Raw genomic sequence first — 43,403 nt, 5'->3', positions numbered from 1 at the left:
GTGGGAAACGGTCGATGTGTTTGGCAATCATGGCTTGGGCGGTTTGCTGAAAGAAGGTGCTCATGGAAAATCCCCTAAATGTCTTGATGGGAATTTAGGGGATTTTGGGGAATTTTGCAAAGGTCTCAAATGGTTTAAGGCATCAACATGCCGCCGTTGACATGAAGTGTCTGACCGGTAATGTATTTTGCCTGATCAGAAGCCAAGAACAAGACTGCATCGGCAATATCTTGCGCTTCACCGAATTTGCCCAAAGAAGTTTGCGCTTCAAAGGTTTTGCGGGTTTCTTCCGGCAGGGCTCGGGTCATATCGGTGTCGATAAAGCCGGGGGCGACGCAGTTGACGGTAATGCCGCGGCTGCCGACTTCACGTGCCATAGATTTGGAGAAGCCGATTAAGCCTGCTTTTGCCGCCGCATAGTTGGTTTGACCGGCATTGCCCATCACGCCGACAACGGATGTGATGTTGATAATGCGGCCGGTACGCTGTTTCATCATGCCGCGCAATACGGCTTTGGAGGCACGGAACACAGATTTGAGGTTGACCTGCATGATGTCGTCCCATTCTTCCTCTTTCATGCGCATCAGGAGGTTGTCACGGGTAATGCCGGCGTTGTTGACCAAAATATCCAGTTTGCCGAATTCTTTTTCGATGTCGGCAATCAGGTTTTCGATGGTTTCAGGTTCAGCAGAATTCAATGCACGGCCTTCGCCGCCCCACTGTGCCAAGCGTTCGCTGATTGCAGCCGCACCGCTCTCACTGGTGGCTGTACCGATAACTTTTGCACCGGCCGCAGCCAAAGTATCGGCAATCGCCGCACCAATACCGCGCGATGCGCCGGTTACTAAAGCGATTTTGCCGCTCAAATCTTGTGTACTCATGTTTTGTTTCCTTGTTTCGAAGAATGGAGTCTGTTTATTTCAGACGACCTTATAGCATAAATAGTGTGATGAATCTAATTTTTAAGGTCGTCTGAAATAAAATAAGAAGCCTCCGTATTGTCATTCCCGCGCAGGTGGGAATCCCGATCTTAATCTTTCAGAGATGTTTAGGGATTACCGTAATCTCAAATCTCTAGATTCCCGCCTGCGCGAGAATGACGATGCGGGCATTCCTATTTTAATCTTCTATATCGGCAAATTTCAGACGATCTCTCCGTTTATTCGGGCAGGGTGATTTTTTGATGGGGCGGGATGTCCAGAATATAGCGCAACCAGTTGCCGAAACTGTATTTTTGGTAGATTTCGGGCGGCAGTTCACAGTAGGGTTTGGCGACAAATTCTGCCAAATCGTCCAAACTCTTACCGTCCCAAACGAAGATATTGTTGGGGTGATAAAAATCGTATTTTTTGATTTCGGTGTTGGTGGTAATTAATTTTTTGCGGTAGCCGAGGGCTTCGAAGGGGCGGAGAGAGAGGCCGTTGTGAACGGGCGTTTTGAAATCTATCAGGATTTTTGCCTGTTTAGCGGCTTCGAGGTTGTCTGCGAAACTTCTGACACCGATGAAGATTTTTATGTTTTCCGTAGGATAAAAACGGCGGAGGGTATCGACGTCGGTATTTATACTGCCGATATTGAAGTCAAGTTTCCAGCCCAACGTTTCAGCTGCTTTGCCAAAAGCAGAAATAATCGGGGCGCGGTCAGGTATATGCCAACCGATAAAATAGAAATCGTTGGGTGGGTTTTCGGGCAGGTTGACGTCGTGGTCGAAATAGAAATTGGTGGCTGGCAGGAAAGGATGTTTCGGATTTCGCATATCGGCGGGATCAAAAACGTAAATGCGGTCGAACCGGTCGGCGCAATCCCAAATAGCAGGGAAACGGTCGATGCCGTCCCATTGGTAGTTGATCATATTACCATGACGAGTATGGCGTTTAATCATATCTAAAAATTCAAGTGAAAAAACATCACCTCGAATAAACAAAGCGTAATCTGCTTTACTATGCATTATCAGTTTGTTTTTGACATCTCGCATTAACTGAGTGGATATAAGCTTCTTTTTTGCGTTTTTATCTCTCAGCACTAGTTGCCTGAATTTGACTTTCAAACGATCAGAAAGGGAAGGATAGCGGAAATTCAGATTATCCATGATGACGCTGATGACGTTGAAGCCGTGATGATTCAGAGCAGCTTCAATAACACGGTAAATTTGGTTGTCAGCGGGCATGCCCAGGATAATTGTTTTTTGTTCTGTCGGCATAGTATCTGTTTATACTTCGTCTGATATGTCGAGGATTCGGCGGACCCAGTTGCCGAAGGCGTATTTGGCTTTTATTTCTTCGGGAAGCGGATGGTAAGGCCGTCTGAAAAAGTCTTTCAATCCGTCAAGGCTTTCCCCGTCCCAAATGAAGATATTGTTGGGATGGTAGAAGTCGCATTCCGCTACTGCCTTATTGGTGGTAATCAGTTTTTTGTCGAAACACAGGGCATCGAATACACGGAAAGACAAGCCGTAATTTTCAAATTGGACAAAATCGACGACTGCCAGGCAGTTTTTGACTTTTTGCAGGTTTTGCTCGAAGCTCAGGATACTTTGTCGATTCAAATAGGTAATGCCGTCGTTGCCAAAAATTTTGCTTGCACGGTCGTCTTTGCAGTAGATGTAGAAATCCAACGGCAGTTCCAGTTGGCGTGCTTCATCAAGAAAAATGGAGGTTTGGTGTTCTCTGCCCGCCTCGTAGCCGCCTAAAAAATAAAGGCCCTCCGTTTTTCCATTTCCCTCAATCGGAAAATCGAAATAGAAATTGGTAGTCGCTTTGAAACGGTGTTGGGGGTATTTTCCCACATCGTTTTTATTGAACACCCAGCAGCGGTCAAAATAGAGCAAATATTCGATGATGTCAGGGAAACGGTCGATACCGTCCCATTGGTAGTTGACGCATACTTTGCTGTGTTCGCGGATGGCAGAAATGATTTCTTTGGGATAAATATTGGCGCGGATGCAAAGGGCGTAGTCTGCTTTGCCACTTCCCAAGGAAGCCAGTTTTTCTGTTATCTGCTTGCGGTAGCGGGAATATTTCAGTTTTTTCTTATAATCGCCATCTTTTTTAATGTATTTATGATATAAACTGAGAATACGGCAGCCTATGTGCGGATAGTATGAGTCCCTGTCGTCGTAACAGAGATTGATAACATTGAAGCCGTGGTAGCACAGGTTTTTTTCTATGCACTTGTCCAACCCGTACATATAGGGGACAGCAAGGATGATGGTTTTATTCATAATCAGGATGTAATGCTGTGAATCGTTAGTCTGTTTCAGACGACTTCATTTTATAGGACAGGTCGTCTGAAAACCGGTTTCAGACGACCTTGACGCTTTATTTATGGTAAAAACTTGCTAAAGGTTTAGCCGCATTCAAATCTTCAAGCATACGGCGGCTTAATTTCAAGGCTTCTTTAATGGTAACGTCCATATCCATATAGCGGTAGGTACCCAGGCGACCGGCGAAGGTTACGCCGTTTTCCTTTTCAGCAAGGGCGAAGTAGCCTTCCAGCAGGCCGGAAGAGCTGCTCAGGTTTACTGGATAGTAGGGGATGTCGTTCTCTCCGCACTCACGACTGAACTCTTTGAAATAGATGGTTTTTTCGTGTTCTTCCCAGGGGGTGAAGTGTTTGTGTTCGGCGATGCGGGTGTAGGGAATGTCGGCATTGCCGTAATTCATGACCGCACAGCCCTGGAAGTCGCCTTCAGCAGAGTGTTTTTCAAAGTCCAGCGTACGGTATGCCAAACGACCTTTCGCATATTGGAAGTATTCGTCCAACTTGCCCGTCCAAATAATGTGTTTACCTTCTGCCGCTTCTACGGAAAATGCTGTATTGAGAGATACTGAAATATTCGGATGGTTCAGGATGGATTGTACGACGACGGTATAGCCATCCTTGGGGATGGCCTGGAAGCGGTGTGCGAAATAATTGTCGTTGTAGTTGAAACGTACAGGCAGTCGTTTAAGAATGCTGGCGGGCAGCTCAATCGGGCTGCGTCCCCATTGTTTTTGGGTATAACCTTTGAAGAAGGCTTCGTATAAGTCTTTACCGATGAATTTCAGGGCTTGTTCTTCAAAGTTTTTCGGCTCGACAATCGAGTTATCAGCTATTTCAGTAATATGCTGGTACGCTTCTGCGGGCGAAAAGGCTTTTTGGTAAAACTGATTGATGGTATGCAGGTTGACGGGCAGAGAATAGACCTGATTGTTGTAGGTGGTTTTGACGCGGTTGGTATAGGGCATGAATTTGCCGTGTTTATTGACGTAGTTCCACACTTCTTCGTCATCGGTGTGGAAAATATGGGGGCCGTAAACGTGTTCCATTACGCCTGTTTCCTGATCGCGCTCGGTATGGCAGTTGCCCGCGATATGGCCGCGCTGGTCGATGACGGTGATTTTATGGCTGGCCTCTGCGAGTTCACGTGCGATGACAGCTCCGGTAAAACCTGCACCTACGATTAAGAATTCTGTTTTTTGAGTCATTATGGTTTACTCCAAAAAAGTAATATCTAAATATTGAATGTCCAAATCAGTAGCATGATGTCGGACATAAACGTTCAAAAGGCGTTCCGCCATAAACCCGAAAATGCGTCGCTGATAATTGTCGTAACCGCTAGTATCCAGCCGGTTGTACAAGTCAAACAAAATCTCAAACAGCCATGTGCAATAAGCATCGACAAAGGATTTATAAGCGATAAACATATTACAACAGCTCATTTGCGTATCGTTTTTAACTTTTCCCAAGGTTTCGGCATACGCTGGAAAAAGCCTGTTGATGGTTTTTTCCAACTCCAGCCAATCTTTTTTAAAATGGCAATCTTTGTATTGCTGATACACAGTCCGCTGTTTTTTAAACAGCTTGAGAATTCGCCGTTTACCAAAGCCTTGCGGTTTAGGCAAGAAAACCCGATTTTCAGACGACATCAATTCAGAAAGTCGGCTTACATCCAAAATCGGCTTATCCTTATGGATAATATTCATTTCAGGATGATTTAAATCGGCAAAATAGCGGCGATAATGCACTAAGCCGACTATGTCGGTACGGCAGTTTTTCCAAATCCAATACAGTACAGTCAACTCACAAAATTGGTTGTTCAGCATGGAAATATTTTCCCCTACATCGTCGCCATGTATCGTTAAGGCGTCGCCATGCAAAGCCCTTCCCGCAAAAATCGGGATGTAGCCCGATTTTTGCGGGAAACAGTAATCCGTATGGGTGGCGATGTATATCTTGCTACTCATCTGGTTTAGTCTTCCTTATAAATCTCGCGCCAGAACTGCTCGCTCGTCATATCAGGGACGGCTTTGGCGTACTGCTGATGTAGGGTATCGAATTTATCAGACAAATCCTTCAGCATCTTCTTCATCAAACTATATTCTCTAAAGAATAATTCTTTATTCATTTCTGCAACATAGCCGGTATGGGTCGGCTCGTATTCGTAAATGACTTTGCGGTAGCCGAAAATCTCCCGTGCATTGCCTTGAAAAGATTTGTGCTGGAAGATAGTACGGTTTTTTCGGTTGATTAGGTTTAATGCAAACTCAGGCAACCTGAAACCGTTGAGGGTGATTTTCCGCAGCCAGCGGTGCCACCGCTCCTCTTTTTTTGTTTTAAAACGATATTTGATATTCAATGATGCACGATCAATTGCAGTCAGTTTTTCAGACGGCAACAGACTGCCGATTTGTTGACGGACTTCCGCCATATCCATATTTTTCAAAAAGAAATCAGGTCCCTGCATAACGTGTTCTACGGCAATGCGGCAGGCTTGTGCGGAAGCATAGTTATATGAGAATAATTGCGACAGGATATAGTTTCTGGCCTGTTTCAATGCCAATTTTTTATTGTTTACTTGCACCGCATACAATAAGTGGTTCCGTGTATCCAAATATATTGGCATAGGTCCGCTCTTTAGTGCGAAATCCTCTCCCCAACAAGCAATACCATTGATGGTAACGATTGAAAATTCATTTCCTAACCCAAAACGGATGTCATCGCCACGGACAAAAATGGGGAAGGCATATTCTTTAACTTCGTTGATTTTAAATGCGAAGAACCACCAAGCTCCGTAATTTGGTGCAATATCGTTCAATTCGGCAAACAGCAAATCATGGACATGACGCATATCCATACCAGATTTTAACGGGTGGCATGATCCATCGAATACAGCACCTTTTTCAAACAGGCGAAAAGGTTCGATTTCACGCAATAGCGCGCCAGAAACTGCCAACCGCTCAACTTTGCCGTAGCTCAGTATATTGTAAGCGCGTTTGATAGAATCAATTTCGCAAGATGCATCATCATCCATAAACAGGCAGTGTGTAAAATCCTGACAATCTTTCAAATGCAACAAGCCGCGGGTAAAGCCGCCAGAACCGCCAAGGTTTTTATTCGGAATAACGGTAATGCCGTCCGTTTTGCCCGTCAGTTCTTCTGCTGTAATATTTTGTGAATTATCGACAATAATCAGCTCTACTTTTCCCTTGAAGACGGGGTCGGTCAGTAACTCATCATGAATACGTGAAACGGCAGGCAATACCCATTGTTTGCGGTTGAAGTGGGTAACGACAATACCCAGCTTAATATCCTGTTGAGGACGGGTTTCGGTCGCCCAAAAACCTTTTTCCAACCTACCTTCACCCAATGCCTGTACAGTAAAGAACAACATACCAGAATCCAGTTTTTGCCAATCGCTGACTTCAATATGCTCCATCTGACCATTTTTTAATGCGATGACTTTTTCATCCAACCAGTAGGAGGCGTATCCAATACGGTGTATGCCGATACGTATCAGGAACTCACCTTCACCTTGCAGATATAGTTTCAAATCATCGATTTTACAGTTCTTTTGCCAAGGTTGTACGGACAGGCTATTGAAGTAAGTGTCAAAGCTGACCTTCCCGCCGTTTTGAAAGATTAACGTTTTACTGTTTAAAGAGGCATAAACTTTTTCATTGCTCAATCGGACATACATCTCTTCCGGGGCATGAAAAGTCATATGAGGGAAGATGATATTTTGTAGGACGTTCATAGTATTTCCTGTTTTTTAAGTTATAAGATGCGCTGTTTTTATTGCTTCGCCGCTCTTTGACGGCTGTTTGTGAAATTATTTGTCTAATTTCGGCATATTACGCAGCATGGCATAGTAACCGTTTTGCGCCATCAATTCATCGTGTGAACCTTGCTCAACTATATGCCCGTCGTCCATAACAATAATGCGGTCGGCTTGTTCGACAGTAGTCAGTCGGTGGGCGACGATGATGCTGGTGCGGTTTTCCATCAGGCGTTCGAGGGCTTGCTGTACAAGGCGTTCGGATTCGTTATCCAGCGCGCTGGTGGCTTCGTCCAAAAGTAAGATAGGGGCATCTTTCAGAATGGCGCGGGCAATGGCGACACGTTGACGCTGACCACCGGAGAGTTGGTTGCCGTTTGCACCTATCTGTTGGTTCAAACCATGCGGCGAGCTTTCAACCAAATCTTGCAAATTCGCGGCTTTGAGGGCTGCCAATACTTCTTCTTCAGTGGCATCGGGACGGCTGTAACGGACGTTTTCCAAAAGCATGCCTTCAAACAAAAAGACATCTTGGGAAACAAGGGCAAATTGGGAGCGCAGGTTGTCGAGTTTGATGTCTTCGATATTCACATCATCCAAATAAACCGCGCCCGAGCTTGGTTCGACAAAACGCGGAAGCAGGTTGACGACGGTGGATTTACCGCTGCCTGAGCGACCGACCAAAGCAACGCGTTCACCTTGGCGGATGTCGAGGTTGAAGCCGTCCAAGGCTTTTTTACCGTCTGCGTGGTAGCGGACATCGACGTTATCAAATTTCAGACGACCTTCGACATTGGTCAGGATTTTTGTACCGTTATCTTTTTCAGGCTTGGTATCGAGGAATTGGCAAACGGCATCAGAAGCAATAAACATGGTCTGCATAGGGATGCTGATGTTCGCCAAGTTTTTAATCGGGCTGAGCATTTGCAACATAGCAACGATAAATGCCATAAATTCGCCGATGGTGGTATGCCCCTGCTGACTCTGCCAAAGGGCAATAAAGATAACGACGGCCAAAGCAAACGAAGCAATCAGTTCGCTGAACGGGGAACGTGCCGCAGTCGCTTGAGTGATTTTTTTACCGAGACGGACGATGGTGTCGTTGACAGCGGTGAAGCGTTCGGCAGCCTGACGTTGGCCGCCGAAGAGTTTGACCACGCGGTGTCCTTGATGGACTTCGTTGACGACATTGTTCATGGTGCCGATACTGAGTTGCGCTCCCGCAATAATGTCTTTCAGACGATTACGGTAATAGCGGGACAACAAAGACAGCAACGGGAACATCAGGGCGACGACCAAGCTGAGCTGCCAGTTCAAATACAGCAGGACGCAGACCAAACCGATGACAATCATGGTATCGCGGGTCAGTACGATAAAAACATTGCTGGCGTTGCTGATGGATGATTCCGCCATTTGCACCATGTTCATCAAAACTGTGCCGGAAGGGGTTTCCTGATGGAATTTGGAAGAGAGTTGCAGCATTTTGGCAAACATATCGTGACGCAGATGGCTGATTGCCATGACGGAAACCCAAGTCAGCAAATATGTGCTGACATAGCGGCTGATGCCTCGAATGATGACCAAAAAGATAAAAAATACAGGCACAACCCAGACTTTGTTGGGAGTACCCCAAATCAGGTAGGTAAATTGGTCTTTACAGTTTTGCAGTGTGGCGACGATGCCGCCTGTGGTATTGAGTTCGGGTGGTGCAGAAGGCGGGGCGAAGCCTTGGTTGACCAGTGGGGCAATGAAGGCGGCAAGATAGCTTTCGGTAGCGGCAACGCCGAAGATAGCAATTAAAGCAAAAATAATGCGGGTCTTATAAGGGCGAATATAAGCCATCAAGCGCATGAAGCTGCGAGAATCTTCTTGGGTAAATAGGCCGAAGGTCAGTTTTTCTATCATTGGCTTGGTATTCCGGTGCTATGTAGATTAAATTTTGTTAATCTATCGGATTAGTAAGGCTTAGTGATTATATCGCAATGAAGATGCTGGTGTGACGAAATTACTGTTTTGGGATAAAAAAGATTTTTCTTTCTATAAAATTTTTTCAGACAACCTTAAATATTTAAAAAACTAATGCTAAGTTGAAATAGAAAAAGTGTCCTTCTGTTACCATTCACTCCCCTATTTCAACACAACTGAAAGGCATTAAAAACGACCTTTCATTAAGAAAGGTCGTTTGGAACATGAAAGGCTGCAAGCTTACTGGGCTTCGATAAATGCCGCCACTTGGTCGGCATTGGTCAATGCGCTGCACGCGGCTTCTTTATTGATGCGTTTGGCGAGGCCTGCGAGGACTTTGCCAGGGCCACATTCGGCTGATTCGGTGATGCCTTCGGAAACAAGCGCGTTAACGGTTTCTGTCCAGCGCACCGGGCTGTACAGTTGGCGTACCAGGGCATCTTTGATTTTGTCGGCATCATCGTAAGAGGCAACATCGGCGTTATGGATGACACGGATTTGCGGTTGTTTGATGGTGATGTCTTTCAGTGCTTCGGCAAGTTTTTCCGCTGCAGGCTTCATGAGGCTGCAATGTGAAGGAACAGAAACGGGCAGCGGCAGGGCGCGTTTGGCTCCGGCTTCTTTGGCGGCGGCCATGGCGCGTTCGACTGCGGCGGTATTGCCGGCAATCACGACTTGGCCGGGGGAGTTGAAGTTGACGGCTTCAACGACTTCGCCTTGTGCAGCTTCGGCACAAATGGCTTTTACTTGTTCATCTTCCAAACCCAAAATAGCGGCCATTGCGCCTACGCCTTGCGGTACGGCAGATTGCATAAGTTCGGCGCGCAGACGGACCAGTTTGACCGCGTCTGCGAAATTCAATGCGCCGGCAGCGACGAGGGCAGTGTATTCGCCGAGACTGTGACCTGCAACGACTGAAGGGATTTTACCACCGGCTTCCAAGTAGGCGCGGTAGGTGGCAATACCGGCAGCCAGCATGATGGGCTGGGTGTTGACGGTTTGTCCGATTAATTCGGCATCTTCGCCGTTAATCATTGCCCACAGGTCTTGACCCAATACGGCGGAAGCTTCGTCAAATGTGGCTTTAACGATGGCTTGCTCGGCAAAGCCGTTCATCATGCCTAGGCTTTGTGAGCCTTGTCCGGGGAAGAAGAATGCGAAAGACATGGTAATTCCTTATTGGTTTGAATGTTTGAGGGTGTCTGCCAGCAGAAGGAGGGTGGCGACAGTATTGGTTGCGGCGGTCAGTCGGAAGGTGCGGACAAAACTGAGTTTGCTGGTTTTGTGCCTGAATGCGAGGCTGCCGCAATAACCGCCCGGCCAGCCGCCAAGCAGATTGAGCAGATGCAATTTTGCTTCGGGTATGCGTCTGCCGTGGTTGCATGCGCGCTGTTTGTCTAGGTAGTAAAGCAGGAAAACGTATGCGCTCAGTGCAAGATAGGCGATTGCCAGTTTAGGCAATATTACAGCCGTTATGCTTAAAAACAGGCTACTGATACAGAGTGCAAACGTTAGAGATTCCATGGGTTTGAGCAGAATAGGCCGTCTGAAAAGGATGTTCAGACGGCCTAACCGTTAGTATTTCACCAAAACCGCACCCCAGGCAAAACCGCCGCCGATACCTTCGAGCAAGAGATTTTGTCCGCGTTTGATTTGGCCGTTTTTAATACCGACATCCAGTGCCAGTGGAATGGAGGCGGCGGAAGTGTTGCCGTGGTCTTGGACGGTCAAGATCACTTTGTCCATGCTCAAGCCCAAGTGTTTGGCGGTAGAGTCGATAATGCGCTTATTGGCTTGGTGCGGCACAATCCAATCGATTTGATCGGCGGTGTAACCGGCTTCTTCGATAACGTCATCGGCGATTTTGGACAGCATTTTGACGGCAAACTTGAATACGCCGGGGCCGTCCATGCTGATGTAGGGCGAACCGCAAATCTGGCCGTTGGCGATTTGTCCGGGGACGTTCAAAAGGTCGAGGTAGTTGCCGTCGGCTTTGAGTTTGCTGTGGATGATGCCCGGTTCGTCAGATGCGCTTAAGACAACCGCGCCAGCACCGTCACCAAAGAGGACGCAGGTGGTACGGTCGTTCCAATCGACGATGCGGCTGAAGGTTTCCGCGCCGATAACCAAAGCGTTTTTTGCCATGCCGCTTTTAATGTAGGCATTGGCAGTGGTCAGGGCATACATAAAACCGGCGCACACGGCTTGTACGTCAAAGGCAGGGCAGCCGTTGGCAATACCCAATTTTTGCTGCACGATGGTTGCCGTAGAAGGGAATTGCATATCGGGAGTGGCTGTGGCGACGATAATCAGATCGATATCGTCAGCCTGCAAATCGGCATCTGCCAAGGCGCGGCGCGCTGACTCGGCGGCCAAGTCGCTGGTTTTTTCGCTGTCGTCTGCAATATGGCGAAATTTGATACCTGTACGCGTGGTAATCCACTCGTCGGAAGTGTCCACTTTTTTGGCAAGGTCGTCATTGCTGACGCGGTTGGCAGGAAGGTAGCTGCCTGTACCGGAAATTTTGGCATATTGCATGAGAACGGCCTTTTTAGAGAGTTGATTCAGATAGTCGGGTATTGTAAGCGAAAATGGGAAAATTCCCAATATTAAGAATGAAGTCGGTGATTAAAGATAAAAACAGGCCGTCTGAACATTGTGAAGTTTCAGACGGCCTGTATATATCAGCCTTAAGCTTCCGTTGTTGGAGTAGCGGTTTCTTCCAGTTCGGCTGCTGCTTTGGCGGCTTCCAAAGCAGCCAACTGGGTGGCTACGCCTTGTTCGATTTGAGCGAGGCCGGCAGATTTGGCTTCGTGGTAGGCTTCTTCCAAAGCATAACGGAAGCCGATTTCGTCGGTTCCGCCGTGGCTCTTAATCACAATACCGCGTAAACCAAGCAGAATAGCGCCGTTAAATTTGCGCGGATCCAATTTGCCTTTCAGACCTTTGAGTGCGGGCAGGGCGGCAATAGCGGCAAGTTTGTTGAACAGGGTGCTTTGGAATTCGCGTCGGATGGCGCCGCTCATGAATTTAACCGCGCCTTCGATGGTTTTGAGCATAACGTTGCCGACAAACCCGTCAGCGACAATGACATCGGCTTCGCCATACAAAACGCTGTTGCTTTCGATATTGCCGATAAAGTTGAGTTTGCTGCTGCTCAACAGTTTAAAGGTTTGTTTGACGGCATCCGTACCTTTGATGTCTTCTGTGCCGACGTTCAAAAGGGCGACGCGCGGGCTGCCTTTTTCAGGGTGTAACGCGTGTACCAGCTCGCTGCCGATGATGGCAAATTGAACCAGTTGTTCGGGAGTGCAGTCAACGTTGGCACCCAAATCCAAAGCCAAAGTAACGTGTTCGCTGTCGGATGGCAGGAATTTGGCGATGGCAGGACGCTCAATGCCGGGAATGGTTTTGAGGACGAATCGGGCGGTCGCCATCAGTGCGCCGGTATTGCCTGCCGATACGGCGGCTTGCGCGTTGCCTTCTTTAACTTGGTTGATGGCGATGCGCATGGATGATTCTTTTTTATTTTTCAGCGCAGATTGCGGCGCTTCATCCATTTCGACGACTTGCGCTGCATGGCAGACGGTAATGCGGTCCATAGGTGCGCCTGCCGAGCTTAATGCTTGGCGGACTGCTGCTTCATCTCCGACCATAATCAGATGTACGTCGGATTGTTGTTTCAGGAAATCCACTGCACCGGGGACGGTAATCGCAAGGCCTGCATCTCCGCCCATGGCATCTACGGCCAGTGTAATCATGTTGTTCTCCGGTTTGTGTGTTTCAGACGGCCTCAGACAATAGGACAAGCACACTCATCTGATTTTCAGGAGATTGAATTGAAAATCAGATGAAAAGGCTTGTTGCGACGGTCGTGCCAGATTTATTGGTTTTGCGCGGCCAATTTGTTGTGTTCGTCGATGTCCAGCGCGTCCCAAGGATAGTTGATCCACCAGTCTTCCACGGTAATTCCGCTGAAATAAGGGATGCCTTCGGGAATCTTGCCGACTTTGGCTTTGATTTTTTCATGCAATACTGCCACGCCGACAGTACCGAAATCTTCTTTCAGCAATTCGTTCAGGCAGAATTCCATGGTAACGCGGCTGTCGTCCACTTCGTCAACGACCAGTACGTTTTTGCCTTTCAGTGTATCTGGAACGGGATCAAGCCATTGGACTTTTTTCACTTCCTCTGTAACTTGACCTTCGTTATCGCTGTCGTAGTAGGCTGTGGTGACGGCGTAAATCGGAATTTCCAAGAAGCAGCGCAACATGCGGGCAGGGATAAAACCGCCGCCGCCAATAGCAATCATGGCATCGTATTTGGTGCCGGAGTTTTGGATTTTTTCCGCCAATCCTTTGATTACGCGGTGGATGTCGTCGTAGGTGTACCAGATTTTACGTTTCATGGTGTGCTTCCGAAGAGGAAAATACAGGGTGCAATGCAAAAAAGCCAGTCATTGCATGGCAATATTCTGGCTTTTTCAGTCAGACGAACGGATTATTCGCCTTTAGCTTTTACCACTTTACGGCCACGGTACATACCGTTTGGAGAAATGTGGTGTGGACGATGTACTTCGCCGGTTGCGCTGTCAACAGACAGAGAAGGCGCAGTCAGAGCGTCGTGTGAACGGTGCATACCGCGTTTAGAAGGGGATTTTTTGTTTTGTTGAACGGCCATTTCAAGCTCCTAGATAAATAAACTGTGTCCTAATTAACTGCTTTTCAAACCTGCTAAAACAGCGAAGGGGTTTGGTTTGTCCCGATTGACTTCGTCCAGTGTTCCATTGTTGCCGCAGTCTTCATGTCGAGGGGAGAAAGGGAGCGACATCAGGATTTGGTCTTCAACCAGAGTCCGCACGTCAAGCTCTTTTTCGAGCAGCATGCCTTCCAATTCTTCATCGGCAAGCATGGCTTCGTCCAAACTCTCTTCATCGGCAAACAGGACGATACGGCTGGTTTCATCGAGTAGAAACGGCATGGGCGTAATGCAACGCTGGCAAATCAGGGGCATGTCAGCTTTGACGTTTAAATCGAGAAACAGACGTTGCAGCCGGTCGCGACCGCCTTGCAGCGTAAACGACACGCGTGTCTGTTTGTCGGCCGGGTAATCGTGCGAACTGACTCGTTCATCCAATTCTTCGAGCAGGAAGCTGCCTTGCAGATTCTGCCCTTCGGCGGCGAAAACTTCTGGGTCAATCAAATTAGGGTATGACATAAACGGAGTATGATATAATTTCGGCAGTCTAACGTCAATGTTTTTAAGTAAAAATATGGAAGTAAAACTGCCTTTGGTTTTAGGGTCGAGTTCGGTTTTCCGCTGCGGACAGCTTCGCCGTTTGGGTGTCGATTTTCAGACGGCATCGCCTGATTTTGACGAAACGCCTATTGCGGGCGAGCATGCAGGCGAGACGGCGCTGCGTTTGGCGGAAGGCAAAGCCCGTTCATTGGCGGCAACTTTCCCTGCCGCGCTGATTATCGGCGCAGACCAAGTCGCATGGTGCGAAGGACGGCAGTTGGGCAAGCCGATGAACGTCGCAAATGCACAACAGATGCTGGCGGACTTGAGCGGAAAACGGATTGAATTTTACAGCGCAATCGTGCTTTTGAATACTGCTACGGGCAAGGTTCAGCATCATGTTGATCGTACGGTGGTTGTCATGCGACAGTTGGCGCAGGCGCAAATCAGCCGATATTTGGAACGCGAGCCGGATGCGGTTTATTGTGCCGGTGCGGCGAAGAGCGAGGGTTTGGGCGCCGCTTTGTTGGAGCGGATTGAAAGTACGGATCCGAATGCTTTAATCGGCCTTCCGATTTTCCGTCTGATTGATTTTTTGAAAAACGAAGGTGTGGAAGTTTTATAGTTTGAGGCCGTCTGAATGTGTTCAGACGGCCTGATATTTTTTGGAGTTGCAAGAATGAAACCGATTTTGTATTTGATTCCTACCCCTTTGGGTGCGCCTGATACGCCATGCCTGTTGCCGCATGAACAACAGGCGATTGTCGGGTTGACGGATTTTGTTGTGGAAGCGGAAAAAACAGCGCGTGCGCATTTGAAACATTTGGGCGTGACTACGCCTATCCGTGAGCTGAATCTGCAAACGCTGAATGAACACACGGATTTGAAGACTTTGCCGGAACTGCTGAAACCTTTGCAAGAAGGGCGCAGTATGGGCATTGTCAGCGAGGCAGGTTGTCCGGCTGTTGCCGATCCGGGCGCGAATTTGGTGGCGTTGGTGCATAAACACGGTTTTGAAGTACGGCCTTTGGTCGGCCCGTCCAGCTTGTTGCTGGCGCTGATGGCTTCGGGTGCAAATGGGCAAAACTTTGCGTTTAAGGGTTATTTGCCGTCTGAAAAAAATGAGCGGATTCAGAGTTTGAAGGCTTTGGAGCAACGTTCGCGCCAGCAGAATGAAACGCAGCTGTTTATCGAAACGCCGTATCGCAACGATGCGTTGTTGGCTGATGCGGTGGAAAACCTGCATCCTGAAATGCGGTTGTGCGTGGCTACGGACTTAACCTTGCCGACACAGGAAATCATCAGCCAGACGATTGCGCAGTGGCGAAAAAGAAAAGAAATGCCGAATTTGAAAAAACGCCCGACGATTTTTGTGCTTCATGCTGCTTAAAACTGGATTGGGTTCAATCTCAAACTGTATTTGAGGAAATAAAAAAAGGCCGTCTGAACAACAGACGGCCTTTGTATTGCCTACACCTTTATCAAGAAACGACTTCGCCTTGGGCGCGTTGTTTTTCGATGCTGCGGTTGATGTGCCATTGTTGGGCGATGGTCAAGAGGTTGTTGACTACCCAGTACAGAACCAAACCGGCAGGGAAGAAGAAGAACATGATGGAGAAAACCAAAGGCATGATTTTCATCATTTTCGCCTGCATTGGGTCGGTTGACGGCGGATTCAGATAAGTTTGTGCAAACATGGTTACCGCCATAATCAAAGGCAGGATGTAGAAAGGATCCGGACGGCTCAAGTCGGTAATCCAACCCAACCAAGGCGCTTGGCGCAATTCTACGGAGGCGAACAATGCCCAGTACAGACCGATGAAGACGGGGATTTGCAACAGCATAGGCAGACAGCCGCCCAGCGGATTGATTTTCTCGTCTTTGTAAAGTTGCATCATGGCTTGTTGCTGCGCCATGCGGTCATCGCCGTATTTCTCTTTGATGGCTTGCAATTTAGGTGCGGCGGCACGCATTTTTGCCATAGAGCGGTAAGAGGCGTTGGTCAATGGATACAGTACGGCTTTGACGATGATGGTCAAAACGATGATTGCCCAGCCCCAGTTGCCGATGATGTTGTGCAGTTGGTTCAAGAGCCAGAAGAGCGGGGAGGCGAACCAGTGTACTTTGCCGTAGTCTTTGGCCAGTTGCAGTTTGTCGGCGATATTGGCGATAACGGAAGTGGTTTGCGGACCGGCATACAGGTTGATGGCGGTTTCAGCTTTCGCACCGGCTTGGATGGCGGCTAAAGGCACGCTGACGCTTGCGCTGTACAGGTTGTCGTTGCGACGTTTGATGTCGATACGGCAGTCGCCTGCGGTGCAAACGCTTTGGCCGTCTTTAGGCTGCAAAATCCAAGTGGACATGAAGTGGTGTTCAATCATGCCGAGCCAGCCAGTCGGGGTTTTGCGGATGTATTCGGCTTCGGATTTGCCGGATTTGGCATCGTCGTCCAAATCAGAGAAGCTGACTTTTTGGAAGCCGCCTTCAGGGGTGTAAACAACAGGGCCGACGTAAGAACGGGTGAAGTAACCTTGGCCTTCGGGTTCGCTGTGGTCGCGGACGATGCGGTAGTCTGCGCTCAGGTTGACAGGTTGGCCTTTACTGTTGGTGATGTCGAAACGGACGTTAACCAAGTAGCTGCCTTTGGTGAAAGTATAAACTTTGTCGATTTTCAGGCCGTTGGTTTCAGGTGCGCTCAGGCGGACTTCAACTTTGTCGCCTTCCAAACTGTATTGTTTTTGCGGAGCGGTAAAGCTGATGCCTTTTAGTACGTTGTTGCCTTGTGCGTCCAAAAGCTCGGATTGGGCAACGTAGGTGTATTCCTTGCCGTCGTTAAACAGGACGAAAGGTTTGTGTTCGTCACCGGTTGCTTTGTATTGCAAGAGGGTCAGCTGGCGCAGGTCGCCGCTTTTCTCATCAATGACGGCTTTAACCGTGTCTGTGGTAACGGTAATAGGAGAGGCCGGGGCTAGCGCGGCTTCGGCAGCGGCTTTTGCCGGAGTAGCAGCCGTTTGCTGTTGCGCGGCTTGTTGCGCCGGATTAGGTTTGGGGCTGGGGAAAAAATGTTCCCAGCCGGCAAAGATTGCCACTGAAATGGCAAAAAACGCCATTAGTCTTTTAAAATCCATAAGAGATTCCTGGAATTGACGGATAGGTAATCGAGATGAAAACTGCTTCAGACGGCATTATATAGAAACCGACGGGAAATTAAAGGAAATCGTGTTCTTTAAATGGTTGACAGCAGCATTATGGAACAGGGTCATGGCCGTGTCCGCCGAAAGGATGGCATCGTGCGATGCGTTTGATTGCCAGCCATCCGCCTTTGAATGCGCCGTATTTTTTGACGGCTTCGACTGCGTATTGTGAACAGGTCGGGGTATAGCGGCAGCGCGGCGGAATGAGGGGGCTGATGCAGTATTGGTAAAAGCGGATGAGTGCAAGGAGGAGCTTGGAAAGCAGGGTATTCATCGGCGTTTTTTCATCAGCTGGGCAAGTTGGCTTCGGGCTTCTGGGGCAGTTTCCCGATTAAACGCCTGACGCACGCGCACAACAAAATCATGCGGCGGCAGCTGGTGTTGATTCAGCCTGAACCAGTCGCGGATGACACGCTTCATATAATTGCGGTCATGGGCGCGTTTGGCGGTCTTTTTGCTGACAACCAAACCAAGGCGCGGATGGCCGAGCGCGTTGTCTGCGGACTGGGAGACTTGCAGCAAATCGCGGCTGCGTCGGTTTTTCAACGCAAAAACGGATGAAAAATCATCCGTTTTTAATAAGCGATACTGCTTCGAGAAGCCGTAATTCAAAATTATACAGCCAGGCGTTTGCGGCCTTTGGCGCGACGGGCAGCCAATACTGCGCGACCACCGCGGGTTTTGGAGCGAACCAAGAAGCCGTGGGTGCGTTTGCGTTTGGTAACGGAAGGTTGATAAGTGCGTTTCATGATGTTTCCTAAAAATTGGTAGATAATTAAACCGTGAATTACACTCCAATTTGCCGCTTTTGTCAATCAATATAAAAACTTTTCGTTGGCTAAAGTGTGACAACGGGTTTTATGCATTGATAGAATTTGTGGATAAAATTTTGCGGCGGTTGTGGATAAAAAAGAGCGGAATGGGTATAATCGCCCAACCTTGTCTTTCTCTGTGCGCAAGGCCGTATGAAAGCAGCGGGAGTATCGTAAAAATTTGATTTTTATCAGATTGCCTGTCTGCTCTGCCTTCTTGTATTTCCCAAGTCTTCCATTTTCCGAGCTTAATCTCATGACGTTAGCTGAATTTTGGCCGCTGTGCCTTTGCCGCCTTCACGAAATGTTGCCTGCCGGGCAGTTTGCGCAATGGATTGCGCCTTTGACCGTGGGTGAAGAAAACGGCGTATGGGTGGTGTATGGTAAAAACCAATTTGCCTGCAATATGCTCAAAAGCCAGTTTGCCGCCAAAATTGACGCCGTGCGTGCCGAATTGGTGCCTCAGCAGGCTGCGTTTGCGTTTAAGCCGGGCGTAGGTGCGCATTATGAAATGGCGGCTCAGGTTGTTGCGCCGGTGCAAGTGCAAGAAGTCATTGAAGTTGAAGAATTTGTAGAGCCTGTTCAAATGCCTTTGCAAACTGCTGCGGCAGTGGAAGAAGATAGGCCGTCTGAAACGGTTTCCAAGCCTGCCACTGCCATGACGGCTGCCGAGATTTTGGCACAACGCATGAAAAACCTGCCGCATGAGCCTCAAGTGCAAACTGCCGCTCCGGCTGAGTCTAAAGCAGTTGCCAAAGCCAAAACCGACGCGCAACAGGATGCGGAAGAAGCGCGCTACGAACAGACCAATCTGTCGCGCGACTATACATTTGAAACCTTGGTGGAAGGTAAGGGCAACCGCCTTGCCGCCGCAGCCGCCCAGGCTATTGCTGAAAATCCGGGGCAGGGCTACAACCCGTTTTTCTTATACGGCAGTACCGGTTTGGGTAAAACCCACTTGGTGCAAGCCATCGGCAACGAATTGTTGAAAAACCGTCCTGATGCCAAAGTGCGCTATATGCACTCGGACGACTATATCCGCAGCTTTATGAAGGCTGTGCGCAACAACACTTATGATGTATTCAAGCAACAATACAAACAATATGACCTGCTGATTATCGACGATATTCAGTTCATCAAAGGCAAAGACCGTACGATGGAAGAATTCTTCTATCTGTACAACCATTTTCACAACGAGAAAAAACAGCTGATTCTGACGTGCGACGTATTACCTGCCAAAATCGAGGGCATGGACGACCGTCTCAAATCTCGTTTCTCATGGGGTTTGACGTTGGAACTCGAGCCGCCCGAATTGGAAATGCGCGTGGCGATTTTGCAGAAAAAGGCAGAAGCAGCCGGTATCAGTATCGAAGACGAAGCCGCATTGTTTATCGCCAATCTGATCCGCTCCAATGTGCGTGAGCTGGAAGGCGCGTTCAACCGTGTCAGCGCCAGCAGCCGTTTTATGAACCGTCCTGTCATCGACATGGATTTGGCGCGTACGGCTTTGCAGGATATTATTGCCGAGAAACACAAAGTCATTACCGCCGACATTATCATCGATGCGACAGCTAAATACTACCGTATTAAAATCAGCGATATATTGGGCAAAAAACGCACGCGCAACATTGCCCGTCCGCGCCAAGTTGCCATGAGCCTGACTAAAGAGCTGACTACGCTCAGCCTGCCTTCTATCGGCGATGCCTTTGGCGGCCGTGACCACACGACCGTGATGCACGGTGTCAAAGCAGTGGCGAAATTGCGTGAAGAAGATCCCGAATTGGCACAAGACTACGAGAAACTGCTGATTTTGATTCAGAACTGACCTAATGCAATTTCAGACGGCCTGATGTCAATATGAGGCCGTCTGAAAACAAAAAATATTTTAAAATACCCAAATCAACCGATTTCAAATTCAAAGGAATGGAACATGCTGATTTTACAAGCCGATCGCGACAGTCTACTCAAGCCGTTGCAAGCCGTTACCGGTATTGTTGAACGTCGCCATACTCTGCCGATTTTGTCCAATGTGTTGCTGGAAAGCAAAGACGGACAAACCAAACTTTTGGCAACCGACTTGGAAATCCAAATCAATACCGCCGGCCCTGAAAGTCAGGCAGGCGATTTCCGTATTACGACCAACGCTAAAAAATTCCAAGACATTTTGCGCGCCCTGCCTGACAGTGCGCTGGTGTCCTTAGATTGGGCGGACAACCGTCTGACTTTGCGCGCGGGCAAATCCCGTTTTGCCCTGCAAACCCTGCCGGCTGAAGACTTTCCGTTGATGAACGTCGGCAGCGACGTCAGCGCGACTTTCTCACTGACTCAAGAAACCTTCAAAACCATGCTTTCGCAAGTGCAATACAGCATGGCGGTTCAAGATATCCGCTATTACCTCAACGGCTTGCTGATGCAGGTTGAAGGAAACCAACTGCGCCTTGTTGCAACCGACGGCCACCGCCTTGCTTATGCGGCCAGCCAAATTGAAGCAGAACTGCCGAAAACGGAAGTAATCCTGCCGCGCAAAACGGTATTGGAACTCTTTAAGCTGTTGAACAATCCGTCCGAGTCCATCACCGTTGAGCTTTTGGACAATCAAGTACGCTTCCAATGCAATGGCACGACCATTGTCAGCAAAGTCATCGACGGCAAGTTCCCTGACTTTAACCGCGTGATTCCTTTGGATAACGACAAGATTTTCCTCGTATCGCGTACCCAGCTTTTGGGTGCGCTTGAACGTGCCGCCATTCTTGCCAATGAAAAATTCCGCGGCGCACGACTGTTCCTGCAGCCTGGTTTACTGAGTGTCGTATGTAGCAACAACGAGCAGGAAGAAGCACGCGAAGAGCTGGAAATCGCTTACCAAGGCGGAGAACTCGAAGTCGGTTTCAACATCGGCTACCTGATGGATGTGTTGCGTAACATCCACTCCGACGATATGCAGCTTGCTTTCGGCGATGCCAACCGTTCAACGCTGTTTACCATGCCGAATAATCCGAACTTCAAATACATCGTAATGCCGATGCGTATTTAATTGGTGTGTGAACAAACAAAAAGAGCGTGTACGGTACACGCTCTTTTTTATAGGCTTGAATCAAAAGGCCGTCTGAAAATTGTTTTTCAGACGGCCTTTCTATCAAACCGGAATGATTCGGTTAAATAGGAAAACTGGGATTAATGTGGACGTGGTTCGCAGTTTTTCACCAGGAATGAGCCATTAGGGGCGTTTACGCCAACTACTTCAGAAGTAGTGTGGGTGTTTTTGTCGATGAAACCGGCAGACATTACATAGCCTTTACGGTTGGTGAAAGTAGTGCCAGTGCTGTCAGAACGTTTTTTGTCGACAACCAAAGAGGCTTTTTTGCCACCGGCGTTTACGTCGGCAGTAACTGCACGGCCGCTACGGTCAAAGCCGTACATCACGTTCAGTGATTTGCCACCGTCACAACGGTAAGAAACGAAGCCGGCAGGTGCAGCGGCAGCAGAGAAGGAAACAGTAGCCAATGCGGCTGCAGTGATAACAGAAAGTAATTTCATGATCTAAGCTCCATATGAGGGTTGTGTGTTATCTTGCAAAGTGAGAAAGGGTTTCCGTTTGCAGATGAAGCGTATTTTAGGCGTTTTGTCGGTAGTGGCAATTAGGTAAATTGCAAAACAGTGTTTACTTATGATTACCCGATTGTTTATTAATAGAAAGTTGTTTGTGATTTGGTGTTGCAAAGTAGTTATGTGGGTTGTTGCGGAATATATACATTAATGATTCTTTAAGAAATATAGCGAAAGAATACAAAAAAAGGCCGTCTGAATGTTCAGACGGCCTTTGATATGAAGCGGTTTACAAGAAGAAAATTGCAGCCACAGTCACGGCGATGATGCCGTAGATGGTCATTGGGATGACAGTTTTCTTGATGATCGCACCTTCGGCGTTGTTCACGTTCAACACGCTGCACACGGCGATGATGTTGTTGATGCAGACCATGTTGCCCATTGCACCGCCGACAGATTGTAGGGCGAGGATGAGGGTAACGGACAGGCCGGTATCAAGCGCGATTTGTTGTTGAATCGGACCAAAGGTCAGGTTGGATACAGTGTTGGAGCCGGAGAAGAATGCACCGATTGCGCCAAGGTATGGGGAGAAGTACACCCAGTGTTCGCCTGCCATCGCGGCAAATTCTTTACCGATGATTTTCACCATGGAGTCATCGCCGCCAACCATCATCAGTTGAACCATAATCAGCGCACCCATCAGGGCAAGCAGAGGTTTTTTGGTTTGGTTGAAGGTTGCAGCGTAGAAAGACCATGCATCTTTGAATTTAGTTTTGTACAGCAGGATGCAAATCCAAACGGTGAAGACAAACGGAATCCAAGCCGGAACGTAGAGGGTTTGATAGGAAGCGTTTACGCCTTGGCCGAAGATATTGCCGAAGGTGATGGTCAGGGAGTCGCTGACGGTGATTTTGGACAAATCAAACGGCAGTTGGAAGCTGAACCATTCTTCTTTGCTGGTCAGCAGACCTTTGATGCCCAACTGTTTGATACGGGTGACCACCAGCATGCCGATCAGCATACCCAAAGGAGCCAGTGCTTTGGCAACTTGTGCGAAAGGTACTTTTTCTGCATTCGGGTCTTTGGCGTAATCTTTGCTTAAGCCCCAGCCGCGGTTTGCTGCGAATACGGACACCATCAGGCCGATTGCGCCGGCAACCAGAGATGGGAATTCTTCATTGACCATCGCCAATGCAACATAAGGAAGGGTACAGGAGAATACGGCGATGCCGATGAAGCCCAAGTTTTTGCGGATTTCAGCCCAAGGTACAATGAAGCTCAAACCGATAACAGGGATGATAAAACCTGCAAAGAAGTGCATTACGCCGGTTTGCATACCGATTTCCATAATGCTCTTTTGATCCAAGCCCAAAGGTGCGAAGCCGAACCAAGTCGGGGTACCTACTGCACCGAAGGAAACGGGCACGGAGTTCATCACCAAAGCGAAGATGGCTACTTTTAATGGGTTGAAGCCCAAGCTCATCAGGATTGGCGCGGCAATGGCGGCAGGCGTACCGAAACCGGATGCACCTTCAATCATAAAGGCGAAAGACCAGCCGATGATCATCAACTGGGCAATCGGATTCGGGCTGATGGTAGCCAGCCATTTGCGGATGACGTCGATACAGCCGGTGGTTTCCATCATGCGGTTGAACATAATGGCACCGAAAATCACGGTAATCGGGGTCAGGGTAGAGACGAGGCCTGACGCTGCCGTTGCGTTGAGCAACATGGCGTTGTCGCCGAAATAAAACAGTTTGATGGCATAAATCAGCGCGGCGGTAATCGGCAGCGCGACGTAGGACGGCATACTGTTTTTCTTAACCATCAGCCAGATCAGCAGCACGATGGGAAAAATACTGAGAAAGAGAGCCATGGGATTATCCTCGGGGCAACGGGCACCATAACCGTCAATCAATGGCGGTTTGATGCGATGTGTTGAGTAATAGATGTTTTTCGAATAAGGATTGCCACCTTTTTAGATGCAATCAGTTATCAGGTAAATTGGTTTTACCAATTTATGAAAACTGTTGCACACTTTACGTAATCTTATGTAATCGGTCAAGAGGTTTGTAACAAAAAAGGCCGTCTGAAATAGGGTTTCAGACGGCCTGAGAGTATTGCCAGTAGTGCATTTGGTCGAATATGGAATGGTATTTACATTCAATATTTTGTAAAGGTTTTGTTTTTAATTGATTTCAAACGAATTATTCTATTCCTGCCCATTTATGCGTTTGTACGCTCAGTTGCCAATGGACGGGGGCATCGGATCGGCTGTTTAATACGCCGATTTGGCGGATGGTGTCGTAGATATTCATCACACCGTCTTGTTCGCAAGGCGAGAGGTAGTAATGTTGGGCGCGGATTTTACGTTCCATCTCTTGGCAAAACGTAATGACATCGCCGTCGGCAACAATACGCACTTCGTCTGCTTTCTCGATGCAGCTTTTTTCGTATTTGGCGGCGTAGCAGGCTTTAGGGCTGGTGGCAACGTAGTCGATTTGCGGCGGCGCGGGGTTGAGGCCGTTGGTTTCGATACACAGGAAATAGCCTTCGGCTTTGAGTGTGTTGAGCAGGGTATCCAAATGCGGTTGGATGGTGGGTTCGCCGCCGGTAATGATGATGTTGCGCGCCGTGTAGGTTTTCAGACGGCCTAAAATATCGGACAGGCTCATCATGCCGAATTTGAGGTAGTCAGTATCGCACCAGCTGCACGCGAGATTGCATTTGCCCAAACGGATGAAAACGGCGGGCATGCCTGTATTCCAGCCTTCGCCTTGAAGGCTTTCAAAGATTTCGACAATGCGGTATTGGGGATTGTTTGGTGTGATTTGAATGGTCATGAATGTCGGGTGTGCGGGTTCTAATTGTTGTGGTGAAGCGTTTTGAGAAATAGGTTGAGGCAGCCATTCTTTCTGTCGGTTCAATAGGAAAGAATGGCTGGTGTGTGCTTAAGAGGCAATGACGGCTGCGGCGGCCAAAAATGCCGGCAACCCTTGTTTGAACAAAATGCCTTTGTTGCCGGATGAAAACGCGCCCCATGCGGCGGCGATGAGGACGAAGCCGAGGAACAGGATGGTCGCGCCGTAAACCGCGTTGTCGGGTGCGGCAAAGCGCGCCCATACCAAGCCGATGGCGAGGAAGCCGTTGTACAGGCCTTGGTTGGAAAACAGGGTTTGTACGCGTTTTTGTTCCATAAACTCGTAAGGCATGTTGAACAGCTCTGACGCTTTTTCGCTTGGGATTTGCGTCATTTCGAGCCAGGCGATGTAGAAGTGTTCGACAGCGACGAAGAGGACGAGGAGGGTGGAGATGATTTTCATGAAGATTCCTTTTGATGTTTAGCGTATGAGGTATTTATGGGAACAGGCCGTCTGAAAAATACAAAATGCCGGTTTATTCCCCTTCATATTCCGCACATGAAGTCGGCGTTTCCCATAATTTCACGCTGCACACTTTGACACCGGCGTTTTTCAGACGGCCATACATTTCTACGCTCATATTTTCGGCTGTGGTGCGGCAGGGCAGGCACAGGGTTTTCATGTTCCAGCCTTCCAAAAGCGCGGCGATTTGGCTTTCGCGTTCGTTGTTGCCGTGATAGATGAAGGCATGGTCGAACGGGTCGGTAATGTGTTGTTTGACGATGGCTTTCAGGTCGGTAAAGTCCATCACCATGCCGTCTTTTGCGCCGCCTTGGATAACGGGCGCGGAGACGGTGATTTCGAGTTTATAGGTGTGGCCGTGCAGGTTTTGGCACTTGCCGTCATGCCCGTCGAGCATGTGCGAGGAATCAAAGGTAAAGATTTTGGTGATTTTCATGAGATGAAGGAAGCCGATGAGGCCGTCTGAACGGTGTAAAACCGGTTTCAGACGACCTTGGGATTATTGTGCGGAAGGGAGTTTGAGGAAATGCTCGCGATAATGGCGCATTTCTTCGATGCTTTCGAGGATGTCGTCCAATGCCTTGTGCGAACCGCGTTTGACCACGCTTTTGGCAACGGCAGGATTCCAGCGTTTGGCCAATTCTTTCAGCGTGGATACGTCTAAGTTACGGTAGTGGAAATAGGCTTCCAAACGCGGCATGTATTTGACCATGAAGCGGCGGTCTTGATGGATGGAGTTGCCGCACATGGGCGTGGATTTCTCGGGTATCCATGCGGACATGAAGTCCAACAGGTTTTGCTCGACTTCGGCTTCGGTCAGTTTGGATTCGCGCACGCGTTGGGTCAGGCCGGTGCGGCCGTGGGTGGCGGTGTTCCACTCGTCCATGCCGTCGAGCAACTCGTCGCTTTGATGGATGACGTAAACGTCCGATTGAGCCAGTACGTTTAAATCGGAATCGGTAATGATCATGGCGACTTCGATAATGCGGTCGTGTTCCGGATTGAGGCCGGTCATTTCCATATCGAGCCAGCAGAGATTGTTTGCGTTTTGGGTCATTTCAGACGGCCTTGTGTTTTCAGTTGGCAGTATTATAAAGGATAAAGGTTCGGGCCGTCTGAAAGCATTTGTAACAAGTTGTGCAATCTCTTGATATAATCGTCCGTTACACAAAAATCACCGCCAAAAATCATGAACCCAAGCCCTTTGCTCGATATTATCGATACGCCTCAGGATTTGCGCCGTCTGGAGAAAAAACAGCTGCCGCAAGTCGCCGCCGAATTGCGCGAATTTCTGTTGGATTCCGTCGGTAAGACGGGCGGCCATTTCGCCAGTAACTTGGGCGCGGTCGAGCTGACGGTGGCACTGCATTATGTGTACGACACGCCCGAAGACCATTTGGTCTGGGATGTCGGCCATCAAAGCTATCCGCACAAAATCCTGACCGGCCGCAAAAATCAAATGCACACCATGCGCCAATACGGCGGTTTGGCCGGTTTTCCGAAACGCAGCGAGTCGGAATACGATGCCTTCGGCGTGGGGCATTCTTCCACATCCATCGGCGCGGCATTGGGCATGGCCGTTGCGGACAAACAGTTGGGCAACAACCGCCGCAGCGTCGCCATCATCGGCGACGGAGCCATGACGGCGGGTCAGGCGTTTGAAGCCCTGAACTGCGCAGGCGATATGGATGTCGATTTGCTGGTTATCCTCAACGACAACGAAATGTCGATTTCCCCCAATGTCGGCGCGCTGCCGAAATATCTCGCCAGCAACGTTGTGCGCGATATGCACGGCCTGTTGAGTACCATCAAAGCCCAATCAAGCAAAGTATTAGATAAATTGCCCGGAGCGATGGAGCTTGCCCAAAAAGTCGAAAACAAAATCAAAACCTTGGCAGGCGAAGCGGAACACGCCAAACAGTCGCTGTCTTTGTTTGAAAATTTCGGTTTCCGTTATACCGGCCCGGTAGACGGCCACAACGTTGAAAATCTGGTAGACGTATTAAAAGACTTGCGCAGCCGCAAAGGCCCTCAGTTGTTGCACGTCATCACCAAAAAAGGCAATGGCTACAAATTCGCCGAAAACGACCCTGTCAAATATCATGCTGTCGCCAAGCTGCCGAGCGAAGTACCTGCTCCGGAAGTCAAACCTGCCGCGGCCAAGCCGACTTATACGCAAGTGTTCGGCCAATGGTTGTGCGACCAAGCAGCGGCGGATGAGCATTTGGTTGCCATCACGCCTGCCATGCGCGAGGGCAGTGGCTTGGTTGAGTTTGAACAGCAATTCCCCGACCGCTATTTCGACGTCGGTATCGCCGAGCAACACGCCGTTACCTTTGCAGGCGGTTTGGCATGCGAAGGCATCAAGCCTGTCGTGGCGATTTACTCCACTTTCCTGCAACGCGCTTACGACCAGTTGGTACACGACGTTGCCTTGCAAAACCTGCCTGTTTTGTTCGCCATCGACCGTGCCGGTATTGTCGGTGCAGACGGCCCGACCCATGCCGGTTTATACGACTTGAGCTTTTTGCGTTGCGTGCCGAACATGATTATTGCCGCTCCCAGCGACGAAAACGAATGCCGCCTGCTGCTCTCAACCTGCTATCAGGCAAACTCGCCGTCCGCCGTCCGTTATCCGCGCGGTACAGGCACGGGCGCAACCATTTCAGACGGCCTGGAAACCGTTGAAATCGGCAAAGGCATCATCCGTCGCGAAGGCGAGAAAATTGCCGTTATCGCCTTTGGCAGCATGGTTGCCCCATCATTGGTCGCTGCCGACAAGCTGAACGCGACCGTTGCCGATATGCGCTTTGTCAAACCGATAGATGAAGAGCTGATCGTCCGTCTCGCCAGAAGCCACGATTACATCGTTACCGCCGAAGAAAACGCCGAACAAGGCGGCGCAGGCAGCGCGGTGTTGGAAGTGTTGGCGAAACACGGCATCTGCAAACCGGTATTGCTGCTGGGTGTAGAAGACAAAGTTACCGAACACGGCGACCCGAAAAAACTGTTGGACGACTTGGGTTTGAGTGCCGAAGCGATTGAAAAACGCATTGCCGGCTGGATCAAGGCCGTCTGAAAAATGATTAAAACCTATCAATACATTGCATAATTTATGGGAAAAAAACTAATCAGCATCAGCATGGTGCGCAACGAAAACGACGTGATCGAATCGTTTGTCCGTCATAATCTCGAGCTGATGGATGAAATGCACATCATCGATCACGGCAGCAGCGATGGAACAAGGGAAATCCTGATTCAATTGAAAGAAGAAGGTTTGCCGATATTTATCTATCAATATCAAGCGCTCAAGTACAATCAAGAGCAATTGGTAAACCTGCTTATGAAGCAGCTTGTAGCAAAAGATGAAGCGATAGATTTCGTTTTTCCGCTGGATGCGGACGAATTTATTTCATGTCCTAGCCGTATCATGCTGGAACAACTTTTGGATGTCATCGGCGAAAACAGGATCGGCATGTACCTTTGGCGCGGCTATTTACCGACATCGTTGCAATACAACCCCGATTTCACCACACAATTTACCGAGCAACGCCTCGAAACGCTCTTTACCCCCAAAGTCATTATTCCCAGATGGGCTGCCGAATCTTGCAGCGTGATTATCGGCTGCCATTACATGTTGGATAAAGATGGCAACAAGGTTAAATCAACCCTGTTTCATTCGCCGAATTATCGAGGTTTACATTCCTGGTTTATCGAGCAGTTTTCCGCACAATTTGCAGAGACCAATTTGTTGTGGCTGGGGCATTTCCCAATCCGCTCCTTGAACCAGCACATCAAAAAAATCCTCGAAAAGTCCATCTTGATTGCCATTAAAGACGGAAGTACCGATATTGCCTGGGAAAACCAGTTGCGCGAATTGTTGGACAACGGCATGAAGATGGACTTGAACGATTTACGGCTGTTGGCATACAGATACCGCGCCGGTTCTACAAGTTTAGAGGCCTCACAGTGTGAAGTCAGCCATTACGAACCCTTGCGTAAAAAAACGCTGACGCTGAAATACACATCGCCGGAAGCAGGCGATCCTTTGATGACTGTCGGGCATCTGGTACTTGTATTGGCAAGCGGCGCACAAGATTCCTCTTTAGGCCTTAAGGCCGTCTGAAAAACACAGCCCGCACACACAATAATAGGAAAGTTATGATCAGCATCTTTGATATTTTCAAAATCGGCATCGGCCCGTCCAGCTCGCACACCGTCGGCCCGATGAAGGCCGCGGCCGCTTTTGCTGATTTGCTGAATGCCGAAAACTTGGATACACAAGTGGCGCGCATTGTCATTGAAGTGTACGGCTCGCTTGCTTTGACCGGTATCGGACACGGTACATTCGATGCATTATTGCTTGGTTTGGAAGGCAGCCTGCCACACGATATTCCGCTTGCGGACATCCCCCAACGCTTGGAACGCATCCGCACGCAGCACGTTTTAAAACTCAACGGCCGTGAAATGGCCTTCAATCCTGAAAAAGATTTGGATATCCGCGGCGACAAAGTGTTGCCCAAACATCCGAACGGTTTGAACTTTATCGCCTACAATTCAGACGGCCTGAAGCTGAAAGAACAGATCTATTATTCGGTTGGCGGCGGTTTTATCGTAACAGACGAAGGGTTTGCACAAGAAGCGCAGGAAAATTTGGACGTGCCATATCCTTACAAAAACTGTAACGAGTTGCTGGCACAATGCCGTCTGAACCAGTTGAATATTTCCGAAGTCGTGTTGGCCAATGAAGCAGCGTTGGCAGGTTGCGATGAGACGGAAGTGCGCCGCCGTGTGGCTGCTGTGGCCGATGTGATGGAAAACTGCATCAAGCGCGGCTTGGGTGCGGAAGGGCAATTGCCGGGCGGCTTGAACGTCCGCCGCCGCGCGCCGCAGTTGGCGGCCAAACTCAAAGTCCTGCGCGAGAGCGAAATCGTCAATACTCAGCTTTGGCCGATGGTGTACGCCATGGCGGTCAATGAAGAAAATGCCGCCGGCGGCCGTGTCGTAACCGCACCGACCAACGGCGCGGCAGGCATTATTCCCGCCGTCTTGCACTATTTCCGCAAATTTAATCCGCACGCCAACCAATCGCGTGTCGAAGATTTCCTGCTGACTGCCGGCGCCATCGGCATTTTGTACAAAACCAACGCATCGATTTCCGGCGCGGATGTCGGCTGCCAAGGCGAAGTCGGCGTGGCATGTTCTATGGCGGCGGGTGCATACGCCGAAGTTATCGGCGGTACACCGAAACAAGTGGAAAACGCCGCCGAAATGGCCATGGAACACCACTTGGGCCTGACCTGCGACCCTGTCGGAGGCTTGGTGCAAATCCCTTGTATCGAGCGCAACGGCATTGCCGCCGAAAAAGCCCTCAAGCTCGCCACCCTTGCGCTTTTGGAAGACGGCACAGATAAAAAAGTCTCACTTGATGAAGTGATTCAAACCATGCTACAAACCGGTCGCGATATGAAGGCAACCTACAAAGAAACCTCACTCGCCGGCCTGGCCGTTACCTTGCAGAAAAAAGCCATACCGGTATCTGTGCGCGTGGTGGAATGTTAGCAATTGGGCAGAGGATCTGCCCAATAAGAAAAGGCCGTCTGAAAAACTTTCAGACGGCCTTTTTTGTATGGATCGAATAACTAACTGTTTTTTTGATAAGGGTTTTCCAGTCCGGCCATTAAGTCGCGGAAGTATTCGCGCAACTGTTTTTCGGAGCAACCCATCAGCAGCGCGTCTTCAAATGCGTCCTGCGCTATTTGGTACAGTTCGTTCAAGTTTTCGGTCATGACTTTGACTTTTTCGGTGCAGGAAACAATCTGACCGTCGTCGTCATACCATTTAGGTATTTGCGGCATCGCCATCGTGCACCTCAATTCAAGAAACGGGATGGATCGTTTTTCTTCACGCGACGGGCAAAGGCGTATTTTCCGTTCCAATATTTGTGGCCAAGGCTGGTAATTTCGATACGTTTGCCCGTTCTCGGCGCGTGAATGAAATTGTTGTTGCCGATGTAAAGGCCGACGTGGGAAATACGGCCGCGACCCATGGTGCGGAAAAAGACCATGTCGCCCGGCTGCAACTCGGAACGGTTCACGGCAACGCCCATTTGCGCTTGTTCGGCAGAGGTGCGCGGCAGGTTTACGCCCATGGCGCGTTTAAAGATGTGTTGCATGAAGCCGCTGCAGTCAAAGCCGGTAGAAGCTGATGTGCCGCCGTAGCGGTAGGCCACGCCGAGCAAGCCCATGGCGCTGCCGATTAACTCATCTGCATTGCCCGAAGGTGCGCGCGTATTGTTGCTTGAGGCAGGATAGGTATTGGTGGGATGGACAGGGGTTGCCTGACGCGTATTGCCGTAAACGTTGGCGTTGTCGTTGAATTGGTTTAAAACACGCTGACGGGTGGTAATCAGGTTTTCCAAATCATCGGCGTAAGAAAAATTGACGCTCGCGAGCATGGCGACCGAAGTCCAAACTGCTGCGAGCCGGAGTAAAAAATTCATTATAAAAACTTCCGTTTCAGAAGGCATTCCCTGCCGATTGCAGGCACATTGCCGGTTTCTGAGATGTTATCCCGTATCATTCTCTTGTTATCTGCTTGATTGTATTCAAAAACCGTCTTTTTGGCAAAAAAACTGCTGTTATTTTGCGTTAAACCCTTGTTTCCAAACAAACTAGAAAAACATTAAATGCGGTTTCGCTTGATTTATCCTCTGCTGCAACCATATAAGCGGCATTCATTGATTTATTTTCAGAGACTGACATGACACAAAATCACAGCGATATCCGTACACGCTTTATCTTCGACGATATGCCCATCCGCGGCATGCACATCCGCCTCGAAAAGGTTTGGCACCACATCGTCAACCAAAAACATTATCCTGTCGCCATCCGTCGCGCATTGGGCGAATTGTTGGCCGCCGGTTCATTATTGTCTGCCAACCTTAAAAACGAAGGCACGCTGATTGTTCAAGTTCAAGGTCAGGGCCGTCTGAAAATGTTGGTGGTGGAAGCGACTTCTGAAAATACTGTCCGTGCTACCGCCCGATGGGACGAAAACGCTGAAATCCGTGATGACGAAAGCCTGACTGCGCTGTTAGGCGAAAACAGCGTGTTCGTTTTGACCCATCAGCCTAAAGATGCCGACCCTTGGCAAGGTGTTGTGCCGCTGGAAGGCGACAGCATTGCGCAAATGCTGGTCAACTATATGAAACGTTCCGAGCAGCTCGATACCTATATTACGCTTGCCGCCGACGACCAAGCCGCAGGTGCATTATTGCTGCAACGCCTGCCGGAAGAAGAATTGGATGATGCCGCATGGGAACATGTGACCACGCTTGCACAAACGCTTACTCCGCAAGAGTTGACTGGTTTGGATGCGCATCACGCCCTTTACCGCCTTTACCATGAAACCCCGCCCCGCGTTTTTGAACCGGAAGCCATTGAATTTGCCTGCACCTGCTCCCGTGGCAAAGTCAGCGATATGCTGTTGATGCTTGGTGGTCAGGAAGTCGGCGGCGTGGTGGCAGAACAAGGCAGCATTCAAATCGATTGCGATTTCTGCCATAGCAAGTATGTGTTTGATGAAACCGATGTCAACGCTTTGTTTGGCGCGGATGTGGTGAATGCCGTACGCCAAGAAAATGAGCGTTTGCAGTAAGTACGGGATAAAAGTTTCTTAAAGAAATTGGCTTAATAGAAGGGCAGGTGTAATACCTGCCTTTTCTTTTTTGGAAAACTGAATATCATCAATAGAAAATGCCGTCTGAAAAAAGCGTGGGCTGATTTCAGACGGCATGATTGTTTTAAACGATGCGTTTAATGTTTCAAGATTATTTCCAAACCAACAAAGCATGGTTGCGTTTGCCACGGCGGACGATGGTGTATTTGCCGAAACGTTTGTGTTCGTCGGTCAGCATGTAGGCATCGTCAGGTTTTTCAGCAGCATGGTTCGGATTGTTGGCTTCGGCAGGTTTGCCGTTGAGCAAAACCGCTTTGCTGTTTACAAAACCGCGCGCTTCTTTGTTGGAAGACGCCAAACCGGTTTGCACCAAAGTCTCAACCACGTTGAGGTTCTCGGAAACTTCAAAAGTCGGCAGACCGTCGAGTGCCAGCTGCTCGAAGTCGCTTTCGGTGAGATGGCTTTGGTCTTCGGCAAACAGGCTTTCGGAAATGCGTTGTGCAGCGGCAAGGGCTTCTTCGCCGTGAATCAGACGGGTCATTTCCTCGGCAAGAATGCGTTGCGCTTCTGGCTTCGTGCCACTGGCTTTGTCTTTCGCTTCGATGGCATCGATTTCTTCGATGGACAGGAAGGTAAAGTATTTCAGGAATTTATACACATCGGCATCGGCCACTTTCAGCCAGAATTGGTAGAACTGATACGGAGAAGTTTTCTTCGCGTTCAACCATACTGCGCCGCCTTCGGTTTTGCCGAATTTGGTGCCGTCTGATTTGGTTACCAAAGGCAGGGTCAGGCCGAATACTTGTTTTTGGTGCAGACGGCGGGTCAAGTCGATACCGGCAGTGATGTTGCCCCATTGGTCGGAGCCGCCGATTTCCAAAACTGCGCCATGGCGTTTGTTTAATTCGGCAAAGTCGTAGCCTTGCAGCAGGGAATAGGCGAATTCGGTGAAGGAAATGCCCACGTCGTCGCGCTCGATACGTTGTTTGACGGATTCTTTGTTCAGCATGGCGTTGACGGAGAAATGCTTGCCGATGTCGCGCAGGAAGTCGAGGCAGTTCATGCTGCCGAACCAGTCGGCGTTGTTGGCCATAATGGCGGCGTTGTCGCCTTCAAAGCTTAAGAAAGGGGTCAATTGGTTGCGGATGCTTTCTACCCAGCTGGCAACGGTTTCGGCAGAATTCAAGCTGCGTTCGGCGGCTTTAAAACTTGGGTCGCCGATCATGCCGGTCGCACCGCCCACCAAAGCAATCGGCGTATGGCCGGCTTGTTGGAAACGGCGCAATGCCAATACTGGCAACAAGTGGCCGATGTGCAGGCTGTCGGCTGTCGGGTCAAAACCGCAATAGAGGGAAATTTTTTGTTCGTTTAGCAAAGCGTCTAAGGCTTCGATGTCGGTAGTTTGGGCGATTAAGCCACGCGATTGTAGGTCTTTGATGACGCTCATTGATATCTTCCAAAAAAATTAGCAGTTTTACAAACTGCCAATTGTAACAAATTTCATCGGATGAATGGCTATGGCTTATTGAAGAAGCGTGTGTTTTTCAGAAAAACGCTTGGCCAGTTCTCTGCCGCCGTAAGGGTTGATGTGGTCTCTATCGGAATAAACAGGCAATCCGTTGATTTTGAAGTTCTCCGGAATATAGGCAGTGGCATCGATAATGTACACATTGGCATATTTTTCTGCTAATTCTTTGATGCGTTCATTTCCTTTTGAAGTGACTGTTTCATCAATGGCAAGATTTTGACTAAATCCCGGTATGCGGTAAGACAGAATATAGGCGCGCAAGCCGTTGTATGACAGATTAGGGTTGTCTATCATCAGGTAAACCGCTTGTTTTTCCGAAGAAAGTTTTTGCAACATGAGGTCGAATTTTTTGAAAAAATCGGTATCGTAAGCAAGGGAGTGGCTGTTTTCAGGCATTTGGCTGCCCCAGCGCATGGCCAAAAGCACTTTTGAGTATTGGGGCAGATGCTCTTTGGCATACTGATAAACGGCACGGCAGGAGGCGTTTTTTTTGAATACGGGTGCGGCATAATCTTCTACATAGGCGCAACTGTCCGCAGAAACCATCGTTGCCGACCATTTTTCTTTTTTGCCGACGGTATCAAAAAACGTTTTATATTGGTCGGCATGCGAATCGCCTAGAATCAGTAATTCCGGCTGTTTGTCGGTATCGCCCCAAATACACTGTTTGTCGGTATTGTTGTGACAAGAAGTGTAGGAGCGTGCCAATCCCATACGGTCGTATTGCTCCATAAAAGGGAGCTTCATGGCAAGAAAAGGTGTAATGGCCAAAACAGGCATGGGGACGGCATAAATCCATGCCACAGATTGGGCAAAAGAGCCTTTCCAGTTTTTAAACGGCTTCTCGACAAAATAATAAGAAAGCAGAGAGAGTGCGAACATTAAGACAATCGCAGCCGCAGTCGAATACGAAGGCAGATTGCTTGAACCGATGTATCTCATAAAAGCCAATACAGGCCAATGCCACAGATACAGCGAATAGGAAATCAAGCCTATGCCGACAGTAATCTTCCATTGGAAAAATTTTTTCAGCCGGTGTTCAAATTGATTGAAATAAATGAATGCGGCGGCGGCCAAACAAGGAATGATGGCGGCAGGCCCCGGGAAATAGGCAGTTTTTTCCGTATAGGTAAACAGGCAGGCAAACAGTACGCATACGGAAAGTAATGCGCCTGTCGCCGCATATGGTTTGCCGGTATCCAGCCCTTGCTGTTGCCGGTATTGCATCCACACTGCCGTCAGCGAGCCGATCAACATTTCGCAGGCGCGCAGATGGGGCAGGTAATATTTATCCAGCGAAGTCGGTATAAAAGAGGCCAAAATGCTGAATACGCATAGCGTGATGAGGAAGGCAAACTGAGTGCGCCAGCTTTTGCGGACTACCAGTAACAGCAATATCGGGAAGACGAAATAATATTGTTCTTCGACCGATAAAGACCAAATGTGAAGCAAAGGTTTTTCTTCTTGTATGGGGTCGAAATAGCCCTGACCCTTTGCAAAAAAGATATTGGAGATGAACCCCAAGGTGGACAGGGCTGTTCTCCATAAAAGGGAAAAATCATCTTTGGTGAATAAAAGAAAGCCGCATATCAGCGTTACCGTCAATACGGTAAAAAATGCGGGCAGTATCCGCTTGATACGGCGGATGTAAAACTTTTTGAACGAAAAAATCCCACTGCTCATTTCACGATGGATAATCATCGTGATCAGAAAGCCGGAAATGACAAAAAAGATATCAACACCAAGAAAGCCGCCAGGCAGCCAGTTTTTTTCAATATGGAAAACGACAACGGATAGAACAGCAACGGCACGCAATGTATCAATATCTGGGCGGTAAGATAAAACTTTGCTCATAATATTTTGATTTTAATTAGTTTATTTTAATGGCGTCGTCTGAAAAGTGATTCCTGCCGAGAATGGCAGTATTTCGGAGATCAGCCATCGTTTGTCAGTACTGGGCAGTTTGTTTGCCTTCTTAGAATGATTGCTGATGATATGCGTTTGAATAGTAATAGATTAGAGTAGGGATACAGTTGATAGTTTCAACATAATGTTTAATATGTTGTTTTTATAATGAATCAATACGATGCGGTATTGTTTAATTATTTATTGTCATATCAGTGGTATTGTTATTGATGATGTAACCTTGCGCTATTTTTAGGTAAGGCGTAGGTAAGAAACGAGAGATTTTAAGAGAGAAAAATTACGGGTCATACCCGCATTTATTATGGAGATGATGTCTTGTTTTGTTGATATTTCAAGACATGAGGCCGTCTGAAAATAAATTCAGACGGCCTTAGTCTTAGAAAAGGCCGTCTGAAAAAAGCGGTACGCTGGGTTTATACGTTAAAGAGGAAGTGCATCACATCGCCGTCTTGTACGACGTATTCTTTGCCTTCCACACGCATTTTGCCGGCTTCTTTGGCTTTGGCTTCGCCGCCTAAAGCGATGAAGTCTTCGTAGGAGATAACTTGGGCGCGGATGAAGCCGCGTTCAAAGTCGGTGTGGATGACGCCGGCTGCTTGTGGCGCAGTGTCGCCTTTGTGGATGGTCCAAGCACGGACTTCTTTTACGCCGGCGGTGAAGTAGGTTTGCAGGCCCAAGAGGTCGTAGCCGGCACGAATGAGGCGGTTCAGGCCCGGTTCTTCCAAGCCCATTTCAGCGAGGAATTCGGCTTTTTCGTCGTCTTCCAATTCGGCGATTTCGCTTTCCATCGCGGCGCAAACGGCCACAACCGGCGCGTTTTCTTTTGCAGCCAATTCTTTCAGGCGATCGAGGTGCGGGTTGTTTTCAAAACCGTCTTCGGAAACGTTGCCGACGTACATGGCAGGTTTGGCAGTCAGCAGGAACAGCGGTTTGAGCATGGCAAGTTCTTCTGCGTCTAAGCCGAAGGAGCGTACAGGCTTGCCTTCGTCCAAATGAGGCAGCAGTTTTTTGCACAGATCGACCAGTTTTTGCGCATCTTTATCGCCTGAGCGTGCGCGTTTTTCTTCGCGGACGATGGCTTTTTCGACGCTGGCCAAGTCAGCCAGTGCCAATTCGGTGCCGATGGTTTCGATGTCGGCAATCGGATCGACTTTGCCTGCAACGTGAACGATGTTGTCGTCGTCAAAGCAACGCACGACGTTAACAATCGCGTCCGTCTCGCGGATGTTGGCGAGGAACTGGTTGCCCAAACCTTCACCTTTGCTCGCACCTGCAACCAAACCGGCGATATCGACAAATTCGACGATGGCAGGCTGCATTTTTTGCGGATTGACGATTTTTGCCAATTCAGCCATACGCGGATCGGGGACTTCAACGATGCCGACGTTGGGTTCGATGGTACAGAAAGGATAGTTTGCCGCTTCGATACCCGATTGGGTCAGCGCGTTAAAGAGGGTGGATTTGCCGACGTTGGGCAAACCGACGATGCCGCATTTCAAGCTCATGGTTTTTCCTGAAAAGATAAAAGTTTAACGGCGGATTATAGCATATTGTGAAGGTACTCAAAACAGCCGCAATGCTGGTGTGTTCTTATAATGAAAGGCCGTCTGAAAAAAGAGGGGCAGACATTCAGCTTATTGTGCTTCCGAAGAATGAGAAAATGAATAAAGCCGTTAAATAAAACAATTTTTCGGACAGGAGGCTTAAGATCAAACCCAAAAGAATGCCCAGTACCCAATAAATCATCTGACGGTATTTCGGGTCGGATGCGGTACGCAACATTTTAAAATACAAAACCAGACAGCCGAACATGCAGATTGTTTGAAACAGAATGAGGGGGAGGCTGTTAATGGCTTCGGAAATCGAATCATGAACGATGATTGTCCCTATGCGTATGCATAAATAAATTAAAGCCGAGCCTGCCGCCGAATGCCCAAAAGGGACGGGCGTGTTGGATAAATCGGGTGTTTTGTGGGGTTGAAGCCTGCCGAATAACAAGATAAATACAATGTCAAACATAATGATAGTTGCCTTGGCGTGAGATGTTTTTGTTTTTCAGACGGCCTCAGGGTGTCTGAAAGCTTATTGTGCGGCGTATGGGGTGGTGCCGTGGTAAGGTATGTCAGTAGGTCGATCATCCATCATGCTGAAGCGGTTGCCATAATTAAGTTAATAATTTGATTTTTCAGTGTATTATCTGCTGTTGCCAGTAATGGTTTGAAATACAGGGCAAGTGAAATGAATAGGGTAAGAGTGGCAAGCAGGTTAAGAAACATTATGAGGCTTGTGGGTAAAGCCTTTGCCGCGGTTCGCAGTTAGTTTAAAGGCCGTCTGAAAACTGTTTCAGACGGCCTTTTTTCCGTACTGCCTTAACCGGTATTACGCAAACCTTGCGCCACGCCGTTGATGGTCAGGTGAACCATCAGCAGGGCGTGAGGATTGTCGGGCTCTTTGCGCAGGCGTTTGAGCATGGCGACTTGCAGGCCGTTGAGAGCGTTCAGGTATGGAATCCTCAAGGCAAGCGAACGGGCGAGGCTGCGGTTGTCGCGCAGGAGCTCTTCGGTTTGCAGCAGGTCGAGCAGTGCTTTGCGGCTGCGTTGGTATTCTTCTTTGATCATGCCGAAGATGACTTTTGCTTTATCGGGCGATTCGCTCAAGCCGGCATAGTTTTCCGCCAAGGTGATGTCGGTTTTCGCCATCACTTGCTCCATATTGGAGAGCATGGCTTGGAAGAACGGGTTGCTTTGGGCATGTTCGCGCAGGGCGGCCAGTGTGTCGGGTTTGCCTTCGCACAAGGTTTCCACTGCGCTGCCGAAACCGTACCAAGCCGGCAGCATGAGGCGGTTTTGCATCCATGAGAATACCCACGGAATCGCGCGCAAGTCCTGAATCCGTGCCAAGGTTTTGCGGCTGGCAGGACGGCTGCCGAGGTTGAGGGTGGCGATTTCCTGAATCGGGCTGGTTTGCAGGAAGTAGTCGATGAAGTCGGGGTGGGTAATCAGTTCGCGGTAGTATTTGAACGATACGTCCGACAAATCCTGCATCAGTTTGGCATCAGGGTCTTTTTTATCCGGCAGGATGCTGGCTTCCAAAGTCGCGGCAACCAAGGTTTCCAAGTTGCGTTGGGCATTGCCCGGGTCGGCGTATTTGGCGGTAATGACTTCGCCTTGTTCGGTAATGCGGATTTGTCCGGCAACGCTGCCCGCTGGTTGTGCCAAAATAGCTTGGTAAGATGGGCCGCCGCCGCGACCTACGCTGCCGCCGCGGCCGTGGAACAGGCGCATGCGGACATCGTATTTTTTGAAGAGTTCGACCAAGCCCAACTCTGCCTGATACAGACACCATGAGCTGGTAACGTAGCCGCCGTCTTTGTTGGAGTCGGAGTAGCCCAGCATGATTTCTTGGATATTGCCGCGGCTTTCGAGCAGGGCGTCATACCAGTCGAGGCGGAACATGGTTTCCATGACCGGACAGGCATTTTCGAGCGCTTCGATGGTTTCAAACAGAGGCACGATATTGATGCGGCTGTGCGGTTTGCCGTTTTCCACCACCAACAGGCCGCTTTCTTTCAGCAGCAATGCCAAGGCGAGCAGGTCGCTGGGTTGTTCGCAGTTGGAAATAATGCTTTGTGTAACAGCATCTTCGCCAAATTCGTCTTTAATTTTGCGCGCTTCGTTGAAAATTGCCAGTTCGTGGCGGGTATGGTCACTGTATGTGATGAACGGGCTGTACAGCGGACGTTGATGGCTTAATTCGCGCAACAGGGCGGTTTGTTTTTGCTCTTCGTTCAGGCTGTTGTAGTCTTCCAAGCCTGCGTGTTGGAAAAGCTCGGCAACCACATCGGCGTGTTTGCCTGCGTGTTGGCGCAGGTCGAGCGGCATCATGTGGAAGCCGAACACGGACACGCTGCGGATAATGTCGGACAGACGGCCTTCTGCCAGCAGTTGGCTGCCGTTTTCGTGGAGCGAGCGTTGCAGTTTTTTCAGGTCGTTGAGGAACTCTTCGACCGTGGCATAAGGCTCGAGGAAGCCGAATTTGCAGCCCATACCCAAACCGAGTGAGCGTGCCTTGCCCATGGCGCGTGCCATGATGTAGGCGATGGCGCGGCGGTAGGGTTCTTCGGTACGGGCGATTTCTTCATCGGGAGACTGGGCGGCCAGTGCCATTACGTCGTCGTTGACTTTGACTCGGCGGATGGAGAGCGGCAATTCGCGGTAGAGTTTGTCAAGCTCGCCGCGATAGAAGCGGAACACTGCGTCGGCATGCTGTCTGAACGCAAAACGCAAGGTTTCGGCAGAGACGAACGGGTTGCCGTCGCGGTCGCCGCCGATCCAGCCGCCGATTTTGAGGATATTCGGAACGCGGACGCCGGGATAGGCCGTCTGAAAATCGCGTTCCATTGTACGGTAGAGTTTAGGCAGGGCTTCAAAGAAGCTCATTGGGAAAATGGATACGCCGTTGTTGATCTCGTCGTTGACGCTAAGTTTGTGGCGGCGCGTTTCGCTGGTCTGCCACAGGCCCAAAAGGACTGTGTCGATTTCGCGGCGCAACTGAGCCAGCGCGTCAGGGTTGGTGCAGCGTTCGCGTTGCGGTAGCAGCGCGCGGATGCGGCGGTTGAAGCTCAAGACGGTTTGGCGTTGCACTTCGGTCGGGTGCGCGGTTAAAACGGCGGTAACGACTGTGTTGTCCAGTTGTTGTTGCAACGCTTTGCCGTTGACTTTTCCGGCTTTGAGCTTGCGCACGGTTTCCGTCAGGCTGCCTTCGGCACTGTTGTGTCCGGCCTCTTCGTGGATTTGGCGGCGGCGTTCGTGGTGCACGTCTTCGGCGATGTTCAAAATCTGTGCGAACAGGCCGCAGGCCAAGGTTAAATCGTGAGTTTGTTGTTCATCTAATTGCGGCAACACCTTTTCAATCAAGGCAGCGCTGTCGTCTGAAGTCGATAATAACTTAACGGTTTCGACCACCAAAGGCGACGCTTCCTCATGCAGCAGATTGAAAAGAGACTGTTTTAAAAATTCCGCATCCGCTGCCAGAGCGGCATCTTTTGGATTGTTTAAGATATGCAGTTGCATGATTTTTCTCTTATTTAAATGTTAATTTGGGTTTGTCCTGAATCCATTGTATAGCAAATTTTTGTAAACTGCCAATGGTAACATCCGATACATTTCAAACCGGAAAACAGCCGTCCGTATCCGCTGCGTGGTCGCTGTCTGTAAAATGCCGTAAAATATTGCCCATCAAAACAGAGGCGAGAAACCCATGATTGAATTTCCCAACCAGCCCGATTTTCCTGAACAACACACCGCCGTCGCCGTCGGCACCGTCAACATGAGCCAGCAGGCGATACGGGTGTTGATAGAGAATGCCACCGAAAAGGCAAGTATCCTGACCATCGCCCGCGTTGCCGCCATTCAGAGCATCAAACAGACCGCCAACCTGATTCCGCTGCACCTGCCCGGACGCATCATCGGCGTGCAGGTTGATTTCGATATTAACGTTGAGCTGGCCTGCCTGAAGGCCACGCTGACCGTCCAAGCGCACAGCAACGGTAGCATTGCCACCGAAGCCCTGACCGGCCTCAATTTGGCACTCTTGAGCGTTTACGACATGATGAAAGACGTTGACCGCAATATGATGCTCAGCGGCATCCGCCTCGAATCCGAAACCAGCAGCGAAGGCCGTCCTTTCCTGTTTGACAACGCCTACGAAAATATCAATTTCTAAACCACTCAGGCCGTCTGAACATTGGGTTTCGGACGGCCTTATTGTTATGATGAACGATCAACAACTTTTGCGGTTCAGCCGCCATATCCTGCTGGATGAAATCGGTATCGAAGGCCAAGAAAAACTTTTGTCCGCCCATGCGCTCGTTGTCGGTTGCGGCGGGCTCGGTGCGGCGGCCTTACCGTATCTTGCCGCCGCCGGTATCGGCCGCCTGACGATTGCCGATGCCGATACCATCGACGAGACCAACCTTCAACGCCAAATCACGTTTACCGAAGCCGACATCGGCAAAAACAAAGCTTTGGTCATGCAAGGCCGTCTGAAACAGATCAACAGCCAAACACACATTACAGCCATTGCCGAATTTCTCGATGAGGCCAGACTTGTCGAATTGGCAAACGCCGCCGACATCATCCTTGATTGTTCCGACAATTATCCCACGCGCCAAGCGGTCAACCGCGCCGCCGTTGCCACGCGCACGCCTTTGGTTTCCGCCGCTGCCGTCGGCTTTGACGGACAAGTTGCCGTGTACCGTCCCGATCTTCCCGAAACGCCTTGCTATGCCTGCCTGTTTGACGGCGAACAAGCCAGCGACGGTGCTTGTGCATTGTTCGGCGTTTTTTCGCCATTGGTCGGCGTTATCGGAACGACCCAAGCCGCCGAAGCGCTTAAAGTGCTGATCGGTATCGGTACACCGGCGCACGGCAAACTTTCTACCTATAACGCGTTGAGCGGAAAATGGCAGCAATACGGGGTGAGACGTAATCCCGAATGCCCGGTTTGCGACGGCCGTTAAAGACAAAAAGCAGGGTAAGGGTTTCAATATTGCCTAAGCAATCCGCTAGAGTAATCATACTTATCTTTCATTAAACTTGAAGGAAGGCGTTTCTTCCCTTTTCAGACGGCCTGTGGCACGATATGATTCAATGATTAATAAATTTTTTGAGGCCGTCTGAAAAAGGATAAGGAGAAACCGGCTTAATGAATATTATTCGTGCCTTATTGGTGGTATTGGGTTGCCTGGCTTTGGGCGAGGCGGCCGTTTGGATTTTGGGGTTGAAGCTGCCGGGCAGTATTGTCGGCATGGCTTTGCTGTTTGCCGCGCTTCAGGCCGGCTGGGTCAAATTGTCTTGGGTGGGAGAACTGGCAGACATTTTGATGGCAAACCTGACTTTGTTTTTGGTGCCGCCTTGCGTGGCTGTCATCAGCTATTTGGATGTGATTGCAAACGACTGGTTTTCGATTTTGACGGCCACAATCGGCAGTACGATCTGCGTATTGTTGGTAACCGGCAAAGTGCATGAGTGGGTCAGGAGGCTGATGTGATGAATATAGATGGGCTGTTGCGCATGCCCTCGGTCATGCTGTTCC

The 43,403-nt window shown here is 49.3% G+C and carries 43 protein-coding genes (1 of these 43 only partly in view); 12 read left to right on the top strand and 31 right to left on the bottom strand.

The annotated features are described in order from the left end of the window. Positions 1-134: 134 nt before the first annotated feature. From fabG to ACTHTS_RS08260, 14 genes are all read right to left on the bottom strand, one after another. Positions 135-881, bottom strand: coding sequence for a 3-oxoacyl-ACP reductase FabG (fabG, locus tag ACTHTS_RS08325; protein ID WP_107724043.1), 747 nt, complete (start codon positions 879-881; stop codon positions 135-137). 278 nt (positions 882-1,159) lie between these two features. Then, entirely contained in the window at positions 1,160-1,882 is a 723-nt protein-coding gene (locus ACTHTS_RS08320; RefSeq protein WP_440369770.1) for a hypothetical protein, read from the bottom strand. A gap of 327 nt (positions 1,883-2,209) precedes the next feature. Further along, a complete protein-coding gene (locus ACTHTS_RS08315; RefSeq protein ID WP_440369769.1) occupies positions 2,210-3,220 on the bottom strand; it encodes a hypothetical protein in 1,011 nt (336 codons plus the stop codon). Between the two features lie 97 nt (positions 3,221-3,317). After that, positions 3,318-4,466, bottom strand: a complete 1,149-nt coding sequence (glf, locus tag ACTHTS_RS08310) for a UDP-galactopyranose mutase (protein ID WP_440369768.1) — start codon at positions 4,464-4,466, stop codon at positions 3,318-3,320. A gap of 6 nt (positions 4,467-4,472) precedes the next feature. Beyond that, positions 4,473-5,225: a DUF4422 domain-containing protein gene (locus ACTHTS_RS08305; protein WP_440369767.1), complete on the bottom strand. Its 753-nt coding sequence runs from the start codon at positions 5,223-5,225 to the stop codon at positions 4,473-4,475. A gap of 5 nt (positions 5,226-5,230) precedes the next feature. Beyond that, the gene (locus ACTHTS_RS08300; protein WP_440369766.1) at positions 5,231-7,015 is read right to left on the bottom strand and encodes a glycosyltransferase family 2 protein; all 1,785 of its coding nucleotides are present in this window, start codon (positions 7,013-7,015) and stop codon (positions 5,231-5,233) included. Positions 7,016-7,090: 75 nt separating this feature from the next. Beyond that, positions 7,091-8,941, bottom strand: a complete 1,851-nt coding sequence (gene msbA, locus ACTHTS_RS08295; protein ID WP_440369765.1) for a lipid A export permease/ATP-binding protein MsbA — start codon at positions 8,939-8,941, stop codon at positions 7,091-7,093. Between the two features lie 300 nt (positions 8,942-9,241). Then, positions 9,242-10,168: an ACP S-malonyltransferase gene (fabD, locus tag ACTHTS_RS08290; RefSeq protein ID WP_440369764.1), complete on the bottom strand. Its 927-nt coding sequence runs from the start codon at positions 10,166-10,168 to the stop codon at positions 9,242-9,244. 9 nt (positions 10,169-10,177) lie between these two features. Further along, entirely contained in the window at positions 10,178-10,462 is a 285-nt protein-coding gene (locus ACTHTS_RS08285; protein ID WP_440369763.1) for a DUF1294 domain-containing protein, read from the bottom strand. A gap of 114 nt (positions 10,463-10,576) precedes the next feature. Further along, entirely contained in the window at positions 10,577-11,539 is a 963-nt protein-coding gene (locus tag ACTHTS_RS08280) for a beta-ketoacyl-ACP synthase III (RefSeq protein WP_440369762.1), read from the bottom strand. A gap of 152 nt (positions 11,540-11,691) precedes the next feature. After that, a complete protein-coding gene (gene plsX, locus ACTHTS_RS08275; RefSeq protein ID WP_440369761.1) occupies positions 11,692-12,762 on the bottom strand; it encodes a phosphate acyltransferase PlsX in 1,071 nt (356 codons plus the stop codon). A gap of 122 nt (positions 12,763-12,884) precedes the next feature. Further along, complete coding sequence (locus tag ACTHTS_RS08270) at positions 12,885-13,409, bottom strand: phosphoribosyltransferase (protein ID WP_440369760.1); 525 nt, start codon at positions 13,407-13,409, stop codon at positions 12,885-12,887. Between the two features lie 92 nt (positions 13,410-13,501). Beyond that, complete coding sequence (gene rpmF / locus ACTHTS_RS08265) at positions 13,502-13,681, bottom strand: 50S ribosomal protein L32 (RefSeq protein WP_002240035.1); 180 nt, start codon at positions 13,679-13,681, stop codon at positions 13,502-13,504. Between the two features lie 33 nt (positions 13,682-13,714). Further along, positions 13,715-14,218: a YceD family protein gene (locus ACTHTS_RS08260; RefSeq protein WP_004520416.1), complete on the bottom strand. Its 504-nt coding sequence runs from the start codon at positions 14,216-14,218 to the stop codon at positions 13,715-13,717. Between the two features lie 55 nt (positions 14,219-14,273). Between ACTHTS_RS08260 and ACTHTS_RS08255 the strand changes: the two genes are divergently transcribed. Further along, positions 14,274-14,864: a Maf family protein gene (locus tag ACTHTS_RS08255; protein ID WP_440369759.1), complete on the top strand. Its 591-nt coding sequence runs from the start codon at positions 14,274-14,276 to the stop codon at positions 14,862-14,864. Between the two features lie 54 nt (positions 14,865-14,918). Beyond that, the gene (locus ACTHTS_RS08250) at positions 14,919-15,629 is read left to right on the top strand and encodes an SAM-dependent methyltransferase (protein WP_440369758.1); all 711 of its coding nucleotides are present in this window, start codon (positions 14,919-14,921) and stop codon (positions 15,627-15,629) included. Between the two features lie 91 nt (positions 15,630-15,720). Here ACTHTS_RS08250 and yidC read toward each other — a convergent pair whose 3' ends face one another. The 4 genes from yidC to rpmH all read right to left on the bottom strand — a co-directional run bounded on the left by yidC (position 15,721) and on the right by rpmH (position 18,182). Continuing rightward, the gene (gene yidC, locus ACTHTS_RS08245) at positions 15,721-17,367 is read right to left on the bottom strand and encodes a membrane protein insertase YidC (protein WP_440369757.1); all 1,647 of its coding nucleotides are present in this window, start codon (positions 17,365-17,367) and stop codon (positions 15,721-15,723) included. 118 nt (positions 17,368-17,485) lie between these two features. Further along, entirely contained in the window at positions 17,486-17,707 is a 222-nt protein-coding gene (gene yidD, locus ACTHTS_RS08240; protein WP_003682178.1) for a membrane protein insertion efficiency factor YidD, read from the bottom strand. Next, the gene (rnpA, locus tag ACTHTS_RS08235) at positions 17,704-18,045 is read right to left on the bottom strand and encodes a ribonuclease P protein component (RefSeq protein WP_070460400.1); all 342 of its coding nucleotides are present in this window, start codon (positions 18,043-18,045) and stop codon (positions 17,704-17,706) included. Before rnpA ends, yidD begins: the two co-directional genes overlap by 4 nt. Before the next feature lie 2 nt (positions 18,046-18,047). Then, positions 18,048-18,182, bottom strand: a complete 135-nt coding sequence (gene rpmH, locus ACTHTS_RS08230; protein WP_002214728.1) for a 50S ribosomal protein L34 — start codon at positions 18,180-18,182, stop codon at positions 18,048-18,050. A gap of 319 nt (positions 18,183-18,501) precedes the next feature. On the opposite strand from rpmH, the gene dnaA reads away from it, so the two are divergent. Beyond that, entirely contained in the window at positions 18,502-20,070 is a 1,569-nt protein-coding gene (gene dnaA, locus ACTHTS_RS08225; RefSeq protein ID WP_440369756.1) for a chromosomal replication initiator protein DnaA, read from the top strand. 105 nt (positions 20,071-20,175) lie between these two features. Then, positions 20,176-21,279 (top strand): DNA polymerase III subunit beta, encoded by a 1,104-nt coding sequence (dnaN, locus tag ACTHTS_RS08220; RefSeq protein WP_003682174.1) that lies wholly within the window; start codon positions 20,176-20,178, stop codon positions 21,277-21,279. A gap of 140 nt (positions 21,280-21,419) precedes the next feature. On the opposite strand, the gene ACTHTS_RS08215 is transcribed toward dnaN, so the two are convergent. The 6 genes from ACTHTS_RS08215 to orn all read right to left on the bottom strand — a co-directional run bounded on the left by ACTHTS_RS08215 (position 21,420) and on the right by orn (position 26,231). Next, a complete protein-coding gene (locus ACTHTS_RS08215; protein WP_440369755.1) occupies positions 21,420-21,782 on the bottom strand; it encodes an ACP-like domain-containing protein in 363 nt (120 codons plus the stop codon). Positions 21,783-22,080: 298 nt separating this feature from the next. Beyond that, positions 22,081-23,667: an L-lactate permease gene (locus ACTHTS_RS08210; protein ID WP_101755811.1), complete on the bottom strand. Its 1,587-nt coding sequence runs from the start codon at positions 23,665-23,667 to the stop codon at positions 22,081-22,083. Between the two features lie 331 nt (positions 23,668-23,998). Further along, on the bottom strand, positions 23,999-24,634 hold the full coding sequence (locus ACTHTS_RS08205) for a 7-carboxy-7-deazaguanine synthase QueE (protein ID WP_101755812.1): 636 nt from the start codon (positions 24,632-24,634) through the stop codon (positions 23,999-24,001). 108 nt (positions 24,635-24,742) lie between these two features. Next, positions 24,743-25,114 carry a DUF1304 domain-containing protein gene (locus ACTHTS_RS08200; RefSeq protein WP_101755813.1) on the bottom strand — a complete coding sequence of 124 codons (372 nt, stop codon included), beginning with the start codon at positions 25,112-25,114 and terminating at the stop codon, positions 24,743-24,745. Positions 25,115-25,187: 73 nt separating this feature from the next. Further along, a complete protein-coding gene (queD, locus tag ACTHTS_RS08195) occupies positions 25,188-25,610 on the bottom strand; it encodes a 6-carboxytetrahydropterin synthase QueD (RefSeq protein WP_114926360.1) in 423 nt (140 codons plus the stop codon). 63 nt (positions 25,611-25,673) lie between these two features. Next, complete coding sequence (gene orn / locus ACTHTS_RS08190; protein WP_107737743.1) at positions 25,674-26,231, bottom strand: oligoribonuclease; 558 nt, start codon at positions 26,229-26,231, stop codon at positions 25,674-25,676. Positions 26,232-26,363: 132 nt separating this feature from the next. Between orn and dxs the strand changes: the two genes are divergently transcribed. Genes dxs through ACTHTS_RS08175 form a run of 3 tightly spaced genes read left to right on the top strand, consistent with a single transcriptional unit; the run spans position 26,364 to position 30,736 of the window. Next, a complete protein-coding gene (dxs, locus tag ACTHTS_RS08185; RefSeq protein WP_440369754.1) occupies positions 26,364-28,253 on the top strand; it encodes a 1-deoxy-D-xylulose-5-phosphate synthase in 1,890 nt (629 codons plus the stop codon). A 36-nt stretch (positions 28,254-28,289) separates the two neighbouring features. After that, a complete protein-coding gene (locus tag ACTHTS_RS08180) occupies positions 28,290-29,300 on the top strand; it encodes a glycosyltransferase family 2 protein (RefSeq protein WP_440369753.1) in 1,011 nt (336 codons plus the stop codon). Positions 29,301-29,335: 35 nt separating this feature from the next. Then, a complete protein-coding gene (locus tag ACTHTS_RS08175; RefSeq protein WP_440369752.1) occupies positions 29,336-30,736 on the top strand; it encodes an L-serine ammonia-lyase in 1,401 nt (466 codons plus the stop codon). 80 nt (positions 30,737-30,816) lie between these two features. Here ACTHTS_RS08175 and ACTHTS_RS08170 read toward each other — a convergent pair whose 3' ends face one another. After that, positions 30,817-31,038: a hypothetical protein gene (locus tag ACTHTS_RS08170; protein ID WP_049332616.1), complete on the bottom strand. Its 222-nt coding sequence runs from the start codon at positions 31,036-31,038 to the stop codon at positions 30,817-30,819. An 8-nt stretch (positions 31,039-31,046) separates the two neighbouring features. Beyond that, positions 31,047-31,676 carry a C40 family peptidase gene (locus ACTHTS_RS08165; RefSeq protein WP_049332615.1) on the bottom strand — a complete coding sequence of 210 codons (630 nt, stop codon included), beginning with the start codon at positions 31,674-31,676 and terminating at the stop codon, positions 31,047-31,049. Positions 31,677-31,936: 260 nt separating this feature from the next. On the opposite strand from ACTHTS_RS08165, the gene hslO reads away from it, so the two are divergent. Then, positions 31,937-32,833: an Hsp33 family molecular chaperone HslO gene (hslO, locus tag ACTHTS_RS08160; protein ID WP_440369751.1), complete on the top strand. Its 897-nt coding sequence runs from the start codon at positions 31,937-31,939 to the stop codon at positions 32,831-32,833. Positions 32,834-33,005: 172 nt separating this feature from the next. Here the strand turns inward: hslO and tyrS are convergent, their stop codons facing one another. The 5 genes from tyrS to ppc all read right to left on the bottom strand — a co-directional run bounded on the left by tyrS (position 33,006) and on the right by ppc (position 41,380). After that, positions 33,006-34,301: a tyrosine--tRNA ligase gene (gene tyrS, locus ACTHTS_RS08155; protein ID WP_440369750.1), complete on the bottom strand. Its 1,296-nt coding sequence runs from the start codon at positions 34,299-34,301 to the stop codon at positions 33,006-33,008. A gap of 75 nt (positions 34,302-34,376) precedes the next feature. After that, positions 34,377-36,236, bottom strand: coding sequence for an acyltransferase family protein (locus ACTHTS_RS08150; RefSeq protein ID WP_440369749.1), 1,860 nt, complete (start codon positions 36,234-36,236; stop codon positions 34,377-34,379). 485 nt (positions 36,237-36,721) lie between these two features. Next, a complete protein-coding gene (gene ychF / locus ACTHTS_RS08145) occupies positions 36,722-37,813 on the bottom strand; it encodes a redox-regulated ATPase YchF (RefSeq protein WP_049330669.1) in 1,092 nt (363 codons plus the stop codon). Between the two features lie 124 nt (positions 37,814-37,937). Next, positions 37,938-38,327 (bottom strand): hypothetical protein, encoded by a 390-nt coding sequence (locus tag ACTHTS_RS08140; RefSeq protein ID WP_440369748.1) that lies wholly within the window; start codon positions 38,325-38,327, stop codon positions 37,938-37,940. A gap of 350 nt (positions 38,328-38,677) precedes the next feature. Further along, positions 38,678-41,380, bottom strand: coding sequence for a phosphoenolpyruvate carboxylase (ppc, locus tag ACTHTS_RS08135; RefSeq protein WP_440369747.1), 2,703 nt, complete (start codon positions 41,378-41,380; stop codon positions 38,678-38,680). Positions 41,381-41,567: 187 nt separating this feature from the next. Between ppc and ACTHTS_RS08130 the strand changes: the two genes are divergently transcribed. The 4 genes from ACTHTS_RS08130 to ACTHTS_RS08115 form a co-directional block, all read left to right on the top strand. Continuing rightward, on the top strand, positions 41,568-42,032 hold the full coding sequence (locus tag ACTHTS_RS08130; protein ID WP_070607056.1) for a cyclic pyranopterin monophosphate synthase MoaC: 465 nt from the start codon (positions 41,568-41,570) through the stop codon (positions 42,030-42,032). Between the two features lie 49 nt (positions 42,033-42,081). After that, entirely contained in the window at positions 42,082-42,828 is a 747-nt protein-coding gene (locus tag ACTHTS_RS08125) for a HesA/MoeB/ThiF family protein (protein ID WP_440369775.1), read from the top strand. A 185-nt stretch (positions 42,829-43,013) separates the two neighbouring features. After that, the gene (locus ACTHTS_RS08120; protein ID WP_440369746.1) at positions 43,014-43,358 is read left to right on the top strand and encodes a CidA/LrgA family protein; all 345 of its coding nucleotides are present in this window, start codon (positions 43,014-43,016) and stop codon (positions 43,356-43,358) included. Next, on the top strand, positions 43,358-43,403 hold the 5' portion of the coding sequence (locus ACTHTS_RS08115; protein ID WP_440369774.1) for an LrgB family protein. 653 nt of this gene lie beyond the right edge of the window; only the first 46 of its 699 coding nucleotides appear in the window; the start codon lies at positions 43,358-43,360; the stop codon falls past the right edge of the window. The genes ACTHTS_RS08120 and ACTHTS_RS08115 overlap by 1 nt, the downstream gene beginning before the upstream one ends.

The sequence above is a fragment of the Neisseria sp. P0019.S003 genome, from assembly GCF_051957115.1.
In the GTDB taxonomy this organism is placed as follows: Bacteria; Pseudomonadota; Gammaproteobacteria; order Burkholderiales; family Neisseriaceae; genus Neisseria; species Neisseria flavescens_D.
Note: the sequence above shows the minus strand (reverse complement) of the source record. Positions and strands in the feature narration are given on the sequence as shown.

What these genes read in the sequence shown, in the direction of transcription:
- fabG (WP_107724043.1), bottom strand. Translation starts at nt 881, where the DNA reads ATGAGTACACAAGATTTGAGCGGCAAAATCGCTTTAGTAACCGGCGCA.
- ACTHTS_RS08320 (WP_440369770.1), bottom strand. Translation starts at nt 1,882, where the DNA reads ATGATTAAACGCCATACTCGTCATGGTAATATGATCAACTACCAATGG.
- ACTHTS_RS08315 (WP_440369769.1), bottom strand. Translation starts at nt 3,220, where the DNA reads ATGAATAAAACCATCATCCTTGCTGTCCCCTATATGTACGGGTTGGAC.
- glf (WP_440369768.1), bottom strand. Translation starts at nt 4,466, where the DNA reads ATGACTCAAAAAACAGAATTCTTAATCGTAGGTGCAGGTTTTACCGGA.
- ACTHTS_RS08305 (WP_440369767.1), bottom strand. Translation starts at nt 5,225, where the DNA reads ATGAGTAGCAAGATATACATCGCCACCCATACGGATTACTGTTTCCCG.
- ACTHTS_RS08300 (WP_440369766.1), bottom strand. Translation starts at nt 7,015, where the DNA reads ATGAACGTCCTACAAAATATCATCTTCCCTCATATGACTTTTCATGCC.
- msbA (WP_440369765.1), bottom strand. Translation starts at nt 8,941, where the DNA reads ATGATAGAAAAACTGACCTTCGGCCTATTTACCCAAGAAGATTCTCGC.
- fabD (WP_440369764.1), bottom strand. Translation starts at nt 10,168, where the DNA reads ATGTCTTTCGCATTCTTCTTCCCCGGACAAGGCTCACAAAGCCTAGGC.
- ACTHTS_RS08280 (WP_440369762.1), bottom strand. Translation starts at nt 11,539, where the DNA reads ATGCAATATGCCAAAATTTCCGGTACAGGCAGCTACCTTCCTGCCAAC.
- plsX (WP_440369761.1), bottom strand. Translation starts at nt 12,762, where the DNA reads ATGATTACACTGGCCGTAGATGCCATGGGCGGAGATGCAGGCCTTGCG.
- ACTHTS_RS08270 (WP_440369760.1), bottom strand. Translation starts at nt 13,409, where the DNA reads ATGAAACGTAAAATCTGGTACACCTACGACGACATCCACCGCGTAATC.
- rpmF (WP_002240035.1), bottom strand. Translation starts at nt 13,681, where the DNA reads ATGGCCGTTCAACAAAACAAAAAATCCCCTTCTAAACGCGGTATGCAC.
- ACTHTS_RS08260 (WP_004520416.1), bottom strand. Translation starts at nt 14,218, where the DNA reads ATGTCATACCCTAATTTGATTGACCCAGAAGTTTTCGCCGCCGAAGGG.
- ACTHTS_RS08255 (WP_440369759.1), top strand. Translation starts at nt 14,274, where the DNA reads ATGGAAGTAAAACTGCCTTTGGTTTTAGGGTCGAGTTCGGTTTTCCGC.
- ACTHTS_RS08250 (WP_440369758.1), top strand. Translation starts at nt 14,919, where the DNA reads ATGAAACCGATTTTGTATTTGATTCCTACCCCTTTGGGTGCGCCTGAT.
- yidC (WP_440369757.1), bottom strand. Translation starts at nt 17,367, where the DNA reads ATGGATTTTAAAAGACTAATGGCGTTTTTTGCCATTTCAGTGGCAATC.
- yidD (WP_003682178.1), bottom strand. Translation starts at nt 17,707, where the DNA reads ATGAATACCCTGCTTTCCAAGCTCCTCCTTGCACTCATCCGCTTTTAC.
- rpmH (WP_002214728.1), bottom strand. Translation starts at nt 18,182, where the DNA reads ATGAAACGCACTTATCAACCTTCCGTTACCAAACGCAAACGCACCCAC.
- dnaA (WP_440369756.1), top strand. Translation starts at nt 18,502, where the DNA reads ATGACGTTAGCTGAATTTTGGCCGCTGTGCCTTTGCCGCCTTCACGAA.
- dnaN (WP_003682174.1), top strand. Translation starts at nt 20,176, where the DNA reads ATGCTGATTTTACAAGCCGATCGCGACAGTCTACTCAAGCCGTTGCAA.
- ACTHTS_RS08215 (WP_440369755.1), bottom strand. Translation starts at nt 21,782, where the DNA reads ATGAAATTACTTTCTGTTATCACTGCAGCCGCATTGGCTACTGTTTCC.
- ACTHTS_RS08210 (WP_101755811.1), bottom strand. Translation starts at nt 23,667, where the DNA reads ATGGCTCTCTTTCTCAGTATTTTTCCCATCGTGCTGCTGATCTGGCTG.
- ACTHTS_RS08205 (WP_101755812.1), bottom strand. Translation starts at nt 24,634, where the DNA reads ATGACCATTCAAATCACACCAAACAATCCCCAATACCGCATTGTCGAA.
- ACTHTS_RS08200 (WP_101755813.1), bottom strand. Translation starts at nt 25,114, where the DNA reads ATGAAAATCATCTCCACCCTCCTCGTCCTCTTCGTCGCTGTCGAACAC.
- queD (WP_114926360.1), bottom strand. Translation starts at nt 25,610, where the DNA reads ATGAAAATCACCAAAATCTTTACCTTTGATTCCTCGCACATGCTCGAC.
- orn (WP_107737743.1), bottom strand. Translation starts at nt 26,231, where the DNA reads ATGACCCAAAACGCAAACAATCTCTGCTGGCTCGATATGGAAATGACC.
- dxs (WP_440369754.1), top strand. Translation starts at nt 26,364, where the DNA reads ATGAACCCAAGCCCTTTGCTCGATATTATCGATACGCCTCAGGATTTG.
- ACTHTS_RS08180 (WP_440369753.1), top strand. Translation starts at nt 28,290, where the DNA reads ATGGGAAAAAAACTAATCAGCATCAGCATGGTGCGCAACGAAAACGAC.
- ACTHTS_RS08175 (WP_440369752.1), top strand. Translation starts at nt 29,336, where the DNA reads ATGATCAGCATCTTTGATATTTTCAAAATCGGCATCGGCCCGTCCAGC.
- ACTHTS_RS08170 (WP_049332616.1), bottom strand. Translation starts at nt 31,038, where the DNA reads ATGGCGATGCCGCAAATACCTAAATGGTATGACGACGACGGTCAGATT.
- ACTHTS_RS08165 (WP_049332615.1), bottom strand. Translation starts at nt 31,676, where the DNA reads ATGAATTTTTTACTCCGGCTCGCAGCAGTTTGGACTTCGGTCGCCATG.
- hslO (WP_440369751.1), top strand. Translation starts at nt 31,937, where the DNA reads ATGACACAAAATCACAGCGATATCCGTACACGCTTTATCTTCGACGAT.
- tyrS (WP_440369750.1), bottom strand. Translation starts at nt 34,301, where the DNA reads ATGAGCGTCATCAAAGACCTACAATCGCGTGGCTTAATCGCCCAAACT.
- ACTHTS_RS08150 (WP_440369749.1), bottom strand. Translation starts at nt 36,236, where the DNA reads ATGAGCAAAGTTTTATCTTACCGCCCAGATATTGATACATTGCGTGCC.
- ychF (WP_049330669.1), bottom strand. Translation starts at nt 37,813, where the DNA reads ATGAGCTTGAAATGCGGCATCGTCGGTTTGCCCAACGTCGGCAAATCC.
- ACTHTS_RS08140 (WP_440369748.1), bottom strand. Translation starts at nt 38,327, where the DNA reads ATGTTTGACATTGTATTTATCTTGTTATTCGGCAGGCTTCAACCCCAC.
- ppc (WP_440369747.1), bottom strand. Translation starts at nt 41,380, where the DNA reads ATGCAACTGCATATCTTAAACAATCCAAAAGATGCCGCTCTGGCAGCG.
- ACTHTS_RS08130 (WP_070607056.1), top strand. Translation starts at nt 41,568, where the DNA reads ATGATTGAATTTCCCAACCAGCCCGATTTTCCTGAACAACACACCGCC.
- ACTHTS_RS08125 (WP_440369775.1), top strand. Translation starts at nt 42,082, where the DNA reads ATGAACGATCAACAACTTTTGCGGTTCAGCCGCCATATCCTGCTGGAT.
- ACTHTS_RS08120 (WP_440369746.1), top strand. Translation starts at nt 43,014, where the DNA reads ATGAATATTATTCGTGCCTTATTGGTGGTATTGGGTTGCCTGGCTTTG.